Raw genomic sequence first — 47,694 nt, 5'->3', positions numbered from 1 at the left:
GGGGCATCGCGGGCGTCTCGGTGTCGCGGGCCTCGGCGGCGCGCATGCGCGGTTCGGGCGCCGCGACCGGGGCCGGCTGCGGTTCGGCCTCCGGCATCGCGCGGCTGTCGCCGTAGTCGTCGAAATCGCGGAAGTCGGCGAAATCGTCCTGGTCGTCGGTAACCGTGTCGTCGGGCTCGGGTTCCAGCTCGAAGGCCGGCGCCGGCGGAACGGTCCGCTCGGGCGCGGCGACCCGCGCCATCCCCTCTGCCCCGCCGGCGGGGGCCGACAGCGGCGGCTCGGGCGGCAGCGTATGCGGGTGGGCGTGCGCCGCGGTGAGCGGCGGCTCGCTGCGACGGGCCGAGGGATCGCGGTAGATCAGCGGCTCGGGCCGGCGGCCACGTCCCTTGGTCAGCGGCTTGCTCGGGTCGTATTCGAACTCGGGCTCGATCTCGATCATCGGGGCACCGCGACGGGCGCGGATCACGTCGGCGATCTTGGCCCGGATGCGGTCCTCGCCCGGCTCGGCGAACTCGTCGCCGTAGAGATCGCCGGCATCGACCAACTCGGGGTCGGGCAGCGGCTCCGAGGGGCGCCGGATCAGCGAGGGCACGCGCGCCAGCAGGCCGGGCTTCTTCGGCTCGGGTGCGGGCTCGACCCAGTCCATCTCGGGTGCGTCGGCGTAGTGGTCGTAGGCAGGCTCGGGCGCCGAGGCCTGCGGCATCGGCTCAGGCGCGGCATTGCGCACCACCGACGGCGGCGCGCGGCGGACCACGGCGGGCGCCGGGATCGCCTCCTGTGCCGCGGCCCAGGCGGCGGCCTCGGCCTCTTCCTGGCGGCGGCGCTCGCGACGGGCGGACTGCGCCGCCTGCATGTTCTGCGCGGCGGAGACCGAGGCGCTGGCCCCCCGCCCGAGCAGTGTCAGCAGGGTGGCGTAGACCATCACCATGCCGACCAGCAGGAAGCGGGCGATGCCCCGCAACTCGTTGCGGGTGAAGCCCAGCACGAAGCCGCCCATGGCGAGCAGCCCGACGGCAAGCACCACCATCACCAGCTTCAGGCCAAGGCCCGCGCCCAGCGGCAGGATTCCCAGCAGCGAGCCCATCATCATGTCGCCGAAGAGCCCGCCCAGCCCGAAGCTGTGGCTCCACTCGGGGCCGACGGTCTGGCCGGCGGCGTAGATGGCCGAGAGCGCGATCCAGATCGGAGCGAAGACGATCCGCGAGAGCGCGCGCTCTTCGCCCTGGTGTGCGGCGAGGCGAACGCCCCACACCATGAGCACGAGCGCGATACCCCAGCTGCCCCAGCCGACGATCATGAACAGCGGCGCCGCGATCGAGGCGCCGATCCGGCCCATCCAGTTCTGCACCGGCGCGTCGGTCGCCGACATCCACGACGGGTCGTCCGGCGTGTAGGAAGCGATCATCGCCGCGGCCATCAGCCCCAGCGCCACCAGAGCAAGCCCGGCCAGTTCCTTGCCGCGCTTCTCGATCGCCGCCTGCATGTTGCTGTCGAAGAGGGGATCGCGTCCCCGTGCCTGATATGCCATCGCTCGCCTCGTCTTTTTCTTATCGCTCATAGAGACAGTCACGGATCCGCGTGAGTCCCTGTTCGGTCTCGTCCTCGGGGGCCACCAGCGCGACCCTTATGAACGCCCGCCCCGGGTTGCCCGCTTCGGTATCACGCGACAGGAAGAGCCCCGGCAGGACCCGCACGCCCGTCTCGGTCCAGAGCTTCAGCGCCGCCGCCTCGCCGTCTTCGACCGGCAGCCAGAGGAAGAAGCCCGCCTGCGGCGGCTCGTAGCCCGGCACGCCCGCGAAGATGCGGTCGGCCATCTCGAACTTCGCGGCGTAGCGGGCCCGGTTCTCGACCACGTGCTCCTCGTCGGCCCAGACCCTCTCGCTGACGCGCTGGATCGGCAGCGGCAGCGGGGCACCGGCGTAGGCGCGCAGTTGCCGGATACGGGCAATGCACTCCGGTCCGCCGGCGACGAACCCCGAGCGGAGCCCGGGCAGGTTCGACCGCTTCGACAGCGAATGGAAGATCACCACGCGTTCGGGATCCGCGCCGATCTCATGCGCCACCTGCAACGCGCCCACCGGCGCCTCGCCCCGGTAGATTTCCGAGTAGCACTCGTCGGCGAGGATACGGAAATCATGCTTCTCCGCGAGCCTGATCAGCCGGGTCCAGTAGGCCCGGTCGGCCGCGGCGCCCTGCGGATTCGCGGGCGAGCAGATGTAGCACAGCGTCGCGCGGTCGAGGATGTCCCCGGGCAGGCTCTCGTAATCGGGAAGATGCCCGCTTTCCGAGGTCGCGTTGACGAACACCGGCTCGGCGTCGATCGACGCCGCGGCGACCGCGTAGACCTGGTAGAACGGATTCGGCATCAACACGGTCGGCCGCTGGCCGCGCTTGGTTTCGGGACCGAGGGCCATCGCCGCGTTGTAGAGCCCTTCGCGCGTGCCGTTCAGCGGCGCGACGCAGGTGCCCGGATCCAGCGTCACGCCGTAGCGGCGCGCGATCCAGTCGGCAATCGCCGCCTGCAACTCGGGCGTGCCCTCGTTCGGCGGATACTTCGCGAATCCCCCGACGTTGGCCGCCAGCACCTCGCCCACCCACTCGGGAAACGGGTGCTTGGGCTCGCCGATCGACATGTGAGTCACCGGACCGCCCGGCGCATGCGCGTCGAGCAGCGCCCGCAGACGCGGGAACGCATAGGGCGGCAGGTTCGAGAACCGCTCGGGAAACATGGGCAAGTCTGCCTTTGGCTGCCTGTGGTACTGCTTATGTTTTTCGGGGTCGTTTTCGCCCCGTTTTGCCGGAAGGATACGGGATTGGCCGGCGCCTCGTCCAGCGCCGTGATCCGGCGGAGCGGGGATGTGGCGCGAAAGCCTCAGGGGGCCGGCAAAGCGTGCAAGCCCCCTTTGGCGTTGCATTTTCCGCCGTTTCGCCATGTGCGGGCCGGCGGCTGTGCGCCCTGCCCTCGCCCTGCCCCGGTCCGGCCTCAGCCGCGCATCAGCTCGGGCAGGTCTCCGGAAATGCCGGCAGCCTCGCGGATGAAGCCGCGGCGCAGACCGGGCAGCGCGTTCACCGCCGCCATCCCGAGGTCGCGGCCGAGCCGCAGAAGCGGGTTGTCGTTCGAGAAGAGCCGATTGAACAGGTCGGTCGCCGCCGCGAGCGAGGCGGTGTCGAAGCGCCGCCACTGCTGGTAGCGTTCGAGCACCAGCGGCGAGGCGAAATCCTCGCCCCGGCGCACCGCGTGGCCCAGCACGTCGGCCAGAGCCGCCACGTCGCGCAGCCCGGCGTTGAGTCCCTGCCCCGCGATCGGATGCATCCCGTGGGCCGCGTCGCCCACCAGCGCCAGCCGCTCCGCGACGAAGGCATTCGCCAGCGTCAGGTTCAGCGGGTAGGCGAACCGCTGGTCGGCCAGCGAGATGTCTCCGAGGAAGTCGCCGAAGCGCGGCCGCAGCACGTCGAGGTAGGCCTCGTCGGGCAGCGCATTGATCGCGCGGGCCGCCTCGTCGCGCTCGCTCCAGACGATCGAACTGCGGTTGCCCGGCAGCGGCAGGATCGCCAGCGGCCCCGGCGGCATGAAGAACTGGTGCGCGACACCGTGGTGCGGCTTTTCATGCGCGATGGCGCAGACCAGCGCGGTCTGGCCATAGGACCAGCCAGTGCGCCGGATGCCCGCCCGCGCGGCCGTGCCGCTGCGGCGCCCGTCGGCGCCCACCAGCAGTCGCGCGCGCAGCACGTCGCCCCCGGCCAGCGTCACGGTCACGCCATGCGGCCCGGCTTCCTGCGCGATCACCGTCTCGCCGGCGCGCTGGGTCACATGCGGCGAGGCGTCCATCGCCGTCTTGAGCGCGCGGCGCAGGTAGCGGTCCTCGACCATCTGGCCCATCGGGCCTTCCTCGATCTCGGCCGAATCGAAATGCAACCCGAGGAACACGCGCGCCTCGCCGACGCGCCCGTCGGTGACCTTGATCTCGTGCATCGGCTGGGCGTGCTCCGAAAGCTCCTCCCAGAGGCCGAGATTCGCCAGCATCCGAACCGAGGCGAGCGCCAGCGCGTAGCCCCGCCCGTCGAAATCGTCACCGGCGCGGGTGTCGTCGGGCAGCGCGTCGATGACGGTGCTGCGCAGACCGGCCTGTGCCGCGGCGAGCGCAAGGGCCGGGCCGTTGAGGCCACCGCCGACGATGAGGATATCGCAATCATGTTCCATGCGGGCAAATATGCGCCCCTGCCCGGGATTGTCCATGCGCTGCGCTGCCGCTACCGTCGCCGCCAACAGGAAAGGGCATGACATGAGCGACTTGACGGAACTGAGCGCGGCGGATCTCGGGCGGGGCATCGGCAGCGGAGAGATCGACCCCGTCGCGCTGACGCAGGCCTTTCTCGACAAGATCGAGGCTCACCCGCTGGCAGACCGCATCTATGCCCGCCTGACGCCGGACCGCGCGCTGGCCGAGGCCGAGGCCGCCCGCAAGCGCGCCGCAGCCGGGCAGCGCCGCTCGCCGCTCGACGGGGTGCCGGTAAGTTGGAAGGATCTCTTCGACACCGCCGGTGTCGCGACCGAGGCAGGCTCGAAGCTGCTCGAGAACCGCATACCCGAAGACGATGCCGAGGTGCTGAAGGTGGCGACAGCCATGGGCCTCGTCTGTCTCGGCAAGACCCACATGTCCGAGCTCGCGTTCTCGGGGCTGGGGCTCAACCCGGTGACGGGGACGCCGCCTTCGGTCAACGACCCCGACGCCGTGCCCGGCGGCTCATCGTCTGGCGCGGCGGCCTCGGTGGCCTTCGGGCTGGCGCCGGCGGCGATCGGCTCGGACACCGGCGGCTCGGTGCGGATCCCCTCGGCGTGGAACGACCTCGTGGGGCTCAAGACCACCGCCGGTCGGATGTCGCTCGACGGCGTGGTGCCGTTGGCCAAGACCTTCGACACGGTGGGCCCGCTCTGCCGCACCGTCGAGGACGCCGCGCTGGTCTTCGCGGCGCTCGAAGGCCGCGCAGCACCGGACCTCAGGGGGGCTTCGCTGAAGGGACGGCGGTTCGCGCGTCTGACCACCATCGTGCTCGACGACCTGCGGCCCGAGCCCGCAAAGGCCTACGCGACGGCGCTCGACCGGCTGGCCGACGCCGGCGCCGAGATCGTCGACCTCGACGTGCCCGAACTGGCCGTGCCCATGGGCGACGCGGGCCTGCTCTTCACCACCGAGGCCTGGGCCAACTGGGGCGAGGCCATCGACGCCAATCCCGACGTGATGTTCCCGCCGATCCGCGAGCGCTTCGCGGCGGGCCGCAACGCCAACGGCGCCGAGCACTGGCGTGCGCTCGAACGCATGGCCGCCGCGCGTGCCGCGTGGGCCGCGGCGACCGCGGAATTCGACGCGGTGCTCTGCCCCACCGCCCCGAACCTGCCCCCGAACCTGGCAAAGCTCATGGAACAGGGCGAATACTACGTCACCGAGAACCTGCTTACCCTGCGCAATACGCGGGTCGGCAATGTCATGGGCCTCTGCGCCCTGAGCCTGCCGACCGGGCTGCCTTCCTGCGGGATCTCGCTGATGTGCCCGCCCAACGCCGAGGACCGGCTGCTGCGCCTCGGGGCCGCCGCCGAGGCTGCGCTGGCCTGAGCCCCCCTGCCCTTCCCCGGCGCGCTTCCCTTGACGGGGCGCGCGTGCCAGAACCCTTCCGAGGGTTTTCAGGGAGGACAGGAGACCATGACCGAGAAATGCGTGATCGTGACCGGGGCGGCCCGGGGCATCGGGCTGGCCAGCGCGGACCTCTTCCGCGAGGAAGGCTGGAAGGTGGTCATCGTCGACCGCGACAGGGGCGCGCTCGACGAGGTGGCCGCCGCCCGGCCCGACCTGCTGGCGCTGCCGCATGACGTGTCGGACCCCGATCAGGTCGCCGCGATGCTGCGCGACACGCTCGCATGGGCCGGGCGGCTCGACGCGCTGGTCAACAACGCCGGCGTCGCCGAGTTCGGCCCGATCCGCGACTGCGACTTCGCCATGTGGCGGAGGGTGATGGCCACCAATCTCGACGGCGTGTTCCTCTGCAGCCAGGCCTGCACCGAGGCGCTTGCCGCGACCCGGGGCGCCATCGTCAACATCGCCTCGATCAGCGGGCTGCGCGCCTCGACCCTGCGGGTTGCCTACGGCACCTCGAAGGCCGCGGTGATCCAGCTTACCAAGCAGTATGCCGCGGAGCTGGGCGAAGTCGGCGTACGGGTGAACTGCGTAGCGCCGGGACCGGTGCGCACCAAGCTCGCGATGGCGGTGCATTCGCAGGAGATCATCGACGCCTATCACGACGCGATCCCGCTGAACCGCTACGGCTCCGAGCGCGAGCTGGCCGAAGCCATCGTGTTCCTGGCGTCCGAGCGGGCGTCCTATGTTACCGGGCAGGTGCTGGCGGTCGACGGCGGGTTCGACTCGACCGGCGTTGGCCTGCCGGCCCTGCGCGGCCGGGTCTCGGACCCCGCCTGACGGCTTCCGACAGAACAGGACCGGCGCCACGAGGACGCCGGTCCATTGCCATTCAGCCGAGGCGAGCCGTTACTTGATGCGCTGGCCGTTGGCGAAGACCTGGCCGTTCTCGCGCACCTCGATCTTCGAGGTCATCGTGTCGGGCTCGGAGCCCGGAACGCCGAACATGCTCATCATCATGCGCGTGCCCATGGCCTGCTCTTCGGGGATGAAGCCCATTTCGACCAGCCTGTCGATCAGCCCGTTGGCGCCCGCGACGGTGAGGTCGATCGCACCGCTCGGCGCCGGCATCCCGTCGAAGGTCTCGAGATCACTGTTGTCGAAGGTGAAGGCGCCGCTGCCGGTGATCTCGGCGCCCACCGCCTTGACCTGCAGGTTCTCGAGCGTCAGCGCGTTCAGCTCACCCGGCTTGGTGTCACCCCCCTCGAGCGTCTCGACCTGCTCGGGATCGAGGAAATCGATGTAGGGCGTCGCCTTGCCGGTAAGATCGAGCGCGATGGTGGCCGGATCGCGCGGCAGCACCTGCCCCGGATCGAAGATGTTCCAGATCATGTCGCTGGTGGTGAACCCCGCCAGCGTCAGCCCCAGCGAGAAATCCTGCGGCTCGTCGGACTTGCTGAGCGGCGCCGAAAAAGAGAGCCCCATCTCGTCCATCTCGGCACTGAGCGGAAACGGGAACTCCGGCGTCGTCATCGAGATGTTCAGCGCCTGCGCGCTGGTCGCGTAGCGCACCCCGTCCGGCGAGAGCGCGAACTCGAAGCTGCCACCCTCGCTCGACGATTCCCCGGTCGTCGCCTTGCCATCCTCGGTACCCGAGAACTGGCTCTCGCTCGCGTCGTAGCTCATGCGACCACTGACCGAGAAGCCCGCCTCCAGGAGTGCCGGCATGTCGCTCGTGTCGAGCCCCATCGGAACGGTGGAATCGCTTTCGATGGCGAAGCCGCTCATCGAGCCCTTGAACATGCCGCTGTTCTCGCTGTCGCCATCGACCTCGGGATCGCGCCCGAAGATGTCGTATGCAAGCTCGCCCAGCGAGGCGGTCTGCACGATGTGACGCTGCTCACCGGTCACGGTGACCTGCGTCTCGCCGTCGACCGGGCCGGCCGAAAGGGTCGCCCGCGCCGCGCTGCGCGGGATGTCCTCGCCGTCGACGGTCAGGCTGCCCAGCGCCAGCGTCATCCGCGTGGCCTCGTAGTCATAGGTCATGTCGCCGGGCGATCCCGACACGAGCATCGAGAAGCCTTCGAGCCCATGGTCGATCACCATCTGCATCGACTCCTCGTCCTCTGGCGCCACATCGACCGAGATCGGGATGGACTGCGGCAGATCGACACGCACCGACCCGTCGCCGGTGTCGGTGAAGGTCATCTGCTCCATCGCCATCGACAGGCCGCCGTTGGCGTCGGGAATCGCCAGCCGCAGGCTCAGGTCCGAGACGGTCAGCGTGTCGCCGGCCATGCTCTCCGTCGCCGAGACCTCGTAGCCGAAGCTCTGCAGGTAGGCATCGAGGTCGTCCCAGACCTGCTGGGGCGTGACATCGGCCATGGCGGGCTGCGCCGCCAGCAGCGCCGCCACCCCGAATGTTGCCGTCTGGTTCGCGAACCGCATGATGTGCCCCTTCCTTCGTACGGACATAGTTTGCCCAAAGCTTCTGCCCCCGCTCGGGCGGGGTCAAGAGGCTGGACCGGTGGTATTCCGGCCTTTACCAAGGAGGAGAATCGAAAAAACGAGGCAGCCCATGGACCTGACAGGGAAAACCGCGCTCATTACCGGCGCAAGCCGGGGCATCGGCGCCGCCACCGCCCGGGCCTTTGCCGAGGCCGGCGCCAAGGTGGCGCTGGTGGCCCGCAGCCGCGATGCCATCGCCGATCTCGCCGGCGAGATCGGCCCCGCCGCCGTCGCCATCCCCTGCGAGATCTCGCGCTACTGGGAAGTCGAGCAGGCGGTACAGAACTGCCTGCGGGCCTTCGGCTCGCTCGACATCCTCGTCAACAATGCCGGCGTGATCGACCCCATCGCGCCGCTCGGGGCGAGCGATCCGGCGGACTGGGATGCGCTGATCGACATCAACATCAAGGGCGTCTACCACGGCATGCGCGCCGCGCTGCCGGTCATGGAAGAGGCCGGCGGCGGAACGATCCTGACCATCGGCTCCGGCGCCGCCCAGCGCCCGCTCGAGGGCTGGTCGGCCTATTGCACGTCGAAGGCGGGCGCGCTGATGCTCACCCGCGCCGCCGACGAGGAATACCGCGACAAGGGCATCCGCGCGATGTCGCTGTCCCCCGGCACCGTGGCGACCGACATGCAGCGCACCATCAAGGCGAGCGGCGTCAACGCCGTCAGCGAGCTCGACTGGTCCGATCACATCCCGCCCGAGTGGGTCGCGCAGACCCTGCTGTGGATGTGCAACTCGGAAGCCGACCGCTTCCTCGGCGGCGAGATCTCGCTGCGCGACGAGGACATCCGCAAGACGGTCGGCGTCGCATGATCTCGCTCGAACGGGACGAGGGCTACTGGATGGCGGTCATCGACCGTCCGGACAAGGCCAATTCGCTGACGCCCGAGATGCTCGAGAAACTCTGCGAGATCGCCGAGGCCGCGCGCGACGCGCAGGTGCTGGTGCTGACCGGGGTGGGCAAGGTGTTCTCGGCCGGGGCCGACCTCGAGGCGGCCCGCGCGGGCCTTGCCACCTCGCCGCTCTGGGAGCGGCTGTCTGGCGCGCTGGCCCGGCTGCCCGGGCTCACGATCTGCGCGCTCAACGGCACCGTCGCGGGGGGCGCCATGGGCATGGCGCTGGCCTGCGACCTGCGCATCTCGGTGCCCGGCGCCAAGGTGTTCTACCCGGTGATGAAGCTCGGCTTCCTGCCGCAACCCTCGGACCCCGTGCGGCTTTCGGCGCTGGTCGGCCCGGCACGGGCCAAGATGATCCTCATGGCAGGCCAGAAGATCCCTGTCGAGGAGGCGATGACCTGGGGTCTGATCGACCGCGTGGTCGAGACGCCGGAGGCACTTCTTCCCGAGGCCCGCGCCCTTGCCGCCGACACGATGGAAGCCGATCCCGCCAACGCGCGGGCGATCAAGGCGCTGATCCGCTAGCGCCATGTGCGGGCGCTACGCGATCACGCTGGCCCACGAGGCCATGACCCGGATCTTCGAGGCCGCGCCCGCGAACGACCTGCCCGAGGTTCCGAACTTCAACGTCTGCCCGACGACGGCGGTGCACACGGTGCGCAGCGGCGACGGGCAGCGCAGCCTGTCGGCGATGCGCTGGGGCTTCCTGCCGCACTGGTACAAGACCCCGACCGACGGCCCGCTGCTGATCAACGCCCGCGCCGAGAGCATTGCCGAGAAACCGGCCTTTCGCGACGCCGCCCGCGCCCGGCGCTGCCTGATCCCCGCGAGCGGGTTCTACGAATGGACCAAGGACGCCGACGGCAACCGCCTGCCGTGGTTCATCGCGCCGGCCGAGGGCGAGGTTCTGGCCCTCGCCGGCATCTGGCAGGACTGGGAGCACGACGGCCAGCAGCTCCGCACCTGCGCCATCGTCACCACGGGCGCGGCGGGCGAGATGGAGAAGATCCACCACCGGATGCCGGTGGTGCTTGCGCCTGCGGACTGGGGGCTCTGGCTCGGCGAGGAAGGCCATGGCGCGGCACGGCTCATGCAGCCCGCGCCCGAGGGGATGCTGCGCTTTCACCGCGTGAGCACCGAGGTCAACTCTAACCGCGCCAGCGGCCCGCAGCTCATCGAGCCGCTCTGAGCCGCCGCCGGCCCGGCGTCAGTTCTGCGTCGTGTCCGGAACCGGATCGGCCACGTAGCTGGCCTCGTGGTTGCGCTCGAGGTTGCGTTCGAGATCGAGCGGCGGTTCCGAGGTATAGTCGATCACCCCGGTGGCAAGGCTGCCTTCGGTCAGGAGATCGCCGAACGTCTGCGTCATGCCCTCGGCCACGGTGATGACAGTCTGGCCCGCGGGCAGAAGCAGCCCGGTGCTCCAGCTCTGATCGGTCGCCACGGCGGACATCGGCAGGTCGGATTCATTCACGAAGCGGACGGTGTCGCCGACGTCGGGATAGATCTGGTCGGGGAAATAGCCGATCCCCATCATCAGCACGTAATGCTCGGCCGCCTGCAGCGGCGCGGCGAGACTGCCGAGGGCGAGGACGAGGATCCCGGTCTTGCGCAGCATGGTTCGCTCCTTCGAACAAGCACATCGGCCCCCACCGCATGGCTGCCGCGATCCTTAAGGGATGACTAAGGCGAAAGTTTGACCCGGGGCCGGCGGCCAAGGTGCTCCGTCAGATCGACGCGCGCGCGCCACCCTCGCCGACCAGCGCCGTGGCGATCATGTCGGCGGCCGACGGCCCGAGCGCCAGCGGCGTGTCATGCAGGATCGACAGGCGGGTGAGCGCCTGCAGGTCGGCCTCGCCGCCATGCGGCACGGTGGGGTCGGCGAAGAAGATCACCGCGTCGAGCTCGCCCGTGGCGATCAGCGCGCCAAGCTGCTGGTCGCCCCCGCGCGAGCCGCGCTGCAGGCGGCGTACGGACAACTTCGGCGCGGCCTCGGAGATCATCCGGCCGGTGCTGCCGGTGCAGACCAGCCGGTGCCCCTCGAGCGCGGAGGCATGGCGCGTGACCCAGGCGCGAAGATGCGCCTTGCGGGTGTCATGCGCGGCCAGCGCGATGCGGCGCGGCGCGGTTGATCGGGCGCGGGCCTTCGCGGTGAAGTTCAGGATCGCGCGCACCTGCGCGGCAAAGCCCGGCCCGTCGGCGGGAAACGCACCCGCCAGCGCGGCGGTGCCCACGGTGAAGCCCCCTGCCCCCGCTGCGGCGGCGGCGTTGATCCGGGCCTCGCCGTCGATGCTGCCGGCCATGATGACCGGTTTCTCAACCGCGTCGCAGACCTGCCGCATCAGGTCGGGCACGTCCCCCGCGAAGCGGTAGGCGAGCAGGTCGAGCCCATGGACGTGTTCGAGGTCGGTCAGCCGCTTCGCCGAGTCGACCACCGCCGAGACGGGGCCCTCGAGTACGCTCGGGTGGCCGGTGATCTCGCCGCAGAAGGGATAGTAGCGCAGCGGATGATCGCGGGTGACCTGTGTCACCACCTCGGGGCGCGTGCCCCCGAGCAGGCAGTCGACGTCGAGCTCGACCGCCGCGCGGGCCGAGGCCATCTCGCTCGCCTCGTCAAGGCTCACCACCTCGAGATAAGACCGCCCGCCGGCGGCACGGATGGCATCGGAAAGCCCCGTGAGCTCGGAGAACGGCAGGCCCACGTCCTTGAAGCCGATGTGACGCACGCCGCCCTCGAGCGCCTCGTCGATCCGCGCCCTCGCGTCGGGGATGGTGCGGTCGTTCTCGGTGAGCATGAGGATGAAGTCGAAGGCCATGGGCGGATCTCGCGGGCTTGGGCCGCAACGCGCGGCGGGACAGGGGAAACCGGCGGCCCGACCCGCAGGCCGGTCCGCCGGTGCAACCTAGAGGCATGTGCCCGCCTGTCCAAGCGTCAAGCGAGCGCCGTGCCGGACCGGGGCGCCACTTGGCGCGCCCCGCCCCGCCGTCAGCGCTTTTTCATCGCGTCCATCAGCGCCGCGCCGAGCGCGCCGGTCTGGTCCGCCGACTGCTTGCCGCCGCCGCGGCCGCCCTTGCCGGGCTTGCCCTGCCGCGCCGCCTTGGGTGCCGGCTGCGCCCGGTCGCGGCCGCCCTCCCCGGCACCCCGCGCACCGCCGTCCTTGCGCATCGACAGGCCGATGCGCTTGCGGGCCACGTCGACCTCGGTCACGCGCACGCGCACCACGTCGCCGGCCTTGACCACCTCGTGCGGATCCTTGACGAACCGGTCGGCAAGCTGGCTCACGTGCACGAGCCCGTCCTGGTGCACGCCGATGTCGACGAAGGCCCCGAAGGCCGCGACGTTGGTCACCGTGCCCTCGAGCGACATGCCGGGCTTCAGGTCCTTGATGTCCTCGACCCCCTCGGCAAAGGTCGCGGTCCGGAAGCTCGGGCGCGGATCGCGGCCCGGCTTTTCCAGTTCCGACAGGATGTCCTTCACCGTCGGCAGGCCGAAGCTCGCATCGACGAACTGCTCCGCCCGCACAGCCTTCAGCGCCTCGGGCTGGCCCATGATCTGCCGGATGTCGCGCCCGCAGGCCTGCACGATGCGGCGGGCGACGTCATAGGCCTCGGGGTGCACGGCGGAGGCATCGAGCGGCTCGTCGCCCTCGCGGATGCGCAGGAAGCCCGCGCTCTGCTCAAAGGCCTTGGGGCCGATGCCGGTGACCTTCTTCAGCGCCTTGCGCGACGGGAAGGCGCCATGCGTGTCGCGATGCGCGACGATCGCCTGCGCCAGCGACGGCCCGAGCCCCGCCACATGCGCCAGCAGCGGCGCCGAGGCGGTGTTCAGGTCCACGCCCACGGCGTTCACCGCGTCCTCGACCACCGCCTCGAGCGCACGCGCGAGCAGCCGCTGGTCGACGTCGTGCTGATATTGCCCGACACCGATGCTCTCGGGGGTGATCTTGACGAGCTCGGCCAGCGGGTCCTGCAACCGACGCGCGATCGAGACCGCGCCGCGCAGGCTCACGTCGAGCTCGGGGAACTCCTTCGCCGCCAGCTCCGAGGCGGAATAGACCGAGGCCCCGGCTTCGGAGACCACCACCTTCGTCGGTTTCGGCCCCTCCGGCAGCATCTTCAGCGCATCCGCGACGAAGCGCTCGGTCTCGCGGCTGGCGGTGCCGTTGCCGATGGCGATCAGCTCGACTCCGTGGCGCTGGATCATCCGCAGCACCTGCTCTTCGGAGCCGCGCAGGTCGCGCTTCGGCGGGAACGGGTAGAGCGTCGCCGTCTCGAGCAGCTTGCCGGTGGCGTCGACCACCGCCGCCTTGACCCCGGTGCGGATGCCCGGATCGAGCCCCAGCGTCGCCTTGCTGCCCGCCGGTGCCGCCAGAAGCAGATCCTTGAGGTTGCGCGAGAACACCCGGATCGCCTCCTGGTGGGCACTGCGGCGCAGCTCGGTCATCAGGTCGACATACATGTTGAGGCTGAGCTTCACCCGCCACGTCCAGCCCGCCGCCTCGCGCAGCCAGCGGTCGCCGGGGCCGTCGCCGGGAATGCCGATGGCCTGCGCGACGATGCCCACGGCCCGCTCGGTGCCGGTCTCGGGTTCGGGCGCGATGGCCACGGTGACGATCTCTTCCTTCGAGGCGCGCAGGATGGCCAGCGCCCGATGCGCCGGAATGTCGGCCCAGCGCTCGCTGTGGTCGAAGTAGTCCGAGAACTTGGCTCCGGCCTCTTCCTTGCCCGGCTGCACCCGCGCGGTGATGCGGGCCTCACGGCGCATGAAGTCGCGCAGCTTGCCCAGAAGCTCGGCGTTCTCGCTCAACTCCTCGGCGAGGATATCGCGCGCGCCCTCGAGCGCAGCCTTGACGGTCTCGACCTCGTCACCGGTGTAGCCCTCGGCCAGCGCCTGCGGATCGGCGCGGCGGTCGTCGAGAATGCCACGTAACAGCGGCTCGAGGCCGCGCTCGCGGGCGATCATCGCCTTGGTGCGGCGCTTGGGGCGATACGGCAGGTAGATGTCCTCGAGCGCGGCCTTGGTCTCGGCCTGCGTAATCGACCGGGCGAGCGCGTCGGTCAGCTTGCCCTGCCCCTTGATCGACTCGAGAATCGACGTCCGCCGCGCCTCCATCTCGCGCAGGTAGGTCAGCCGCTCGCCCAGCGTGCGCAGTTGCGTGTCGTCGAGGCCCCCGGTCACTTCCTTGCGGTAACGCGCGACGAAGGGAACTGTGGCGCCCCCGTCGAGCAGCTCGACCGCGGCGGCAACCTGGTCGGGCTTCGCGGCGATCTCGGTGGCGATGGTGCGGGCGATCCGTGCGGCGGTATGATCCAAGGACAGTGCTCCTCTCGTTCGGGACCGTCCTGATACGCCGGGCCGCGACGCGCGCCAAGCCCGATGTCGGCGGCGCCCCGCGCGGGCGCAAGAGCCCGCCGAGCACGTGGCGTCAGCTGCTAGAACACGCCCATCGAGAGCCCCGCCGCCAGCGCCGCGCCCAGCTCGCGGCAACGGTCGAGCTCTTCCTCGGGGATGGTCTTCTTGGCCATGATCGCCTCGGGCGTCTGGGCATGGGTGCAGAGAATCAGCGGCGGCTGCGCCTCCTTGAGCCGCCAGCCCGTCGCGATCCGCGCCGCCTGCCGCGCCGCGTTCTCGCCGTCGGACCCGGCGCAGATCATCAGCGCGTAGGGGCGGCCCTCGATCCGGCCGAGCACCGGGTAGTAGCAGCGGTCGAAGAACTCCTTCATGGCGCCCGACAGCGCCGCGAGGTTCTCGGGGGCGCAGAACAGATAGCCGTCGGCGTCGAGCAGGTCCTCGGGCTCGGCCTCCTCGGCACGCAGGAGCCGCGCCGGGCCTTCCTCGGCGGCCGCATCACGCGCGGCCTCGGCCATCAGGCGGCTGCCGCCGGTGCGGGAATGATAGACGATGAGCAAGGTCATTTCCGCAGCCTAGCGAAGCCTCGCCGCGTGGGAAAGCCGGTGCGCGACGCCGACTTGACGCACGCCGGCCCATGTCATATGCACCCGCCCACAGAGCGGGCGTTGTGTAATGGTAAGACCCTTGCCTTCCAAGCAAGAGATACGGGTTCGATTCCCGTCGCCCGCTCCAACCTCCTCAACAACGCCTCGAGTTTCCGCGCCTGCATAAGGCTCACCGGCTGGTTTCGAGCGCTGATCTGAGCAGGTCTGCAGCGGACGTTGGTCCCGATTGCCCCTTCGTGTTGGTCTTTGCGCCAATCCTCCAGCATTTCAGCGATATCGTCTGGACGCATTCACAGGTGCGCTTCACGCATTCGGCTCGGAGCCGTGCGTTGAAAGCCTTTATTCAGGCGTTGTTCCGGGTGGCCCATATCCTTTTCGAGATGAACCCGCTGCCCTGACGCGGAAGGTGTCTGGCTCGCCGGTGCGCATCAACACCCCCTTTGAGAATCGCGCACCTGTCTTCGCCCCGTCAGGTGAGGTGTGCCTCTAGCATCCGTAGTTGCAGCTCCGCGCAAGACCCCCGATCAGTTTCGCTCCGGCCGGTCGTTCGCAGCCCGGGTCGGACTGACGAAACGTCCTCATGGCTTGGGCGGCAAACAACCTGTGGGCGGCATCATCGGGCGGTGCCGGCAGCCATGCCGTGCTGAGCCAACAGGCGGAACACTCGGTGGCCCCGACCCGCGCGACACAGCGCGAAATCCTCTTGCACAGCAAGAGCCCTCACACGCGGCTCAATGGCCGAAAGACCAGACACTGCACCGTCGCAGGAGCCACCCATAGCTTCGGATCAAAATAGATTTACAATTTAAAGTAGTGCGACTATCGTAAAAGTTGTTTCTTGATTTTGAATATCACCCGCAACAATGTTTGTAAGAAAGGTCCACCATGTTCCGGACCACGCTGGCAGCTTCTATTTCACTGGCCCTGCTGTCATCCCATGCAGAGGCATCCTGCCCCACGACAACACCTGCCGATTACAGCGGGCAGACCATCAACGACTTCAATTTCGGAGCGTGCCCCGCGAACAGTCTCGACCATGCAAATTTCACCGGTGCCAATCTCCAGGGGTCGACGTTCGCCAAGGCGAACCTGACCTCCGCAAACTTCACCGGCGCCGACCTCGGACCAAGCGCCAAGTATCCCGCGGTGAATTTCAGCGGAGCGAACCTTACCAAGACCGTGTTCACCGGCGCCGAGATGCCCGAGACGAATTTCACGTTCGCAACGTTTCATTGCACCGATTTCTCGCAGACGAACCTGCTTGAGGCGACATTCGGCGCGACGCAGAACATTCTTGCCGACACCACCTGCCGAACCAATTTCACGGGTGCCAGTCTCGAAATCGACCTTATCACCGACCCCTCGTCCCCCGATCGGCGCGCCAACTGGCGCGTGAGCGATTTCACCAATGCCAACTTCCACGGCGTCGACCCCGCCAAGGTCAATTTTCGCGGCCAGGATCTGAGCGGCGCGATCCTGACGGACACGAATCTTGCGGCACTCGATTTCACCGGCGCCAATCTCAGCGAGGTCAAACTCGACCGTGCCTTCCTTCAGCACGCGGTCTTCGACGGCACGGCTCTGAACGGGGCCAATTTCACCGGAGCGGCGCTTACCGGGAGCACCTTCGTCTGCGCGCAGGGCTTCGGCGCATCGGGGGGCACCAAGACCGCCGACGGCAGCCCCTGCCCCAAGGCTCCGGCGCCGATCACCGCCTCGGACCCCGCGGACTTCACCGACGCCACGGCGGACAACACCGACTTCACCGGCGCGCAGCTTTCCCAGTCGCGGTTCTCGGGCGCGGTGCTCACCCGCAGCACCTTCACCAACGCCGACCTCAGTCAGGCGATATTCGAGGCACAAGGCGCGTCGATCCCGCCGGCGCAGGTCACGTTCGCGATCTTCGACCATGCAAGGTTCAGCCAGGCACGGGTCTCGTCGGTCAACTTTTCCGGATGCTCGATGATCGGTGCCGATTTCAGCGGCACGACGCTCAGCGGAACCAACTTCGCCGGTGCGACGATGGACACCGCCCAGTTCGCAAAGGCCAACATCCAGCAGACCAACTTCAGCCAGGCCAGCCTCAAGTCGGCGGGCTTCGTGGGCGCGACGATCTCGCAGATCACCGGCGCGGGAAAACCGCCCGAGTTCAGCTGCGCGCAACTCGGCGGAGCGGATTTCTCGAACGCTTCGGTCAGCTCGGCACTGTTCAACGATGCGGTGATGGTCGACAGCCAGTTCTGCTGCAAGCCCAAGACCGCGGGCGCGGATCCCTATTGCGGCATCATAGACAGCCTCGGAATCGCCTACGGTCCGACCAGTTTTCCGAACGTGACCGGCACCTCTGTGCGCTGCCCCGACAACAGCCTCGCAAGCGACACCGGATCGGGCAAGACCCCGGGCGAGCTCTGCCCCGACACCTGGCGGCTGGCCTCGAACTGGACGACGACCGGCTGCACGGCGTCCGGTCAGACCACCATGTGGTCGATCAACTGCAACGCGGGCCCCGGCAACGTCGTGCATTTCGCCGACCAGAACCTGAAGTCCTGCATCCTGGAGAGCCTGCCCGCCGGCCAGACCGAGGTGCTCATCACCACGGCCGAGGCGATCGGCGCGGTCAACTGTCCGGCGCGGGGCATAACCGATATCACCGGCCTCGAGCATTTCACCGCGATGCACACGCTCGACCTGAGCGACAACAAGCTCACCAGCTTCGGGCTCAAGTTCACCGGGAACAAGACCGGACTGGTTTCGCTCAATCTCGAGTCGAACCAGCTCACGTCGCTGGACCTGTCGAGCATTGAGCCCATCGAGTTTCTCAATGTCGCCGACAACGAGCTGACCGGGATCACCCTGTCTGCCAACACCTACCTGTCGTCGCTCAACGCACAGTACAACAAGCTTACGAGCTTCGTTCTGCCAGTTCAGAGCACCATGCTCTACGCGGACCTGTCCCATAATGCCCTGACGGACGTGCTCGGCCCATTTGCCAAGGATCTCGGCGCGCTGACCTCGCTGAGCTTCCTCGACCTTTCGAACAACGCGCTGAGCACCATCGGACCGGTCCAGTCACTTCTCACCGAAGAGACCAAGTCCGGCAGCGCCGGCGGCGCGCTCGGACGGCTTTTCCTGCAATGCAATCCGAACCTTGCCTGCGGCGACCTGGGCGCCGTCGACGGCACGAAATACCCCGCAATCGGGACAGCCGGATGCAGCAGGTACATCGCATCCAGCCGGTCATGGGTCGGAGAGCCCCATCCCGGCTGCAACTGAATGATCGTCTAGCGGAGCCGGGAGATCCCTAATGACACTGACCATGACAGCCAAACCCATCATGTTCCACGCGGACCTGTCCGATGCCCACCCGGGCGAGGACTACTTCCTCGCTCACATGGGAAAGCGGCACCGTTTCGTGCCTCATACCGAAGAGACGCGCGCCGCCGCGATGGGGGAGGCGCCGCACCAGCAGTGTCGCGACGCGCTCAAGGGGGTCACCCACTACATCGAGGCCCCGGTTCACATGCCGGCCGAGACGGTCTCGCGTATCCACATCCGCCACACCATGCGCGGCTTCGAGGGCAGCCACGGCGAGGAAGGCATCAGCCACTCCGCGATGTATTTCCCCCATGAGGACGACGCATTTGCCACCGACGCAAGCATGGTTCACGCCACGCCCATCGATTACACCTCGACCGCGAAGACCTTTCTCTTCCACCACCCCGACCTGGTGACCAAGGACAAGGCCGGGGCCAAGATCATCCTCGACCTGATGGACAGCCCGAACGTCGCGACCCAGGTGAACGCACTGGCGACGCAGATGCGGATGATGGGGCAGCCGACCGAGTCCTCGGGCTGGGCGACGCTGCAACCTTTCGTCGAAAAGAGCGAAGAGGCGGATTACGACAAGAAAGCCTGGGGCACCTATCGCCAGCACCCCAGCGACCAGATTCAGGGCGCTGCTGCCGCTCCGCTCAAGATGCTGATCAATCAGGTCAACAACCTTCAATCTCTGGAAAACATCAAGTGGACGGTGCAGACCGGCACAGCCGTGCAGAGCGAAGACGGCGGTCCGCAGGTGCAGAAATTCGCCGAACTCCTGGCCTTGCCGCCCTCGGAACGACTGGCGGCGCAGGCTGGTGACGCCTGGTCGGTGGCGGTGGCCAACACCAGCCCCGTGAACATGCTGACATTCAAGGTCTCGGTGGCCGATGCCGCCAAGAACCAGGTCAAGGTCACGTTCGAGAACACCGCATTCCGCTATCTCGGTCTCTATGTCCGCTTCTACGATGCCGCGGGCAAACCGATGAAGCTGCCGAACTGGACCGTGGACGACGAGGGGCTCTCGACGAAGATCATCATCGAGGCCTTCGACAACCAGTACGACGACCTGCGCTTCATCGGCATGATCTCTCCGATGAACTCGGTCTACGCGGTGCCGGTCCCGCCGCCCGGAGAGACCGAGGTCACCTTCACCTTCCCGCCCGGCGCCGTGTCGTGCTCCCTTTACGGGTCGGGTCTCGGCACCGGCGCGGACCCATGGCCCAAGACCCCGGCGCTTGGCGGGATCCTGACCGCGGTCTTCAATCTTGGCGTTCCGTCGATGCTGCTTGCGGTGGGGGCGGCGGCGCAGTCCTACAAGCCGCTCTACGACATCGTGCAGCAACTGAGCTCGAACAAGAAGGTGATGGCCGCGGGCGCGGCCCTGATCGCCGCCTATATCGGCGGCACCTCCGCGGCCAACCGGTCGTTCAACTGGTCCGCCGCGACGTCGGTCGTCAAGTTCCTGTTCAGCTCGGGGGTCGGCAAGGCGCTGGCCTGGGCCGAGGCCGAGATGGCCGGCGGCGCCATCGAGGACGAGATTCCCTTCGCGGGCTGGATCATGCTGACGGTGAATATCCTCACGACCGTGGCCCAGATGACCGAGACCATCGTTACCATCGCCACGTCGCCGTGGAACATCGAGAACAAGGTGGCTGTCACCATCACCTCGACCATCGACGTCTTCCCCGACCCGAGGGCGCAGGTCTTCCCGCACGGGTCCGAGCGCAAGTATGTGGTCAAGCTCATCTACCAGAACGAGAACCGTCCCACGGTCAGCTACGAGCATGCGCTTGGCGACACAGATGCGCCCACGAGCCTGCAGGCGGTCTTCGAGGGCAACACGCTCGGCGGATCGGTCAAGCTTGAGGCGGATTTCTACGTTGGCGACTGGCTGGCCGGCAAGGCGACAACCGGCTGGCTGCCAAATGACGAGACCACGATGGCCCAGCAAAGCCTCTACCTCGTGGAATACCCGGTCCCGCTGACCGACAAGTCGATCTACGAACACAAGCAGATCCTGACCTATGCGGGCGGCGCCTATGCATGGACGAACACGTCGACCGCACCGACCGCAACCGTGGCCAGCCGCAACAACGCACCAACCGGCAACAACTTCGGCGACTGGACCGGGCTCTCTCTCAGCCAGCGCAAGGCGACGCTAGGGATCGGCTTCCAGGCCGCGGGCACCGGCCTGCCGCAATGCGGCCAGACCACGCCCGGCGGGCAGCTCTTCACCTTCCAGACCGTCGCGATACCCGGCATGCCCTCCATCGACGAGACCTTTCCCTCCTGCGGCTTCGCGGGGCGTTCGCGCATGGTCTTCGACTACTTCCCGCCAAAGTTCCTGATGGACAGCAGCGGCAACTGGGCAAAGGGACCGGACGGGAAGATTCCGACCCCGGATCCAAAGGACCTCGATCTCGGCGAGTACTACATTGACCCCCGCCCCTCCTCGCTGCCCCCCGAACAAGGCGGCGGCTTCCACCTGAGAAAGGTCACGCTCGAAACCGGGGCGCCCTTCGACATGGACCCGGTGCAGCCGAGCTACGGGCGCTTCCCGCTGTTCCCCGACTCCGTGTCGTTGCACCCATCGCTCAAGGTCATCGGCACCAACTCTTCGACCAAGAAGCTGATGGTGGCCCGTCTGACCATCGGCGGCGCCGCCGACGACGCCGTGCCACTGGCGGAATTCGCCGCAGGTCCTGCCACCGATCCGACCCGCCCGGGACTGATGTTCTATCCTGTTGCCGTGAGCTGCGCCTACGATGGCACCATTCTCGTGCTCGAAGATACCTCGGCCGACCCCACGCACGGCGGAGCGCAGGTGGCGCGGATCTCGGCCTACGACCTGTCCATGAACCCGGTAAAACGTTTCGTCGATAGCAACGGCGATCCGACCTATTGGCTCTATCTGACCGGCGCCACCGGAACGACCTTCATCGACATGCAAACCGTCGGAGACGAGCGCAAGACCTACATCTACGTGCTGTCCTACAAGGGCGCGGGGATCGACCCGTCGGACTACGCCATGTCCATCTACACCTACGGAGCGACACCACCGGCACAGAATCCACTGGTAGCGACGCCGAACATGGCCGCCGCCGCCCTCGCGGTCGACATGTGGCACACCGTCTACACCGAGAATTACGCGATGGTGACGGACGGAGCCGGGACACCTGCGGGCCCCGACGTGCCCGGCGCGGGGCCCGACGGACGGACCGGTCCGTCGATCAGCATGTGGCTGCCGCCCACCGGCGCTCGCCGCTAGCCGAAGCGCACAAACATTCTGGAGAGGGGGAACGGGACATGGGAAACGGAACAAGCGTCTGGCACATCGCGGGGGCTGCCGCCCTCGCTCTCGGAGCATGGGCAGGGAGCCCGGCCGCGCAGGGCGGCCCTCTCATCTGTCCCGGCTGCGATCTTTCGGGTCAGGATTTCTCGGGCAGGACGCTCGAGGCACCGAACCTCGCGGGAGCCGACCTCGACGGCGCGAATTTCTCGGGCGCAGTGATCACCGGCGGGAATTTCATCGGAGCATCTCTCAGCGGAGCGACATTTCGGGACGCCACCATCCAGGCCGGCGCCGAGGGCGTTCCCACGCTCTTTCAGAACGCTGACCTGACGGGCGCCGACTTCACCGGCACAACGATCACCGCGGGCGATTTCCAGTACTCCACGCTCAACTGCAGCAACTTCCCCGGTGTGGTGCTCACCGAGGCCGTCTTCGGCCCGGTGGTTGCCATGGACGCCGATACGGCATGTACCGCGGACTTCACCAACACGACGCTAAGCTGCGAGTTCGCGCATCGTGTGGACGCCATCGATCTCACGGGAGCCGATCTGCCGGACTGCTCGGTTACACTCGACGACGGTTCGGTGCTCGAAGGGGTCTTCGACGAAGCGGTCGCGCTTCCCGAGGGTCGTTACGAAGCCGCCCCTGATGGCGCAGAGGGCTTCGCCAAGGCCGGATCCTCCGCCTTCGTCCCACCGAAAGGCACTGCCCTGCGCACCTACGCCGCCGTGGCGCAGACCGTCTACGTCTCGTCAGAGGGCACGGACGCCGCAGGATGCGGGAGCGACATCTCGAACTACTGCAAGACCATCGCATACGGCGCCGATCAGTGCACGTCGGCGGACTGCCTGGTGACGCTGCAATACGGCACCTATGCGCTGGCGGCACCGGTGGCACCCGGCAAGGGAGCCATCACCATCTCGGGCGGCTATGTCGGCGACAAACCCGTGAGCAATTACCAGTCCCGGGTGCAGGCACCAGCCGATGGCGTCCCCGCGTTCGATCTCACGGCGCAAGACAGCGGCATCGTGTTGCAGAACCTGCTTGTCGTGGGCAGCTCTCCCTCGGCACCAAGGGTCTCGGCTCACAGCATCGCGCTTCGCGCCTCCGGTGCAGCGCTGACGTTCGACGGCGTGAACCTCGTGGCCGCAGCGGGAACCACCGGCCCCGCCGTCGGTGACGGCACTGCGGGGGCCGACGGCGTCACCGGTAGCCCCGGGACCGGTCCAGGCTCTCCTGGGGCGGGCGGTCCGTCAAGCTGCGGAGCAGCGGGCGGCACGGGCGGCCAGACAATTTCGGCCACCGCGAGCTCGCACCTGCCCTTCCCCTGGGTCGAGTGCAAATACGAATGCCATGTACAATGGCGCAATGGCGGCAGCGGCGGCGCGGGCGGGACCGGGACCAACGCCTCCGGCAGCAGCCTTTCGAAGGCCGACTCGCTGGCCTGCTACGCTTGTCCCTCGGGACGCGGCGGCCTGCCCAAGTCGGCAGCCACGGGCACCAAGGGCGGAAACGGAAGCTGTGGCGCCGGCGGCGCTGCCGCGACCGACACAACGGGCTCCTTCGACGCCAACGGCGTGTGGACCGGCTCCGCTGCCGGCGCGGGCACGAACGGGCTCGCGGGTGGTGGTGGCGGTGGCGGCGGACCCGGCGGCTCCTGCGGCTATGCCAACTGCCTCTGCAGCTCTTCGGCCTACAGCGGCGGAGCGGGCGGTGGCGGCGGCTCAGGCGGTTGTGGCGCGACCCCCGGCAGCGGCGGCCAGATGGGCGGGGCGAGCTTCGGGATCGTGCTGGTCGGCGCGCAGCTGAGCCTTGCGGGCGGGCCGTCGGTGGTCACGGGCGCACGCAGCGGCGACGGCTCGCCCGGCGGCGCAGGCCAGAAGGGCGGCGCGGGCAGTTCCGGCGGCGCGGGCAAGAGCTACAGCGACATCTGCAACGATGGCGGCGCCTCGGGTGCAAGGGGCGGCGCCGGCGGGATCGGTGGCGCCTCGGGCGCGGGCGCGGGCGGAAACTCCGGACCCAGCGTGAACATCGTGCTGACCGGCAGCGGCTCATCCGTCACCGGCACGCTGACGCACTACGTCGGCGCGGCGGGCGCTGGTGGCAGCAAGGGCACCGCAGGCGCGTCAGCGTCGAACTGCACGGCGGAGGATGCCGCAGACGGGATCGAGGGGATCGCCGAAACCACCCATACCTACTGATCGGGATTTTCCTGTCTTGTCCACGCTCGGGTCGGAGCCCGCTTGGAGCGGCGTCCTCGCAGCAGCCTCAGACCCCTTCGTTTCAAGCTGAACGACATGTTTCACCGCGCGAAGAAAGAGCCGTGATCTGTCCGATCTCTTCTGGCTGAGCGATGCGCAGATGGCGCGTCGGGGGCCCCTGCCTTCCGAAGTCCCATGGCAAGCCATGGGTCGATGACCGACGCATCCCAGGCTGGGGTCTCTTCATCAATCGCGACGGTTTGCGATGGAGAGAGGCGCCAGATGCGCCCCCCCACAAGATGCTCTGCAACCGCCGGAACCGACGCCGTACTCGCCAGGACGGCCCATTGATCCGCCACCATCCGCATCGCACCTACCGAGGATGGCGTGGTTCGAAATGTCCACGCTCTGCCCTTCGGGGCGGCAACGACGTCATGATCGCTCACGACCGTCCAGCCGGGAACGGTCTTCGGCTGGAACCGGCCTCGTAACGAGGGTCGGGCATGTGATCATCCCATGGCGCCACATCCCTGCTTAGCTGGTAGGCGGCAAAGATCACGTTGACTGCAGCGCGCGCCTCACCCGGCCAGCACACCTGAAAAGAGAAATCGTGATTTGATGCGACTCGCAAGCGGCGCTAATCGCTGCACATCCGCATCGGGCGACGCTGCTTCACGCCGTGCCCTCGGAAATCCGAACGACCCGCCTTTCGAACCGCTCCTGCAGGTGATCTGCCATGCGCGCGCTGTCCATATTCATACTCCAAGGGCTCTGCCTGAGTCTTCTGCCCGCCATGGCGATGGCGGAGGAAGACCCGCGCGACGCCTTCATCCTGAGCGCCTCGACGACGCTGTCAGCGGACGTCGCAGCACAGGAGTCCGCGGTCTGGCGGGTGATGAACGGCTTCGGGCATGTGAACCTCTCGGGGAACGGCCTGTTCCTCGCGTCGCGCTCGCGCGAGAGCATGGCGCGGGGCTGGGTGGCCTTTCAGATTCGCGAGTACCGCGGCGGCACGCGCGGCGTCAGCGCACAGCTGATGTCCGGCTACGACGTCCCAGTCATGCGCCAAAGCCGGGCCGGGCTTGCGCTCACGCTGGCCCGCGCCGATCTCGACACCGGAGAAGAGGTCCGCAGCCGCACCCTGTCCTTCGGGCCCTACATCCGCACGCAGGTCGGCGAGCACATGAAGCTGAAGACATGGATGAGCCTCGCCCGCCCGGTCTACAGGCTGGCAGGCGGAGGCAAGACCCGCGCCACCCGGCTCGCGGCCGGGGCGCGCGCCTATTTCGACCGGCGCCTCGGCGCGCTGAAGCTTTCCGGATCGGCGAGCCTCGCGCTGTCGCGGCAGGTGGTGCCGGAACTCGGCGACCTGTCCGGCTTCGAGATCTCCAAGCGCAATGCGAGCCTGTCCGCCCGCGCCACGTTTCGCCCGGATCGCGACCTGCGGCCCTTCGTGGGCTTCGGCCTGTCCGACGGACGCTGGCGCAAGCCATCGGGCAGCTGTGCGTATACGACGCCCCGGCTGTCCACCGGCATCAGCTGGAGCCACAAGCGGCGCAGCCTGTCGCTCAGCGTCGACAGCAGCCGGGTGTTCGATCCGGATCGCCCGCTGACGCTCAACACCACCTACCGCACCCGCTTCTGAGCCCTGCCCCGGAACGTAAACGGGCGCCCGCGAATGCGGACGCCCGTCATGCTGTCATCTTCAGGCGCGGATCAGTGACCCGCGATCAGGCCCATGCTTTCCAGCTTGAGGACCACCTGGTGCGCGCAGTTGTCGACGTCGACGTTCTCGGTCTCGACCGACAGCTCGGGGTTCTGCGGCACGTCGTAGGGGTCGGAGATGCCGGTGAACTCCTTGATCTTGCCTTCGCGCGCGAGCTTGTAGAGGCCCTTGCGGTCGCGGCGCTCGCATTCCTCGAGCGAGGTCGCGACGTGCACCTCGACGAATGCACCGTACTGCTCGATCTCCTCGCGCACGGCGCGACGGGTCGCGGCGTAGGGCGCGATCGGCGCACAGATGGCGATGCCGCCGTTCTTGGTGATCTCGGACGCCACGTAGCCAATGCGGCGGATGTTGAGGTCACGGTGCTCCTTGGAGAAGCCCAGCTCGGAGCTGAGGTTCTTCCGGACGATGTCGCCGTCGAGCAGCGTCACCGGACGGCCACCCATCTCCATGAGCTTGGTCATCAGCGCGTTCGCGATGGTCGACTTGCCCGAGCCCGAGAAGCCGGTGAAGAACACGGTGAAGCCCTGCTGCGAGCGCGGCGGCTTTGTCTTGCGCAGCTCCTGCACGACCTCGGGGAACGAGAACCAGTCGGGGATCTCAAGGCCCTCCTGGAGACGACGACGCAGCTCGGTGCCCGAGATGTTCAGGATCGTGACGTTTTCCTTGTCCTCGATCTCGTCGTTGGGCTCGTACTGGGCGCGCTCCTGCACGTAGACCATGTGTTTGAACGGCACCATCTCGATGCCCATCTCTTCCTCGTGCTCCTTGAAGAGCTCCTGCGCGTCGTAGGGACCGTAGAAGTCCTCGCCCGCCGAGTTCTTGCCGGGGCCCGCGTGGTCGCGGCCGACGATGAAGTGGGTCACGCCGTGGTTCTTGCGGATCAGGCCGTGCCAGACAGCCTCACGCGGGCCGGCCATGCGCATGGCGAGCGGCAGCAGCGACATGGTGGTGGTCGACGCCGGATACTTGTCGAGAACCGCCTCGTAGCAGCGCACGCGGGTGAAGTGATCGACGTCACCCGGCTTGGTCATGCCGACCACCGGGTGGATCAGCAGGTTGGCCTGGCTTTCCTTCGCGGCGCGGAAGGTCAGCTCCTGGTGGGCGCGGTGCAGCGGGTTGCGCGTCTGGAACGCGACGACCTTGCGCCAGCCAAGCTTGCGGAAGGTGGCGCGCAGCTCGTTCGGCGTGTCGCGACGGGCGCGGAAATCGTAGTGCACCGGCTGCTGGATGCCGGTCACCGGACCACCGAGGTAGACCTTGCCTGCGGTGTTGTGCAGGTAGTTGACGGCCGGGTGCGCATCGTCGTCGGCGCCGAAGACCTTCTCGGCCTCGACCGACTTGTTCGGAACCCAGCGGTCGGTGACGGTCATGGTCCCGAGGATCACGCCTTCCTGGTCACGCAGCGCGATGTCCTGGCCGATCTCGAGGCTGTCGGCGAATTTCTCGGACACGTCGAGCGTGATCGGCATCGGCCACAGCGAGCCGTCGGCAAGGCGCATGTTCTCGACGACGCCGTCATAGTCTTCCTGGCCGAGGAAGCCCTTGAGCGGGTAGAAACCGCCGTTCATCAGCAGCTCGAGGTCGCAGATCTGGCGCGGCGTCAGGTCGTGCGACACGAGCTCGCCGGCTTCGACCTTCATCTTCTGGGCGCTGTCGTAGGAAACATACAGCTCGGGTATGGGAGCAAGGTTGTTCTGCATAAATCTGGTCCTGTGGCTGGTTGGAACGTAGCCGCTGGCGGTTCCCGTCAATTCGGCATGAAGCGCCTGGTATTCGAGAAATTTCCGCGCGAGGAAGCGGTCGGTGAGCCGGGCCTTCTCGGCCGCGCCGCGCGAGGTGAGCGTATAGGCGAAACGCTGACGCCGGTCCGGCCCCGAACGTTCACTGATCTTGATGAACCCGGCCTCGGCAGCGGCCCGAAGCTGTGCGTTGAGCCGCCCCAGGGACACACCGATCGCCGAGGAAATCTCGCGCTGCGACGCATCCGGCGCCAGGTCGAGCTGGCGCAGGAGGTGGAAGAGCGGGCCTTCCTCGTCGGTGATCGGTTTTGCACCCTGTGCGGACATGGCGTGCGACTCAAAGTGTGTTCACGCCTGAACGCATTGCACAGTCACCCCCAGCGGGGAAACCCCTAATCTCGGAAAGCGGGGGATTTCCGCCGTCATGATTCAATTGCAACGCGCCGGTGCCCGCTCGCTTGGCACTCGGCGCCCAGCCCATCGCAGCCATCCGGAATCCAAACGGGGCGCGCCTCCCGGCACGCCCCGCTCGCTCGTCTCGTGATCTCGGCTTTCGCGCTGCTCAGTGCGCCGCATCCACCGGCGCGCCGTAGCCCAGCGGCTCGGCCTCGTCCTTGCCCTCGTCGACACCCTGCTCGGCGAGCCAGCGCTCGGCCTCGAGCGCGGCCATGCAGCCCATGCCCGCCGAGGTCACCGCCTGACGATACTTGTGGTCGGTCAGGTCACCCGCGGCGAACACGCCGGGCACCGAGGTCGCGGTGCTGTCGGGCTTGGTCACCACGTAGCCGCCCATGTGCGTCTCGAGCGTGTCCTTGACAAGCTCGTTGGCCGGCGCGTGCCCGATAGCGATGAACACGCCCTTGCAGGGGATCTCCGAGACATCGCCGGTCTGCACGTTCTTCACGCGCACGCCGGTCACGCCCTTGGGGTTGTCCTCGCCCACGACTTCCTCGAGCTGATGATGCCAGAGCGGCACGATCTTCTCGTTCTTGAAGAGCCGGTCCTGCAGGATCTTCTCGGCCCGCAGCTCGTCGCGGCGGTGGATCAGCGTCACCTTGCTGGCGAAATTGGTCAGGAACAGCGCCTCCTCGACGGCGGTGTTGCCGCCGCCGATCACGACGATTTCCTGCCCGCGGTAGAAGAAGCCGTCACAGGTCGCGCAGGCCGAGACGCCGAAGCCCTTGTAGGCCTCTTCCGACGGCAGGCCGAGCCACTTGGCGCGGGCGCCGGTGGCAAGGATCACCGCGTCGGCGGTGTAGGTCGTGCCGCTGTCGCCCTTGGCGACAAAGGGACGGCTGTCCACGTCGAGCGAGGTGATGATGTCGCCGATGATCTCGGTGCCCATGGCGCGGGCGTGGGCCTCCATCGTGACCATCAGCTCGGGGCCCTGCACCTCGGTGTGGCCGGGCCAGTTCTCGACCTCGGTGGTCGTGGTCAGCTGGCCGCCGGGCTCGAGCCCCTGCACGAGGATCGGCTCGAGCATCGCGCGCGAGGCGTAAACGCCCGCGGTGTAGCCGGCCGGACCGGACCCGATGATGAGAACCTTGGTATGGCGTGTGTCGGACATGGAAAGCGCCTCGCAAGCTATGGCATTCGCGTTTCGACCTGCATATAGACATGGGCGACCGCGCCGGAAACCCCGCAGGCTGGTTGCCCGAGGAAATTCTCGTTTCCTTAATAATCTTTCACTCCTATGAAACATTATTGCGCAGCGCTGCTGGGGTGCTATAACAATCGCGATTTCACATGAGGAATGACCATGCCCGGGAACCGGCTCGATCCCATCGACCGCAAGATTCTGGCCGAGCTTCAGGCCGACGGCCGCATGACCAATGTCGAGCTTGCCAAACGCGTCGGCATTTCGGCCCCGCCCTGCCTGCGACGCGTGCGAACGCTCGAAGAACAGGGGTTCATCCGCGGCTACCACGCCGAGGTCGATCCGCGCGAACTGGGATTCGAGGTGCAGGTCTTCGCCATGGTCGGGCTGCAGAGCCAGGCCGAGGTCGACCTGCGCGCCTTCGAGGAACGCTGCCGCGCCTGGCCGCTCGTGCGGGAATGCCACATGCTGAACGGCGAGGTGGATTTCATCCTGAAGTGCGTCGCGCCCGATCTCTCGACCTTCCAGAGCTTCCTGACCGGAGACCTGCTGACCGCCCCCAACGTGGGCTCGGTGAAGACCTCGCTGGTCATCCGCGGCGCCAAGGATGAACCCGGGGTCCCGTTCGACGTGCTCGAGGAACGGCTGAGCCGGTCCGCCTGAGGTGCCTTTGCGCGGGGCGCGGCTAGACCGCCCCCGCCGTCAGCCCCTCGATCACGCGCCGCGTCGTGCGGGTCATCGTGAGCTCTCCGAAGTCCTCGATCACCGCGATGTTCGGAAACATCGACAGGAACAGCCGGCGCATCTCCAGCGACTGCGGCATCGCCGCGGCCTTTCCCGGGTGGTAGGTTTCCATCTCGATGCCGCCGACGCGAACGGTGCCGTGCCGCCCGAGCATGAAGTGATACAGCTGCACCGACCCGGCGGGGCGGAGTTGCAGGATACGTTCACCGTCCGCGAAATCGGAAACCGGCACCAGCACCCGGTCACCTCCGATCAGCGACCTCAGGCGCGGGCGGCTCAGGACCATGCGCGCCGCCGGCCCGACCACCACGTCGGCCAAGGGCCGCCCCGGTCCGAAGCCATCGGCGGTGATGCGCCACAGATCCGCCAGCGTCGTCGCATCGTCCTCGATACCGGGAACGTAGGAGGTCGACCCGATCCAGGTCACAGGCTGCGCGCCCTCGCTGCTTTCGACGTAGTCGCCGGGCAGCAGATCCTCGATCGCCACCGAACCGCGCACCGTGGGCAGAAGCGTGCCCCGGGCGAAGGCGGTCGTGGCCTCCTCGAACAGCGCGTTCGCCGGTGCGACATGGCTCTGGAACGAGATCGACAGGTCCGCCAGCAAGGCGGCCGCCTCGTATCTGCGCATGAGAGAGGATGCCCGCCGGGTCCGCCCATGGCGGAGGGCCCCGGGATCGTGTGCGGTCGCCCTTGGAACGGCGCCGCCCACGGGCCGGAAGGACTGGTGAAGGCGCGTCATGTGATCCCCCTCGAGGTTGGTCACATCCGTGCTGGCCCCCACCAACAACGACAGAAGGACGATTGAGATTCCGTCGCGGACATTCAGGACCCAATCGCGCCGACTTGTCAAAATTGAACCGCTTTTTAGCAAGATCGTCCGGCCAATCCTGCGCGTCAGCTAAGATTGTCAGTTAATTATAAACGATTTCGCCAAAGCACAGATGCAAACGCCGCGAATCATCTCCGGGCGAGCGTCAGTCCGGCGCCGGTTGCCGCAGCTCGCCCGCCGCACGGTGCCTCTTTTGCGCCCACGGCAGCATTATCTCGGTGGCTCTCGCGGTTTTCACCACCGAGCTGATGTAGCGGCTCGGTTGCCTCATGGTGCCGCTGCCTGTCGCGCGGCTGGTCTGTGCGCCGCCGCCGCGGCGGCCCGTCGCGCTCCGTCGAACGGGCCTGCCGACCGGGGCAGAGCCCGACACGTCAGATCCGTATTGCCGAGATCAGCCGACCGTAGTCCGCTTCCCTGTCATGGACGGAGCGGCGGTAGGAAAAGAACCGGTCCGGGTCGGAATAGGTGCAATGCCGCGTCCATTCCGCCTCGATCCCCTCGTCGCGCAGCTTCTGCAGCGTATAGCCCGGCAGGTCGAAATGCAGCCGGTCCCCTGCCCCGCCCGCGAAGAACCGCGCGTTCTCGGGCCCTTCGCCCATGAAGTCGTCGAAGAACTCGGGGCCGACCTCGTAGGCGCGTTGGCTGATCGTCGGCCCGATCACCGCCTGAATGGACTCGCGCTCGGCGCCGAGACGGACCATCGCCGCGATTGTCTCTTCCAGCACACCGTCGATGGCGCCGCGCCAGCCCGCGTGGGCCGCGCCGATCACCCCGGCCTCCGCGTCCGCGAAGAGCACCGGCTGGCAGTCGGCGGTCAGCACCGCGATGGCCACGCCCGGCGTGGCCGTCACCAGCCCGTCGGCCTCGGGTGCGGGGCCGTCGAAGGGCCCGTCCACCACCTCGACCCGCGCGGAATGGACCTGCTGCACGTTCACTAGCCGCGCGACGGGCACCTCCATCGCCTCGGCAACGCGGGCGCGGTTGATCGCCACGATCTCGGACTGGTCCGACGAACCGTTCCCGCAGTTGAGACCGGCGAAGACGCCGGACGACGCCCCGCCCTTGCGGGTGAAGAAGCCGTGCCGGAACGGGGTCAGGCTGGGCGCGGTGATGATCTCGAGCGTCATGTCTGCAATCCGGGGGGCGGGGTGGCGCCTTCGGGAAAGAATCCCAGTGTCTTGAACAGCGAACCCATTTCGTCGGGGTGCGTCAACCGGCGATGTGCGGCGACATGGCTGTCGAGCGCTTCGCCCGAGAGCTTCGCCGCGAGTGCACGAGCGCGGTCGGTGATGCCGAGGCGTTCGAGGAAAACGCCCTGCGGCGTCAGCGCACTATGGGCGCAGGGGGCGGCCTCGGCGAGCGCCCCGAAATCGACGTGGGCGGTCAGGTCGGACTCGCCGGGGTACGCCAGCGGATCGACCTTTTCATGCCGGCGCAGCGCCTGGAAGGTATCGCCGAGACTGCGCGCGCTGCCGTAATCCACGACCAGCGCAGCACCACCATGCGCGGCGATGCGGCGGCCGATTTCCTCGGAGATGCCAAGGGCCGGCGAACAGGTCTCGACCAAGTCGCCCTCGGCCGTGTCATCCAGCCGGTGCGAAAGCGCGGCCTGCGCGGCGGGCTCGGTCAGACCGAAGCTCAGCGCCCCGTCCTGAAGCCCCACGACCCGCTCGGCCCATGCGTCGCCGACCCGCAGGAACTGGCGCACGGGCAGCGCGTCGAAGAATTCGTTGGCGAGCAGGAAGAGCGGCCCCTCGGGCAGGGCGGCGATGCTGTCGCGCCAGACAGGCGCGTGATCCGAGAGAATCGCGTTTTGTGCGGTGCGCAGGCTGGGCGAGGCCTCGACGAGATGCACCTCGGCGGCCTCGACCATGCCGGGCACCGCCCTCATGGCGCGCAGCGCGTCGGCCATCAGCGTGCCCCGGCCCGGCCCCAGCTCTGACAGGAGAAACGGCGACGGCCGCCCCTGCTCCAGCCAGCATTGCGCGAGGCAGAGCCCGAGCATCTCGCCGAACATCTGGCTGATCTCGGGCGCGGTGGTGAAGTCGCCACCCGCGCCGAGCGGATCGCGCGTGGTGTAATAGCCGTGCTGCGGATGCATGAGACAGAGCCCCATGTATTCGGCCACGGTCATCGGCCCCTCGGCGGCGATGCGCCGGCGCAGGATCTCGGCCAGCGGGGTCACGCCCGGCGCCTCGCGTAGACCAGCAGCCCCACCCCGATGAGGATCATCGGCAGCGACAGCATCTGCCCCATCGTCAGGCCGTAGCCCCCGACGTGCCATGCCAGCCCAAGAGGGTTTCCGGGCGAGACGAACTGCGCGTCTGGCTGACGCACGAACTCGACGAGAAAGCGCGCGAGACCATATCCCGCGAAGAAGGTGCCCGCCACCATGCCGGGCCGTTTCAGCGCGCCACGAGCGAAGGCAAGCCAGATCAGCAGGCCGCCCAAAAGAAGGCCCTCGAGCCCGGCCTCGTAGAGCTGCGAGGGGTGCCGGGCGCAGAGCTCGCCCGCGGCCTGCCCGCAGGCCTGCGCGGCCTCGCCGGGGAAGATCACGCCCCACGGCAGATCGGTGGGCCGCCCCCAGAGCTCGGCGTTGACGAAATTCGCGAGCCGCCCGAGCAGCAGGCCCGGCGGCACCGCGAGGGCGATCATGTCGCCCGCGGGCATCAGCGGAATGCGGTTCTTCACGCAAAACGCCAGCACGGCGACGATCACCCCCAGCAGACCGCCGTGGAACGACATGCCTCCGTGCCAGATCATCGGGATCTCGGCCGGGTTCGCGAGGTAGTAGACCGGCTGGTAGAACAGCACGAAGCCCAGCCGTCCGCCAAGGATGATGCCGAGGATCACCCAGGTCATCAGCTGCTCGACCTGCTCGGGGGTCATCGGCGGTTGCTCGTCCAGCCAGAGCCGGGCGCGGCGCACCGCCGCCGTGGCAAGCTGCCAGCCCAGCAGGATGCCGACGATATAGGCCAGCGCATACCAGCGCAGGGCGAACTCGAAACTGCCGATGGAAATCGAGAACAGCTCGGGCGAGAGCGGAGGAAAGGGGATCGCGGCTATCATGCGCGCATCAGTGGCTTGGGATTCGAGCGGAAGTCAACCTTGAGGCTCGCGCCCTCCCGGCCCATATAGAGAGCAACACGCTATCAGGAGTCGCACATGCAGACGCGCAACAAGGTATTCGACGACATCTCGCAGTTGATGACCAACGCGATGGGCGTGGCCCAGGGCGCACGGGACGAGGCCGAGACCGCGATGAAGTCGATGATCGACCGCTGGCTTGCGGATCGCGACTTCGTGACCCGCGAAGAGTTCGACGCCGTCCGCGCCATGGCCCAGAAGGCCCGCGAGGAGAACGAGGCGCTCAAGGCGCGGCTCGACGCGCTCGAGAAAGGGGCCGAGTAAGGTTCCTACACGGGCGGGCCTCTGCCGCCCGCTTCCGCCCCAGGCGCGGAGCCGCAAGATGCGCCGGGTCGGCCCGCAGGGGCTGCGCCCGGCTCTTTCACGTTGACCCGTCACGCTTGACAACAGCCCCCGCAGCCGACAGATCGCACGCATGATCCTCACCGTTCTCCAGGTCGCCCTAGGCGGCGCACTCGGGGCCTCCGGGCGCTATCTCACCGGCGTGGCGATGACCTCGCTGATGGGCCGGTCCTTCCCGTGGGGCACGCTGACGGTGAACATTCTCGGATCGTTTCTCATGGGCGTGCTCGTCGTGGTTATGGCCAACTTCTCGGCCACCCGCCTCGCGCCTTTCCTCACCATCGGGTTCCTCGGCGGCTTCACCACCTTCTCGAGCTTCTCGCTCGACGTCGCGACGCTTTACGAGCGCGGCGACCTTGCGCTCGCCTTCGGCTACGTCGCCGTGTCGGTGCTGGTGTCGGTGGCGGCGCTGTTTGCCGGGCTGGCCCTCACACGGAGCGTCTTCGCATGAGCCGCGTTCAGACCATCACCGTCGGCCCGGATGACGGCGACCAGCGGCTCGACCGCTGGCTCAAGCGCCAGTTCCCGCATCTCCAGCAGGGGCGCATCGAGAAGATGTGCCGCAAGGGCGAGCTGCGCGTCGACGGCGGGCGCGTGAAGGCGGCGACCCGGCTCGAGCCCGGCCAGGAAGTGCGCGTTCCGCCCCTGCCCGAGCCCGAGGAAGCCCCCAAGGCCCCGCCGAAGCCCAAGGTGAGCGACGCCGACGCGAAGATGATCCGCGACGCGGTGATCTGGAAGGACGACCACATCATCGCGCTGAACAAGCCGCCGGGCCTGCCGGTGCAGGGCGGCAGCAAGCTGACCCGACACGTCGACGGGCTGGCCGAGGCGCTGACCTTCGGGCTCGACGAGAAGCCGCGGCTCGTGCACCGGCTCGACAAGGACACCTCGGGCGTGCTGCTGCTGGCGCGCACGCGTGCCGTGGCACAGGGGCTCACCACCGCGATCCGTCACAAGCAGACCCGCAAGATCTACTGGGCCGTCGTCGCCGGCGTACCGACGCCCTACCTGGGCGAGATCCGCTACGGGCTGGTCAAGGCGGCGGGGCACGGCAAGTCGGGCGAAGGCGAGAAGATGGTCTGCGTTCACCCCCGCGAGGTCGACTTGACGCCTGGCGCGAAGCGGGCGCACAGCCTTTATGCCACGCTCTACCGCGTCGCGGGCCGCGCCTCCTGGGTGGCGCTCGAGCCGATCACCGGCCGCACCCACCAGCTGCGCGCACACATGGCCGAGATCGGCCATCCGATCATCGGCGACGGCAAGTATGGCGGCTCGGGGCAGGAGAATCTCGGCGACGGCTGGGGCGCCCAGCTTGGCGGCGTGATCTCGAAGAAGCTGCACCTGCACGCGCGCTCGATGACCTTCCTGCACCCGGTGACGCGAAAGCCGGTCACGGTGACCGCTCCCCTGCCCGAGCACATGAAGCACACGTGGGATACGCTCGGCTGGACCGAGGATCTTGCCGCCGACGATCCCTTCGAGGCGCTGCAATGACCGACCTCAGCCTCGTGGTCTTCGATGTCGACGGCACGCTCGTCGACAGCCAGGCCGACATCCTTGCCTCCATGGCTGCGGCCTTCGCACATGCCGGACGGCCGGCACCGGCCCGCGAGGACATCCTGTCGATCGTCGGCCTGTCGCTCGATCGCGCCATCGCGCAGCTCTCGCCGGGCCTCGACGCGGCCATGCGCGGCGGCATGGTCGAAGCCTACAAGGCTCACTACCTGGCTTTGCGTTCCGAGAAGGGCACACCGGAGAGCTCGCCGCTCTACCCGCATGTCCGCGAGGTGCTCGAGGCACTGCACGCGGTGCCCGAGACGCTGCTCGGTATCGCCACCGGCAAGTCGCGCCGAGGCCTCGACAAGCTGGTCGACGGGCACGACATGCGGTCGCTCTTCGTGACGATGCAATGTGCCGACGACCACCCGTCGAAGCCCCATCCGGCGATGCTGCACGCGGCGCTGTCCGAGACCGGTGTGCCGGCGCAACGGGCCGTGATGATCGGCGACACGAGTTTTGACATGGAGATGGCCCGGGCCGCCGGGATGCTCGCGATCGGGGTGAGCTGGGGCTATCACGACGCGCAACGACTGAAGGACGCGCACCTGGTGATCGACGACATCCGCCAGCTGCCCGGCCTTCTGCACCAGATCCGGGAGCAGACCGCATGAGCGAATGGGCCCCACGCAGGTTCTACGAGCAGGCCACCGCCACCGAGGTCAAGGGCGGCCACGGCATCGCGCTGGACGGGCGCCGGGTGATGACGCCGGGCAAGTCCCCGCTCGTCGTCCCCACCCGCCCGCTGGCCGAGGCCATCGCCGCCGAATGGCAGGCGCAGGACGAGAAGATCGACCCCAACACGATGCCCTTCACCCGCACCGCCAACAGCGCCATCGAGAAGGTCGCGCCACAACGGGCCGAGGTGGCGCAGATGCTCGCGGAATACGGTGACAGCGACCTGCTGTGCTACCGCGCCGACGGGCCCGAGGCGCTGGTCGAGCGGCAGGCCGAACAGTGGGACCCGATGCTCGACTGGGCCGAGGCCACGCATGGCGCCCGCCTCGCGCCGCGCGCCGGGATCATGCACGCACCACAGGACGGCGCGGCGCTCGACCGGCTCGCCGCGCGGGTGCACGAAATGGACGCGTTCGAGCTTGCCGCGTTTCACGATCTCGTGTCGCTCACGGGCTCTCTGGTGCTCGGGCTGGCGGCAACCGACCCGGCCCAAGATCCCCAGCACTTGTGGGCGCTTTCGCGGCTCGACGAGAGTTGGCAGGAAGAACAGTGGGGCGTCGACGAAGAGGCCGCCGAGATGGCCGCGCGCAAGCAGGCAGCCTTTCATCATGCGCATCGGTTCTATACGCTCTGCAAGGCGTGATGAATCCCCTTGCGTTGCCGCGACGACTGCCCGTTTTCGCGGCGGCCATAGTCCTTTTTTGAGGCAGAGCGGCTTGACCTGCAAAGAGGAATCCGAACAAACTCGCCATCACTAAAGGGGGGGAGGAACATCCGTCCCCGGTTAGCACGGTCCCTCGGGGGCCATGGAACCGGCCCATCAGGGGCCGGACAACAGGAAGAGGTTAACATGAAGAAAACCGTAATCCTTGGCGCGCTCACGGTTGCCGGCCTGGCAGCAGGGGCTGCCTCGGCTGCGACGCTCGACGACGTCAAGGCGCGCGGCACGCTGAACTGTGGCGTGTCCACCGGCCTGACCGGCTTCTCGGCCCCCGACGCAAACGGCGTCTGGCAGGGCTTCGACGTTGCCGTCTGCCGCGCGGTCGCCGCTGCCGTTCTGGGTGACCCCATGGCGGTCGACTTCGTGCCCACCACCGGCCAGACCCGCTTTACCGCGCTGGCTTCGGGCGAGATCGACATGCTGGCGCGCAACACCACCTGGACCTTCTCGCGCGACAACGACCTCAAGTTTGAGTTCGTCGGCGTGAACTACTACGACGGTCAGGGCTTCATGGTTCCCAAGGAGCTGGGCGTCAGCTCGGCCAAGGAACTCGACGGCGCCACGGTCTGCATCCAGACCGGCACCACCACCGAGCTCAACCTCGCGGACTTCTTCCGCGTGAACAACATCAACTACGAGCCGGTCCCGATCGAGACGAACGCCGAAGCGCAGCAGCAGTATCTTGCCGGCGCCTGCGACGTCTACACCACGGACGCCTCGGGCCTCGCCGCGACCCGCGCCTCGTTCGAGAGCCCGTCCGATCACGTCATCCTCCCCGAGATCATCTCGAAGGAGCCGCTCGGCCCGCTGGTCCGCCACGGCGACAACGAGTGGGGCGACATCGTCCGCTGGACGCTGAACGCGCTGGTCGCCGCCGAGGAATACGGCGTGACCTCGGCCAACATCGAGGAACTGTCCTCGTCGGCAACCGACAACCCCGAGATCAACCGCCTGCTCGGCACCGAAGGTGAGCTGGGCGCGATGATCGGCCTCGACGCCGACTGGGCGAAGAAGGCGATCATGGCCAACGGCAACTACGGCGAGATCTTCGAGAAGACCATCGGCGAGAACACCCCCATCGGCCTGTCGCGCGGCCTGAACGCGCAGTGGACCGAAGGCGGCCTGATGTACAGCCCGCCCTTCCGCTGATCTGAACCACCTGACGGGGCGCGGAGGGCAACCTTCGCGCCCTTTCCAACTCAAAGGGCCCGAAAACGGGCCGACCAAGCACCAATCAGAGCTTCCGAAGAGGGGCAGGAGACCGGATCAACCGGTCCGTCGCCCAGGAAGAACGGAAGCCGCCCGGGGAGAAACATATGTCGACCATGACGGACCCGCCAGAGCGGGGTTTCCGGCTGTCGCAGCTCATCTACGACACCCGCTATCGTTCCATGACCATCCAGGTGGTGGCCATGATCCTGCTGATGCTGCTGTTCTCGTGGCTCGTGACCAACACGGTCGAGAACCTCCAGACGCTCGGCAAGGACTTCGATTTCGGCTTTCTCACGCAGCCGTCGGGATACGACATCAACCAGCGCCTGATCGAGTACGACAGCCAGAGCACGCACGGGCGGGCCGCCCTTGTCGGCATCCTGAACACTTTGCTCGTGGCTTTCCTGGGCTGCGCTCTTGCCACTGTGCTCGGGGTCATCGCAGGCGTTCTCAGGCTGTCCAACAACTGGCTCGTGTCGCGGCTGATGGCGGTCTACGTCGAAGGCTTCCGCAACGTGCCGCTGCTGCTCTGGATCGTGCTGATCTTCGCGCTGATGACCGAGGCGACGAACGCCCCCCGCGCCTTCCGCAGTGACGACGGGCCTTCGATGCTGATGTCCGAAAGCGTCGCGATCACCAACCGGGGCGTCTACATTCCGAACCTGACCTTCACCCGCTCGCTGGGCGGCAACGAGGTTGTCGCCCCTGAACCGGAAGAGCCCGAAAGCACGGGTGGCACCACCGGCATGACCGGCACCTACGGCGGCAGCCGCATCGCCACCGGCGGCGCCGGCGTGTCGACAGGTCAGGACGACACCGCGGAGGAGGAAACGTCCGACACGGCCGCCGCCGGTGACGGGGAGATCATCCCGTCGAGCTCGGCCTGGGACTGGCTCCTGATCCTCGCCGTGCTCGTGGCGGGCTTCATCGGCGCCCGCATCATCGGCCGGAAGGCCACCGAGAAGCAGGAGGCCACCGGCAAGCGCCCGACCACCCTGCCCTACCAGATCGGCCTGATCCTGATCCCCCTGATCGCCGTGCTGATCGGGCTCGGCGCACAGCTCGACAAGCCGGTGCTGGGCGGCTTCAACTTCGACGGCGGCCTGCACCTGCGCAACTCGCTGATCGCCCTGTGGCTGGCGCTGGCGCTCTATACCGGCGCCTTCATCGCCGAGATCGTGCGCGGCGGCATCCTCGCCATCAACAAGGGCCAGACCGAGGCCGCCTATGCGCTCGGTCTCCGCCCCGGCACGACGATGAACCTCGTGATCCTGCCGCAGGCGCTGCGGGTCATCATCCCGCCGCTCATCTCGCAGTATCTCAACCTCACCAAGAACAGCTCGCTCGCCATCGCCGTGGGCTACATGGACGCGCGCTCCACGCTTGGCGGCATCACCATCAACCAGACCGGCCGCGAGCTCGAGGGGATGCTGCTGCTGGGCCTGTTCTACCTCGTGCTGAGCCTGCTCATTTCGAGCGCGATGAACATCTACAACGCGTCGGTCAAACTGAAGGAGCGCTGAGCGATGAGCGATACACACGCCGAAACCGTCGCCTACGTGCGCGACTCCATGGTCGAACAGCGCGAGCCCCCGCTCTCGCAGTCCGGCGCCTACAAGTGGATCCACCAGAACATGCTGTCGACACCGCTCAACGTCATCCTGACGGTGGTGTCGCTGTGGGTGATCTGGGCGGTGCTGAGCCACCTGCTGCCCTGGGCCGTCTTCGGCATCTGGGACGCGGACAGCCTTGCACAGTGCCGCGAGATCCGTGACGAGATCTACGGTGCCGACGCCTCGGTCGCCTGTTGGGCGGTGATCTCCGAGCGCTGGAACCAGCTGCTGTTCGGCTTCTACCCGCCCGAGCTCTACTGGCGGCCGATCCTTGCCTTCGTGCTGTTCCTCGCCGCCATCACGCCAGTGCTGTTCTCGTCGCTGCCGCGCAAGCTGCTGTGGCTGTCGCTCGCGGCGCCCTTCGTGCTCTACTGGCTGATCTGGGGCGGCACCATCTGGGGCCCGCTGGTCGTGGCCTTCGGCTTCGTGCTGGGCTGGGCTGTCGTCCGCTTCGTGGGTCCGGCCATCGGCGCGCTTGGTGGCGTGATCCTCGCCATCGTGGTGCCCATCCTCTACTGGCTGTTCCTCGCCGGTCCGCTGATCAACGCGCTCGGCGCGGCGCTCCCCATCGGGCTGGTCAACGTCGAGAGCAACGAGATCGGGGGCTTCATGCTCGCCACGATCATCGGCGTCTCGGGCATCATCCTGTCGCTGCCGCTGGGCGTCGTGCTGGCGCTGGGACGGCAGTCGGACCTCTTCATCATCAACAAGTGCTCGGTCATCTTCATCGAGATCATCCGGGGCGTGCCGCTGATCGTCTGGCTTTTCACCGCCTCGCTGCTGCTGAACTACTTTCTGCCGCCGGGCACCAACTTCGACCTGATGCTGCGGGTCATCATCATGGTGACGCTGTTTTCGTCGGCCTACATCGCCGAGGTTGTGCGGGGCGGTCTCGCCGCGCTTGCCAAGGGGCAATACGAGGCAGCCGACGCGCTGGGGCTCGACTACTGGAAGTCGATGCGGCTGATCATCCTGCCGCAGGCGCTCAAGATCTCGATCCCCGGGATCGTCAACACCTTCATCGGGCTCTTCAAGGACACCACGCTGGTGGTCTTCATCGGCCTGCTCGATCCCATCGGGCTGTCGAACTCGATCCGCGCCAGCACCGACTGGAACGGCATCTACTGGGAGCTCTTCGTCTTCATCGGCCTCTGCTTCTTCGTGTTCTGTTTCAGCATGGGCCGCTATTCGCTCTTCCTCGAGAAAAAGCTCCGTCGTGAGCACCGCTAAGGAGACCTGATCATGCAACAACAAGCGACCGAGACCGTCGACCGCAGCGCCATGCAGGTGTCCGACGAGGTGGCCATCCAGATCACCAAGATGAACAAGTGGTTTGGCAGCTTCCACGTGCTGCGCGACATCGACCTGACCGTGCATCGCGGCGAGCGGATCGTCATCGCCGGGCCCTCGGGCTCCGGCAAATCGACGATGATCCGCTGCATCAACCGCCTCGAGGAACACCAGGCCGGCAAGATCGTGGTGGACGGCACCGAGCTCGGCAACGACCTCAAGAACATCGACAAGATCCGGTCCGAGGTCGGGATGGTGTTCCAGCACTTCAACCTCTTCCCGCACCTCACGATCCTCGAGAACTGCACCCTCGCCCCGATCTGGGTGCGCAAGGTGCCGAAGAAGGAAGCCGAGGCCACGGCCATGCACTTCCTCGAGAAGGTGAAGATCCCCGAGCAGGCCCACAAGTACCCCGGCCAGCTCTCCGGCGGTCAGCAGCAGCGCGTCGCCATCGCCCGATCGCTCTGCATGAAGCCCCGCATCATGCTCTTCGACGAGCCCACCTCGGCGCTCGACCCGGAGATGATCAAGGAGGTGCTCGACACCATGGTGTCGCTCGCCGAGGAAGGCATGACCATGCTCTGCGTCACCCACGAGATGGGCTTTGCGCAGGCAGTTGCGAACCGGGTGATCTTCATGGACGCCGGCCAGATCGTCGAGCAGAACGAGCCACGGGAGTTCTTCAACAACCCGCAGCACGAGCGCACGAAGCTGTTCTTGAGCCAGATCCTCGGGCACTGACCTGACGGTCGAAGCCGACCGTGACATCGGGCGCCCGCCGACGCGGGCGCCCTGTTTCGTTCCGGGCGCGCCGCCCCTCTTGCTTCAGGCGCACCCTCCGGCAAGGCGCACCGCCTCGAACTCCGCGACACCCTCGTCCCGGCCATCGGTGAAGCAGGCGACCGTGACCGGTTCCACGACATCGGGGAAGTGGTAGACCGCATTCACGCTGAAGGGCCCGGCGCCGGAATGACCGATCACGCGCCCGGAGGCACCGGCCTCGCCAGCCATGAGCCCGATCCCGTAGCCACATGTTGTCCATGGCCTTCCCGGCAATACCCCGCCCACCGGGTGCGGCGTCATCATCCGTGCAAGCGTCTTGCGCTGGACCAGCGCGCCTGCGAAAAGGGCGTGCAGAAGCCGCGCGGCATCACCCGCCGTCCCGACAAGACAGCCGTGATACACCCAGCCGGGGTGGTATCCCGCGGCCTCGGGCCAGCAGACTGCGGCGAAGCTCTCGGGCGTCGTCGCCAGGACAACGCTGTGGAGCCCCAGCGGTGCGGTGATCTCTTGCCGCACCAGCGTGTCGAGGCCGCATCCGGAGACAGCCTCGAGATGCTCGCGGGCGAAGAGATAGCCGATGTTCGAGTAGCGCCACCCCTGCCCCGGCGAGAACAGCGCCCCCTGCGCCAGCGCCTCGCTGAGCAGCCGGTCCCGGGGCCAGGGTGCCTCACCGCCAGCGACCGCGCGGTGGTAGGCCGGCAGCGCGCCGTAGTCCGGCAGACCGGCGGTATGGGTGAGGCACTGCCCGAGCGTGATGCTCCGATCCGCAACCGTATCGTCGAGCGACAGCCGGCCCTGCTCTTCAAGCCGCAGGGCGCAGACGGCGATCACCGTTTTCGTGAAGCTCCAGTAGGGGAACAGCAGCGCCGGGTCGCCGAGCGTCTCTGCGCGGCCATCCGAGCGGATCAGGCAGGAGTGAATGTGGCCGGTGTCCGACATGGCCCTGCCTAGCATCGAAGCGGTAGCGGGCCCAAAAGAAAAGCACCCCGGAGACGGCTCCGGGGTGCTTCCAGTTCCAAAAGCGGACGGCTGGGTCAGCCGCGCTCTTCGATGATCTCGACCAGGTGCGGGATCTTGGCAACCATGCCGCGCACGGCGGGGGTGTCCTCGAGCTCGCGGGTCTTGTGCATCTTGTTCAGGCCCAGGCCAACCAGCGTCTGACGCTGGACTGCGGGGCGGCGGATCGGCGAACCGACCTGCTTCACGACGATCGTCTTAGCCATGGATCTCAGGCCTCCTCAGCGACTTGGGTCGATTCCGCCGGCGCTTCGTCACGCTTCGGCAGGATGTCGGCCACCTTCTTGCCACGACGCTGGGCGACGTTGCGGGGCGACTGTTCCTTGGTCAGCGCGTCGAGCGTGGCACGGATCATGTTGTAGGGGTTCTGCGACCCGATCGACTTGGCGACCACGTCGTGCACGCCGAGCATCTCGAAGACGGCACGCATCGGACCACCGGCAATGATACCGGTACCTTGCGATGCGGTGCGCAGGACGACGCGACCGGCGCCGTGGCGTCCGTTCATGTCGTGGTGCAGCGTGCGGCCTTCGCGCAGCGGCACGCGGATCATTTTGCGCTTCGCCTGCTCGGTGGCCTTGCGGATGGCCTCGGGGACCTCCTTGGCCTTGCCCTTGCCGAAGCCGACGCGGCCCTTCTGGTCGCCGACGACGACGAGCGCGGCGAACCCGAAGCGCTTGCCGCCCTTCACGGTCTTCGACACACGGTTGATCGCGACAAGGCGATCGGCAAATTCCGGGGTCTCGTCGCGGTCGCGACGGTTCCGGCGGTTGTCACGTTCTGCCATCTGGCATTCCTTTGTTCAGGGTCGGCACGCCGGGGCGCGCCTTGCGTTTTCCAATCCAGGTGCCCCTTGGGGCCCGGATCATCGAGGCGTTGCCGCCTACGCTTTCGGGATGGAGGGCCGAAGCCCGCCTGCGGGCACGAGGCCCGGCATGACGCAGGGTGGGCGGAAACCGCCCACCCTACCGTTTCTCAGAGCTTCAGCCCGGCTTCACGCGCGGCGTCGGCGAGTGCCTTGACGCGACCGTGATACAGGAAGCCGCCACGGTCGAAGTAGGCTTCTTCCACACCGGCTTTCTTGGCGCGCTCGGCGATGAGGGCACCCACCTTCTGGGCGGCCTCGACGTTTGCACCGTTGCCGACGACGCCGAGATCCTTCTCCATGGTGGAGGCGGATGCCAGGGTCACGCCCTGCACGTCGTCGATCAGCTGAACGCTGATGTTCTTGTTCGACCGGTGCACCGACAGCCGCACGCGGCCGGCGTTGACCTTGCGAAGCTTGTTCCGGACGCGCAGACGGCGCTTCTGGAACAGTTGCAGTTTGCTGTTTGCCATTGTTCCGCGTCCTTACTTCTTCTTGCCTTCCTTGGCGAAGATGTATTCGCCCTTGTAGCGAATACCCTTGCCTTTGTAGGGCTCGGGGCGGCGCCAGTCGCGGATGTTCGCCGCGACCTGACCGACCTGCTGTGCATTGTGCCCCTCGACAATCACCTCGGTCGGCTTCGGCGTGGTGACCGTGATGCCTTCGGGGATGGCGAAGTCGACGTCATGGCTGTAGCCGAGGTTCAGCTTCAGGACCTGGCCCTGGACCTGCGCGCGGTAACCCACGCCCTGGATCTCGAGCTCTTTCTTGAAGGTGTTCTGAACGCCGTGCACCATGTTCGCGACGATGGTGCGCGACATGCCCCACTGCTGGCGCGCGCGCTTGGAATTGCCGCGCGGCGTCACGGAGACAGCGTTTTCCTCGACCGCGATGGTGACATCGTCGGTTGCGGTGAAGGTCTGGGCGCCTTTCGGGCCCTTCACTTCGACGGTCTGGCCGCTGACGGATGCGGAAACACCCGAGGGCAGCTCGACCGGCCTTTTCCCAATACGAGACATGGACGTCCCTCCTTAGAATACCGTGCAGAGCACCTCGCCGCCGACATTGGCAGCGCGGGCGTTTGCGTCCGACATCACGCCCTTCGGCGTGCTGACAATCGACACACCCAGGCCCTGGCGGACGGTGGGGATGTCCTTGACACCCATGTAGACGCGACGGCCGGGGGTCGAGACCCGCTGCAGTTCGCGAATGACGGGGGTGCCGTCGAAGTACTTCAGGCTGATCTCGAGCGTCGGGTGACCGTTTGCACCGGTCCCGGACTCGTAGCCGCGGATGTAACCTTCGTCCGCGAGCACGTCGAGCACCCAGGCGCGCAGTTTCGAGGCCGGGGTCGAAACGACCGACTTGCCACGAAGCTGGGCGTTACGGATACGGGTGAGCATATCGCCGATAGGATCGTTCATCTCGTACCCTCCTTACCAGCTCGATTTCACGAGACCGGGCGCAAGGCCGTTGGAACCGAGATCGCGCAGGGCGATACGGCTGACCTTGAGCTTGCGGTAGTATGCGTGCGGACGGCCCGTGAGCTGGCACCGGTTGTGCAGGCGGGTCGGCGAGGAATTGCGCGGCAGCTTCGCAAGCTCGAGGCGTGCCTTGAAGCGCTCTTCCATCGATTTGCTTTCGTCGGTCGCGATCTCTTTGAGCGCGGCACGCTTGGCGGCATACTTCTCCACCAGCGCCTGGCGCTTCTTCTCGCGTTCGATCATGGATTTCTTGGCCATGTGTCTCGCTCCTCAGGCGTTGAAGGGCATGTTGAAATGCTTCAACAGCGCCTTGGCTTCCGCGTCGGTTGCCGCGGTGGTGGTGATGATGATGTCCATGCCCCAGACTTCATCGACCTTGTCGAATTCGATCTCGGGGAAGACGATGTGTTCCTTGATGCCCATGGCGAAGTTGCCGCGGCCGTCGAAGGCCGGCTTCACGCCACGGAAGTCGCGGATGCGGGGCATCGCGATACCGATCAGGCGGTCGAGGAAATCATACATCCGGTCACCACGCAGGGTCACCTTGGCGCCAAGCGGCATCTCTTCACGAACACGGAAGCCGGCGATCGACTTCTTGGCCTTCGTGGTGACAGCCATCTGGCCGGCGATCTTGCTCAGGTCTTCCTGGGCCGATTTCGCCTTTTTCGAGTCCTTCACGGCCTCGGCACCGCAGCCGATGTTCAGAACGATCTTGTCCAGACGCGGGATCTGCATGTCGTTCTTGTAGCCGAACTCTTCCTTGAGCTTGGCCTTGATCTCGTCGCGGAACTGAGCGCGCAGACGCGGGGTGTAGTTTGCGGTATCAAGCATCGATCACGTCCCCCGTGGTCTTGGCGAAGCGAACCTTCTTGTCGCCGTCCATGCGGAAACCGACGCGGGTCGGCTTGCCGTTGGCATCGACGATGGCAAGGTTGCTGAGGTCGATCGGCATCGCCTGCGGCAGACGGCCGCCCTGCGACGTCTGGCTCTGGCGCGTGTGACGAACGGCCATGTTCACGCCGCCGACGACGGCCTTGCCGGCCTTCGGGCTAACGCTTTCGATGGTCCCGGTCTTGCCCTTGTCCTTGCCGGACAGGACGATGACCTTGTCACCTTTTTTCAGCTTGGCAGCCATCAGAGCACCTCCGGAGCAAGCGAGATGATCTTCATGAAGTTCTTCGCGCGCAGCTCGCGAACCACCGGCCCGAAGATACGGGTGCCGACCGGCTCGTTGCTGTTGTTGAGGATGACGGCCGCGTTGCGGTCGAAGCGGATGGAGGTGCCGTCTTCGCGACGAACTTCCTTGGCGGTGCGCACGACGACGGCCTTGCGGACGTCACCCTTCTTCACGCGGCCGCGCGGAATGGCCTCTTTCACCGAGACGACGATGATGTCGCCGACCGATGCGTAGCGGCGATGCGAGCCGCCGAGGACCTTGATGCACTGAACTTTCCGGGCACCGGAGTTGTCAGCGACATCCAGATTGGTCTGCATCTGGATCATGTGGTTTCTCCCGACCTTTGGGGGTTGTTCTTGGTCTACCCCCCAGGGTTTCGATCAAACCGGGATGGGATGCCTTATTCGGCGATCACTTCCCAGCGTTTCGTCTTCGACTTCGGCGCGCATTCGATGATGCGGACCATATCGCCGACTGCGAACTTTCCCGCCTCGTCGTGAGCGCGGTATTTCTTCGACTTCTTGATGGTCTTCTGCAGCACGGGGTGCTTGAAGCGGCGGACCACCTGGACCGTCACGGTCTGCGCGTTCGCGGTGGAGGTCACGGTGCCTTGCAGGATACGCTTGGGCATGGGTTAAACTCCTTATTCCGCAGACGCCGCAGCGGCGGCTTTCTGGTTGAGCACGGTGCTGACGCGTGCCACGTCGCGGCGCACCTGACGGATGCGCGCGGTGTTCTCGAGTTGGCCGGTGGCCTTCTGGAAGCGGAGGTTGAAGGCCTCCTTCTTCAGGGCGAGAAGCTCGTCCCGGAGCTGGTCCGGGGTCTTCGAGCTGAGCTCTTTGGCGTCCATAGCGGTCGCTCCTTCGTTGCAACATCACCGGAGGGCCCCATCGTTACGTGGGTCACCCTGATTCCCGGTGGAGGTGGATGAAGGCGCCGTATAGGCGTGTTCGCCCTACAAAGCAAGGGGCAAAGGCCGCGCCCCCGTGCGCGCTACGGCAGCACGTCGAAGACGCGAGAGCGGCGCCGGGCCCGTTGGTTGATGCCGCGCAATGCGACCACTGCCTGCAACATGCGACCCTGCTTCGGGAAAGTCCAGTCTCGGAGATCGTCATGCCCATCCGCATCCCCGTCGCACTGCTGCTCACGGCAGCGCTTATCGCCTGCCAGCCGACCGCCACGCCGGTCGCGACTGCCCTGCCCGCCGACCTCGAGGGGCTTCCGCTCTCTCCAACGATGGCGCGCGAGATTCGGACCGAGCTTGCATCGCTCGACAGCGCCGAGGCGAAACGCCTCTGCACCGAGGACGAGATTGCCTTTGTCCGGGCGAGCGCGATCCTGATGGCGGTCTACCTGGGCG

Annotated in this window: 46 protein-coding genes, 1 tRNA gene and 1 pseudogene (1 of these 48 only partly in view); 22 read left to right on the top strand and 26 right to left on the bottom strand. The window is 67.3% G+C overall.

The window, feature by feature from the left end; translation table 11 throughout:
- The 3 genes from D6860_RS22165 to D6860_RS22155 form a co-directional block, all read right to left on the bottom strand.
- A partial coding sequence (locus D6860_RS22165; protein WP_206512215.1) for a DNA translocase FtsK 4TM domain-containing protein occupies window positions 1-1,528 on the bottom strand: 1,528 nt, incomplete at its 3' end.
- A gap of 19 nt (window positions 1,529-1,547) precedes the next feature.
- A complete protein-coding gene (locus tag D6860_RS22160; protein WP_076623446.1) occupies window positions 1,548-2,729 on the bottom strand; it encodes an aminotransferase class I/II-fold pyridoxal phosphate-dependent enzyme in 1,182 nt (393 codons plus the stop codon).
- Between the two features lie 254 nt (window positions 2,730-2,983).
- Window positions 2,984-4,237 (bottom strand): FAD-dependent monooxygenase, encoded by a 1,254-nt coding sequence (locus D6860_RS22155; RefSeq protein WP_179949488.1) that lies wholly within the window; start codon window positions 4,235-4,237, stop codon window positions 2,984-2,986.
- Window positions 4,238-4,283: 46 nt separating this feature from the next.
- On the opposite strand from D6860_RS22155, the gene D6860_RS22150 reads away from it, so the two are divergent.
- On the top strand, window positions 4,284-5,612 hold the full coding sequence (locus tag D6860_RS22150; protein WP_076623445.1) for an amidase: 1,329 nt from the start codon (window positions 4,284-4,286) through the stop codon (window positions 5,610-5,612).
- A gap of 87 nt (window positions 5,613-5,699) precedes the next feature.
- Window positions 5,700-6,470, top strand: a complete 771-nt coding sequence (locus tag D6860_RS22145) for an SDR family NAD(P)-dependent oxidoreductase (RefSeq protein WP_076623444.1) — start codon at window positions 5,700-5,702, stop codon at window positions 6,468-6,470.
- Between the two features lie 69 nt (window positions 6,471-6,539).
- Here the strand turns inward: D6860_RS22145 and D6860_RS22140 are convergent, their stop codons facing one another.
- On the bottom strand, window positions 6,540-8,078 hold the full coding sequence (locus D6860_RS22140) for a DUF2125 domain-containing protein (protein ID WP_076623443.1): 1,539 nt from the start codon (window positions 8,076-8,078) through the stop codon (window positions 6,540-6,542).
- Window positions 8,079-8,208: 130 nt separating this feature from the next.
- On the opposite strand from D6860_RS22140, the gene D6860_RS22135 reads away from it, so the two are divergent.
- Genes D6860_RS22135 through D6860_RS22125 form a run of 3 tightly spaced genes read left to right on the top strand, consistent with a single transcriptional unit; the run spans window position 8,209 to window position 10,230 of the window.
- Entirely contained in the window at window positions 8,209-8,958 is a 750-nt protein-coding gene (locus tag D6860_RS22135) for an SDR family oxidoreductase (RefSeq protein WP_076623442.1), read from the top strand.
- Complete coding sequence (locus D6860_RS22130) at window positions 8,955-9,566, top strand: enoyl-CoA hydratase/isomerase family protein (RefSeq protein WP_076623441.1); 612 nt, start codon at window positions 8,955-8,957, stop codon at window positions 9,564-9,566. The genes D6860_RS22135 and D6860_RS22130 overlap by 4 nt, the downstream gene beginning before the upstream one ends.
- 4 nt (window positions 9,567-9,570) lie before the next feature.
- The gene (locus D6860_RS22125) at window positions 9,571-10,230 is read left to right on the top strand and encodes an SOS response-associated peptidase (RefSeq protein WP_076623440.1); all 660 of its coding nucleotides are present in this window, start codon (window positions 9,571-9,573) and stop codon (window positions 10,228-10,230) included.
- Window positions 10,231-10,248: 18 nt separating this feature from the next.
- On the opposite strand, the gene D6860_RS22120 is transcribed toward D6860_RS22125, so the two are convergent.
- From D6860_RS22120 to D6860_RS22105, 4 genes are all read right to left on the bottom strand, one after another.
- Complete coding sequence (locus D6860_RS22120; protein WP_076623439.1) at window positions 10,249-10,656, bottom strand: cupredoxin domain-containing protein; 408 nt, start codon at window positions 10,654-10,656, stop codon at window positions 10,249-10,251.
- Window positions 10,657-10,765: 109 nt separating this feature from the next.
- On the bottom strand, window positions 10,766-11,854 hold the full coding sequence (locus tag D6860_RS22115; protein ID WP_076623438.1) for a methylglyoxal synthase: 1,089 nt from the start codon (window positions 11,852-11,854) through the stop codon (window positions 10,766-10,768).
- 170 nt (window positions 11,855-12,024) lie between these two features.
- A complete protein-coding gene (locus D6860_RS22110) occupies window positions 12,025-14,352 on the bottom strand; it encodes a Tex family protein (protein ID WP_076623437.1) in 2,328 nt (775 codons plus the stop codon).
- Between the two features lie 119 nt (window positions 14,353-14,471).
- Entirely contained in the window at window positions 14,472-14,954 is a 483-nt protein-coding gene (locus tag D6860_RS22105; RefSeq protein ID WP_017467694.1) for a flavodoxin family protein, read from the bottom strand.
- A 95-nt stretch (window positions 14,955-15,049) separates the two neighbouring features.
- On the opposite strand from D6860_RS22105, the gene D6860_RS22100 reads away from it, so the two are divergent.
- From D6860_RS22100 to D6860_RS22080, 6 genes and pseudogenes are all read left to right on the top strand, one after another.
- Window positions 15,050-15,123, top strand: a tRNA-Gly gene (locus D6860_RS22100).
- Between the two features lie 758 nt (window positions 15,124-15,881).
- Window positions 15,882-18,269 carry a pentapeptide repeat-containing protein gene (locus D6860_RS22095; protein WP_076623436.1) on the top strand — a complete coding sequence of 796 codons (2,388 nt, stop codon included), beginning with the start codon at window positions 15,882-15,884 and terminating at the stop codon, window positions 18,267-18,269.
- 43 nt (window positions 18,270-18,312) lie between these two features.
- Window positions 18,313-21,585, top strand: a complete 3,273-nt coding sequence (locus D6860_RS22090; RefSeq protein ID WP_076625347.1) for a hypothetical protein — start codon at window positions 18,313-18,315, stop codon at window positions 21,583-21,585.
- A 38-nt stretch (window positions 21,586-21,623) separates the two neighbouring features.
- On the top strand, window positions 21,624-23,810 hold the full coding sequence (locus D6860_RS22085) for a pentapeptide repeat-containing protein (RefSeq protein WP_076623435.1): 2,187 nt from the start codon (window positions 21,624-21,626) through the stop codon (window positions 23,808-23,810).
- 127 nt (window positions 23,811-23,937) lie between these two features.
- Window positions 23,938-24,133 (top strand): annotated as a pseudogene (locus D6860_RS25835) (IS5/IS1182 family transposase); the annotation flags it as partial.
- A gap of 413 nt (window positions 24,134-24,546) precedes the next feature.
- Window positions 24,547-25,455 carry an autotransporter domain-containing protein gene (locus D6860_RS22080; RefSeq protein ID WP_128549312.1) on the top strand — a complete coding sequence of 303 codons (909 nt, stop codon included), beginning with the start codon at window positions 24,547-24,549 and terminating at the stop codon, window positions 25,453-25,455.
- A 71-nt stretch (window positions 25,456-25,526) separates the two neighbouring features.
- Here the strand turns inward: D6860_RS22080 and D6860_RS22075 are convergent, their stop codons facing one another.
- Together D6860_RS22075 and trxB are read right to left on the bottom strand one after the other, a co-directional pair.
- Window positions 25,527-27,605, bottom strand: coding sequence for a bifunctional sulfate adenylyltransferase/adenylylsulfate kinase (locus D6860_RS22075; RefSeq protein ID WP_076623433.1), 2,079 nt, complete (start codon window positions 27,603-27,605; stop codon window positions 25,527-25,529).
- 235 nt (window positions 27,606-27,840) lie between these two features.
- Window positions 27,841-28,845: a thioredoxin-disulfide reductase gene (gene trxB, locus D6860_RS22070; protein WP_017468921.1), complete on the bottom strand. Its 1,005-nt coding sequence runs from the start codon at window positions 28,843-28,845 to the stop codon at window positions 27,841-27,843.
- A 192-nt stretch (window positions 28,846-29,037) separates the two neighbouring features.
- Here trxB and D6860_RS22065 point away from each other — a divergent pair, with 192 nt between their 5' ends.
- A complete protein-coding gene (locus D6860_RS22065) occupies window positions 29,038-29,538 on the top strand; it encodes an Lrp/AsnC family transcriptional regulator (RefSeq protein ID WP_076625346.1) in 501 nt (166 codons plus the stop codon).
- A gap of 22 nt (window positions 29,539-29,560) precedes the next feature.
- On the opposite strand, the gene D6860_RS22060 is transcribed toward D6860_RS22065, so the two are convergent.
- From D6860_RS22060 to lgt, 4 genes are all read right to left on the bottom strand, one after another.
- Window positions 29,561-30,247 carry a Hint domain-containing protein gene (locus D6860_RS22060; RefSeq protein ID WP_076623432.1) on the bottom strand — a complete coding sequence of 229 codons (687 nt, stop codon included), beginning with the start codon at window positions 30,245-30,247 and terminating at the stop codon, window positions 29,561-29,563.
- 572 nt (window positions 30,248-30,819) lie between these two features.
- Window positions 30,820-31,575, bottom strand: a complete 756-nt coding sequence (gene pgeF, locus D6860_RS22055) for a peptidoglycan editing factor PgeF (RefSeq protein WP_076623431.1) — start codon at window positions 31,573-31,575, stop codon at window positions 30,820-30,822.
- Window positions 31,572-32,633 (bottom strand): class I SAM-dependent methyltransferase, encoded by a 1,062-nt coding sequence (locus D6860_RS22050; RefSeq protein ID WP_229743347.1) that lies wholly within the window; start codon window positions 32,631-32,633, stop codon window positions 31,572-31,574. Before D6860_RS22050 ends, pgeF begins: the two co-directional genes overlap by 4 nt.
- Window positions 32,630-33,517, bottom strand: a complete 888-nt coding sequence (gene lgt / locus D6860_RS22045) for a prolipoprotein diacylglyceryl transferase (protein ID WP_076623430.1) — start codon at window positions 33,515-33,517, stop codon at window positions 32,630-32,632. Before lgt ends, D6860_RS22050 begins: the two co-directional genes overlap by 4 nt.
- 96 nt (window positions 33,518-33,613) lie before the next feature.
- On the opposite strand from lgt, the gene D6860_RS22040 reads away from it, so the two are divergent.
- The 9 genes from D6860_RS22040 to D6860_RS22000 all read left to right on the top strand — a co-directional run bounded on the left by D6860_RS22040 (window position 33,614) and on the right by D6860_RS22000 (window position 41,749).
- Entirely contained in the window at window positions 33,614-33,859 is a 246-nt protein-coding gene (locus tag D6860_RS22040; protein WP_076623429.1) for an accessory factor UbiK family protein, read from the top strand.
- A gap of 151 nt (window positions 33,860-34,010) precedes the next feature.
- Complete coding sequence (gene crcB, locus D6860_RS22035; RefSeq protein ID WP_076623428.1) at window positions 34,011-34,388, top strand: fluoride efflux transporter CrcB; 378 nt, start codon at window positions 34,011-34,013, stop codon at window positions 34,386-34,388.
- Window positions 34,385-35,431, top strand: a complete 1,047-nt coding sequence (locus tag D6860_RS22030) for an RluA family pseudouridine synthase (protein WP_076623427.1) — start codon at window positions 34,385-34,387, stop codon at window positions 35,429-35,431. The genes crcB and D6860_RS22030 overlap by 4 nt, the downstream gene beginning before the upstream one ends.
- Complete coding sequence (locus tag D6860_RS22025; protein ID WP_076623426.1) at window positions 35,428-36,108, top strand: HAD-IA family hydrolase; 681 nt, start codon at window positions 35,428-35,430, stop codon at window positions 36,106-36,108. The genes D6860_RS22030 and D6860_RS22025 overlap by 4 nt, the downstream gene beginning before the upstream one ends.
- Window positions 36,105-36,815, top strand: coding sequence for an ATP12 family chaperone protein (locus tag D6860_RS22020; RefSeq protein WP_076623425.1), 711 nt, complete (start codon window positions 36,105-36,107; stop codon window positions 36,813-36,815). Before D6860_RS22025 ends, D6860_RS22020 begins: the two co-directional genes overlap by 4 nt.
- A 207-nt stretch (window positions 36,816-37,022) precedes the next feature.
- Window positions 37,023-38,042: an amino acid ABC transporter substrate-binding protein gene (locus D6860_RS22015; RefSeq protein ID WP_017468364.1), complete on the top strand. Its 1,020-nt coding sequence runs from the start codon at window positions 37,023-37,025 to the stop codon at window positions 38,040-38,042.
- Window positions 38,043-38,209: 167 nt separating this feature from the next.
- On the top strand, window positions 38,210-39,628 hold the full coding sequence (locus tag D6860_RS22010; protein WP_076623424.1) for an amino acid ABC transporter permease: 1,419 nt from the start codon (window positions 38,210-38,212) through the stop codon (window positions 39,626-39,628).
- Window positions 39,629-39,631: 3 nt separating this feature from the next.
- Window positions 39,632-40,948, top strand: coding sequence for an amino acid ABC transporter permease (locus tag D6860_RS22005; RefSeq protein ID WP_017467330.1), 1,317 nt, complete (start codon window positions 39,632-39,634; stop codon window positions 40,946-40,948).
- A gap of 12 nt (window positions 40,949-40,960) precedes the next feature.
- A complete protein-coding gene (locus D6860_RS22000; RefSeq protein WP_017467331.1) occupies window positions 40,961-41,749 on the top strand; it encodes an amino acid ABC transporter ATP-binding protein in 789 nt (262 codons plus the stop codon).
- A gap of 84 nt (window positions 41,750-41,833) precedes the next feature.
- Here D6860_RS22000 and D6860_RS21995 read toward each other — a convergent pair whose 3' ends face one another.
- The 12 genes from D6860_RS21995 to rpmC all read right to left on the bottom strand — a co-directional run bounded on the left by D6860_RS21995 (window position 41,834) and on the right by rpmC (window position 47,184).
- Window positions 41,834-42,730, bottom strand: coding sequence for a serine hydrolase domain-containing protein (locus D6860_RS21995; protein WP_076623423.1), 897 nt, complete (start codon window positions 42,728-42,730; stop codon window positions 41,834-41,836).
- 95 nt (window positions 42,731-42,825) lie between these two features.
- Window positions 42,826-43,014 carry a 50S ribosomal protein L30 gene (gene rpmD / locus D6860_RS21990; RefSeq protein ID WP_017467119.1) on the bottom strand — a complete coding sequence of 63 codons (189 nt, stop codon included), beginning with the start codon at window positions 43,012-43,014 and terminating at the stop codon, window positions 42,826-42,828.
- 5 nt (window positions 43,015-43,019) lie between these two features.
- Complete coding sequence (gene rpsE, locus D6860_RS21985; RefSeq protein WP_017467118.1) at window positions 43,020-43,595, bottom strand: 30S ribosomal protein S5; 576 nt, start codon at window positions 43,593-43,595, stop codon at window positions 43,020-43,022.
- 188 nt (window positions 43,596-43,783) lie between these two features.
- Complete coding sequence (gene rplR / locus D6860_RS21980) at window positions 43,784-44,146, bottom strand: 50S ribosomal protein L18 (protein WP_017467117.1); 363 nt, start codon at window positions 44,144-44,146, stop codon at window positions 43,784-43,786.
- Between the two features lie 12 nt (window positions 44,147-44,158).
- Window positions 44,159-44,692, bottom strand: coding sequence for a 50S ribosomal protein L6 (gene rplF, locus D6860_RS21975; protein WP_017467116.1), 534 nt, complete (start codon window positions 44,690-44,692; stop codon window positions 44,159-44,161).
- A 12-nt stretch (window positions 44,693-44,704) separates the two neighbouring features.
- Window positions 44,705-45,097 carry a 30S ribosomal protein S8 gene (gene rpsH, locus D6860_RS21970; protein ID WP_017467115.1) on the bottom strand — a complete coding sequence of 131 codons (393 nt, stop codon included), beginning with the start codon at window positions 45,095-45,097 and terminating at the stop codon, window positions 44,705-44,707.
- 12 nt (window positions 45,098-45,109) lie between these two features.
- On the bottom strand, window positions 45,110-45,415 hold the full coding sequence (rpsN, locus tag D6860_RS21965) for a 30S ribosomal protein S14 (protein ID WP_017467114.1): 306 nt from the start codon (window positions 45,413-45,415) through the stop codon (window positions 45,110-45,112).
- Between the two features lie 12 nt (window positions 45,416-45,427).
- On the bottom strand, window positions 45,428-45,988 hold the full coding sequence (gene rplE, locus D6860_RS21960; protein WP_017467113.1) for a 50S ribosomal protein L5: 561 nt from the start codon (window positions 45,986-45,988) through the stop codon (window positions 45,428-45,430).
- Window positions 45,981-46,292 carry a 50S ribosomal protein L24 gene (rplX, locus tag D6860_RS21955; protein WP_017467112.1) on the bottom strand — a complete coding sequence of 104 codons (312 nt, stop codon included), beginning with the start codon at window positions 46,290-46,292 and terminating at the stop codon, window positions 45,981-45,983. The genes rplE and rplX overlap by 8 nt, the downstream gene beginning before the upstream one ends.
- The gene (rplN, locus tag D6860_RS21950; RefSeq protein WP_017467111.1) at window positions 46,292-46,660 is read right to left on the bottom strand and encodes a 50S ribosomal protein L14; all 369 of its coding nucleotides are present in this window, start codon (window positions 46,658-46,660) and stop codon (window positions 46,292-46,294) included. The genes rplX and rplN overlap by 1 nt, the downstream gene beginning before the upstream one ends.
- Before the next feature lie 74 nt (window positions 46,661-46,734).
- Window positions 46,735-46,965 (bottom strand): 30S ribosomal protein S17, encoded by a 231-nt coding sequence (gene rpsQ / locus D6860_RS21945; RefSeq protein ID WP_076623422.1) that lies wholly within the window; start codon window positions 46,963-46,965, stop codon window positions 46,735-46,737.
- A gap of 12 nt (window positions 46,966-46,977) precedes the next feature.
- Window positions 46,978-47,184 (bottom strand): 50S ribosomal protein L29, encoded by a 207-nt coding sequence (gene rpmC / locus D6860_RS21940; RefSeq protein ID WP_017469264.1) that lies wholly within the window; start codon window positions 47,182-47,184, stop codon window positions 46,978-46,980.
- Between the two features lie 263 nt (window positions 47,185-47,447).
- Here rpmC and D6860_RS21935 point away from each other — a divergent pair, with 263 nt between their 5' ends.
- On the top strand, window positions 47,448-47,694 hold the 5' portion of the coding sequence (locus D6860_RS21935; protein ID WP_076623421.1) for a hypothetical protein. It continues 134 nt past the right edge of the window; the window shows 247 of its 381 coding nt (coding positions 1-247); its start codon is at window positions 47,448-47,450; its stop codon lies off the right edge, out of view.

Origin of the sequence: Salipiger sp. D13 (assembly GCF_003703915.1) — a bacterium.
In the GTDB taxonomy this organism is placed as follows: Bacteria; Pseudomonadota; Alphaproteobacteria; order Rhodobacterales; family Rhodobacteraceae; genus Salipiger; species Salipiger profundus.
This window is presented reverse-complemented; position numbering and strand designations above follow the sequence as displayed.

What these genes read in the sequence shown, in the direction of transcription:
- lgt (WP_076623430.1), bottom strand. Translation starts at nt 33,517, where the DNA reads ATGATAGCCGCGATCCCCTTTCCTCCGCTCTCGCCCGAGCTGTTCTCG.
- D6860_RS22005 (WP_017467330.1), top strand. Translation starts at nt 39,632, where the DNA reads ATGAGCGATACACACGCCGAAACCGTCGCCTACGTGCGCGACTCCATG.
- D6860_RS22115 (WP_076623438.1), bottom strand. Translation starts at nt 11,854, where the DNA reads ATGGCCTTCGACTTCATCCTCATGCTCACCGAGAACGACCGCACCATC.
- rpmC (WP_017469264.1), bottom strand. Translation starts at nt 47,184, where the DNA reads ATGGACGCCAAAGAGCTCAGCTCGAAGACCCCGGACCAGCTCCGGGAC.
- D6860_RS22090 (WP_076625347.1), top strand. Translation starts at nt 18,313, where the DNA reads ATGACAGCCAAACCCATCATGTTCCACGCGGACCTGTCCGATGCCCAC.
- D6860_RS22160 (WP_076623446.1), bottom strand. Translation starts at nt 2,729, where the DNA reads ATGTTTCCCGAGCGGTTCTCGAACCTGCCGCCCTATGCGTTCCCGCGT.
- crcB (WP_076623428.1), top strand. Translation starts at nt 34,011, where the DNA reads ATGATCCTCACCGTTCTCCAGGTCGCCCTAGGCGGCGCACTCGGGGCC.
- rpmD (WP_017467119.1), bottom strand. Translation starts at nt 43,014, where the DNA reads ATGGCTAAGACGATCGTCGTGAAGCAGGTCGGTTCGCCGATCCGCCGC.
- D6860_RS22025 (WP_076623426.1), top strand. Translation starts at nt 35,428, where the DNA reads ATGACCGACCTCAGCCTCGTGGTCTTCGATGTCGACGGCACGCTCGTC.
- rplE (WP_017467113.1), bottom strand. Translation starts at nt 45,988, where the DNA reads ATGCTTGATACCGCAAACTACACCCCGCGTCTGCGCGCTCAGTTCCGC.
- D6860_RS22030 (WP_076623427.1), top strand. Translation starts at nt 34,385, where the DNA reads ATGAGCCGCGTTCAGACCATCACCGTCGGCCCGGATGACGGCGACCAG.
- rplX (WP_017467112.1), bottom strand. Translation starts at nt 46,292, where the DNA reads ATGGCTGCCAAGCTGAAAAAAGGTGACAAGGTCATCGTCCTGTCCGGC.
- D6860_RS22155 (WP_179949488.1), bottom strand. Translation starts at nt 4,237, where the DNA reads ATGGACAATCCCGGGCAGGGGCGCATATTTGCCCGCATGGAACATGAT.
- D6860_RS22020 (WP_076623425.1), top strand. Translation starts at nt 36,105, where the DNA reads ATGAGCGAATGGGCCCCACGCAGGTTCTACGAGCAGGCCACCGCCACC.
- rplN (WP_017467111.1), bottom strand. Translation starts at nt 46,660, where the DNA reads ATGATCCAGATGCAGACCAATCTGGATGTCGCTGACAACTCCGGTGCC.
- D6860_RS22140 (WP_076623443.1), bottom strand. Translation starts at nt 8,078, where the DNA reads ATGCGGTTCGCGAACCAGACGGCAACATTCGGGGTGGCGGCGCTGCTG.
- D6860_RS22000 (WP_017467331.1), top strand. Translation starts at nt 40,961, where the DNA reads ATGCAACAACAAGCGACCGAGACCGTCGACCGCAGCGCCATGCAGGTG.
- D6860_RS22105 (WP_017467694.1), bottom strand. Translation starts at nt 14,954, where the DNA reads ATGACCTTGCTCATCGTCTATCATTCCCGCACCGGCGGCAGCCGCCTG.
- rpsH (WP_017467115.1), bottom strand. Translation starts at nt 45,097, where the DNA reads ATGAACGATCCTATCGGCGATATGCTCACCCGTATCCGTAACGCCCAG.
- D6860_RS22145 (WP_076623444.1), top strand. Translation starts at nt 5,700, where the DNA reads ATGACCGAGAAATGCGTGATCGTGACCGGGGCGGCCCGGGGCATCGGG.
- rplR (WP_017467117.1), bottom strand. Translation starts at nt 44,146, where the DNA reads ATGGCAAACAGCAAACTGCAACTGTTCCAGAAGCGCCGTCTGCGCGTC.
- rpsE (WP_017467118.1), bottom strand. Translation starts at nt 43,595, where the DNA reads ATGGCAGAACGTGACAACCGCCGGAACCGTCGCGACCGCGACGAGACC.
- D6860_RS22120 (WP_076623439.1), bottom strand. Translation starts at nt 10,656, where the DNA reads ATGCTGCGCAAGACCGGGATCCTCGTCCTCGCCCTCGGCAGTCTCGCC.
- D6860_RS21995 (WP_076623423.1), bottom strand. Translation starts at nt 42,730, where the DNA reads ATGTCGGACACCGGCCACATTCACTCCTGCCTGATCCGCTCGGATGGC.
- rpsN (WP_017467114.1), bottom strand. Translation starts at nt 45,415, where the DNA reads ATGGCCAAGAAATCCATGATCGAACGCGAGAAGAAGCGCCAGGCGCTG.
- D6860_RS22150 (WP_076623445.1), top strand. Translation starts at nt 4,284, where the DNA reads ATGAGCGACTTGACGGAACTGAGCGCGGCGGATCTCGGGCGGGGCATC.
- rpsQ (WP_076623422.1), bottom strand. Translation starts at nt 46,965, where the DNA reads ATGCCCAAGCGTATCCTGCAAGGCACCGTGACCTCCACCGCGAACGCG.
- D6860_RS22085 (WP_076623435.1), top strand. Translation starts at nt 21,624, where the DNA reads ATGGGAAACGGAACAAGCGTCTGGCACATCGCGGGGGCTGCCGCCCTC.
- D6860_RS22065 (WP_076625346.1), top strand. Translation starts at nt 29,038, where the DNA reads ATGCCCGGGAACCGGCTCGATCCCATCGACCGCAAGATTCTGGCCGAG.
- D6860_RS22015 (WP_017468364.1), top strand. Translation starts at nt 37,023, where the DNA reads ATGAAGAAAACCGTAATCCTTGGCGCGCTCACGGTTGCCGGCCTGGCA.
- D6860_RS22010 (WP_076623424.1), top strand. Translation starts at nt 38,210, where the DNA reads ATGTCGACCATGACGGACCCGCCAGAGCGGGGTTTCCGGCTGTCGCAG.
- rplF (WP_017467116.1), bottom strand. Translation starts at nt 44,692, where the DNA reads ATGTCTCGTATTGGGAAAAGGCCGGTCGAGCTGCCCTCGGGTGTTTCC.
- D6860_RS22095 (WP_076623436.1), top strand. Translation starts at nt 15,882, where the DNA reads ATGTTCCGGACCACGCTGGCAGCTTCTATTTCACTGGCCCTGCTGTCA.
- D6860_RS22075 (WP_076623433.1), bottom strand. Translation starts at nt 27,605, where the DNA reads ATGTCCGCACAGGGTGCAAAACCGATCACCGACGAGGAAGGCCCGCTC.
- D6860_RS22060 (WP_076623432.1), bottom strand. Translation starts at nt 30,247, where the DNA reads ATGCGCAGATACGAGGCGGCCGCCTTGCTGGCGGACCTGTCGATCTCG.
- D6860_RS22040 (WP_076623429.1), top strand. Translation starts at nt 33,614, where the DNA reads ATGCAGACGCGCAACAAGGTATTCGACGACATCTCGCAGTTGATGACC.
- trxB (WP_017468921.1), bottom strand. Translation starts at nt 28,845, where the DNA reads ATGTCCGACACACGCCATACCAAGGTTCTCATCATCGGGTCCGGTCCG.
- D6860_RS22130 (WP_076623441.1), top strand. Translation starts at nt 8,955, where the DNA reads ATGATCTCGCTCGAACGGGACGAGGGCTACTGGATGGCGGTCATCGAC.
- D6860_RS22125 (WP_076623440.1), top strand. Translation starts at nt 9,571, where the DNA reads ATGTGCGGGCGCTACGCGATCACGCTGGCCCACGAGGCCATGACCCGG.
- D6860_RS22080 (WP_128549312.1), top strand. Translation starts at nt 24,547, where the DNA reads ATGCGCGCGCTGTCCATATTCATACTCCAAGGGCTCTGCCTGAGTCTT.
- pgeF (WP_076623431.1), bottom strand. Translation starts at nt 31,575, where the DNA reads ATGACGCTCGAGATCATCACCGCGCCCAGCCTGACCCCGTTCCGGCAC.
- D6860_RS22135 (WP_076623442.1), top strand. Translation starts at nt 8,209, where the DNA reads ATGGACCTGACAGGGAAAACCGCGCTCATTACCGGCGCAAGCCGGGGC.